The organism is Alexandriicola marinus (assembly GCF_004000435.1).
Lineage (GTDB): Bacteria > Pseudomonadota > Alphaproteobacteria > Rhodobacterales > Rhodobacteraceae > Alexandriicola > Alexandriicola marinus.
The window spans coordinates 339,212-396,687 of record NZ_RBVZ01000001.1 but is presented as its reverse complement, the minus strand read 5'-3'; the positions used below and the strand labels follow the sequence as shown (position 1 = coordinate 396,687).

The window sequence follows — 57,476 nt, the reverse complement described above, 5'->3', positions numbered from 1 at the left end:
TCCTCGGGGTGCACATTGGGGCGCCCGCCGGTGAACAGGAACCCGTCGCAGGCGTCCAGCAGGTCTGGCACATCCGAAAGCTTGGGATCGGACGGCACGATCATCGGCAGGCAGTCCGACACCTCAGCGATTGCCTGCGAATTCATCGTTCCGGCCGCGTGGGTCGGATATTGATCGTTGATCAGGTGCAGATTGCCAATGATGCCGACGATGGGGCGTTTCATGATCCCGCCTTTCCTCTTTGTGCAAGAGATATAGGCTACGGGCGCGCATGAAAAGGTTACCGGTCGCCCAGCGGAGCATGGATGCACGAAAACGATGAAAACTTGCGCGTCGGGGGGCCGTGTCGCAATGCTGTCGGATGACTTTTGACCTGACCGACCCCGATTTCCTGCGCGCGCCCGGGCCGATGCTGGCGCAGATGCGCACTGAAGGTCCGATCGTGCGGGCGCGGATACCCTTCATGGGCGAGGTCTACCTCACCACCACCGACGAGGCCGCGCGCCGGCTGTTGAAGGCGACCGACAGCTTCGCGCGCGACCCCGGTCATGCGGGCGGGCGATCCTACCAGAAGATCATGTGGTGGATGCCGCCCTTCATGCGGCCGCTGATGCACAACATGCTGCTGCATGACGGCGCGGCGCACAAACGGCTCAGGTCGCTGGTGGATCAGGCCTTCGCACGCCATGCCATGCTGGACCTGCGCCCAGAGATCATGGCCCTGGCCGACGGATTGCTGGATCAGATCGACCCGGACCGGCCACAGGACATGGTCGCGGCCTATGCGCGGCCCCTGCCGCTTCAGGTGATCTGCCTTCTGCTTGGGATCCCCGAGTCGGACCGCGCCCGCGTGCAACGCTGGATCAGCCCGATCTCGGCACCGGTCAACGGATGGGCCATGCTGCGTGCCTTTCCGGGGCTCTACCGGCTGATCCGTTATTTCCGCGCCGAATTCGCCGACGTCCGCCGGACGGGTGGGCGACCGGGCCTGATCCGCGACCTTGTTCTGGCCGAGCAGGATGGCGACCGGCTGTCGGAGGACGAACTGCTGAGCATGGTCGTCATGCTCTTCATCGCGGGGCACGAAACGACCGTGCACCTGGTTTCGAACGGAATCGCGGGCTGCATCGATGCGGGGAACCTGGGGCCGGAGCTGGCGAACTCGCCCGGACGGATGGCGATCGCGGTCGAAGAATTCATGCGGTTCTACACGCCGGTCATGATGACCAAGCCCCTGTTTGCCCGTCACGACACGGAATTCGAGGGCACACCGCTCCGAACCGGCGACAAGATCGTGGCGCTGCTGATCGGTGCCAACCACGACCCCGCCCGCGTCGAGGCGCCGTCCGAGATGCGCCCGGAAAGGCGGCCGAACCCGCATCTGGGGTTCGGCCATGGCCCGCATGTCTGCCTTGGCATCCAGCTGGCCCGGATCGAGGCGCAGGTCGCGATCGAGCGGCTGTTCCTGCGCTATCCGAACGCGCAATTCGCCGTGCGGCGTGACGAGATCGTGCATGGCCGCCGGATCGGGCTGCGCGGCCTGCCGCGCCTGCCCTTGCGGCTCAGGCCTGCTTGAGCTCCAGCCTGCGGGCGTGAAGAACCGGCTCGGTATAGCCGGACGGCTGCTCCCGCCCTTTCAGGACCAGATCGCAGGCCGCGGCAAAGGCGATCCCGTTGAAACCGGGCGCCATGGGCGTATAGGCCGGATCGCCCTCGTTCTGGCGATCGACCACGGCGGCCATGCGGCGCATGATCTCCATCAGCTGATCTTCGGCGATCACGCCGTGATGCAGCCAGTTGGCGATATGCTGGGCCGAAATCCGGCACGTCGCGCGATCCTCCATGAGGCCGACATCGTTCATGTCGGGCACCTTGGAACAGCCGATCCCCTGATCGATCCAGCGCACGACGTAGCCGAGGATACCCTGCGCATTGTTCTCAACCTCGCGCGTGATCTGGGCGTCAGTCCATTTGCGATAGCTGGCCAGCGGAATATCCAGAAGCCCGGTCACATAGGCACGCCGTCCGCCCTTGCGCAGCGCGTCCTGCACGGCAAAGACATCGACCTTGTGATAATGAAGCGCATGCAGCGTCGCGGCCGTGGGGCTGGGCACCCAGGCGCAGGTGGCGCCGGCGCGGGGATGTTCGATCTTGTGCTCCAGCATGGCGGCCATCTTGTCGGGCATAGCCCACATGCCCTTGCCGATCTGGGCCCGGCCGGACAGTCCGCATTCCAGACCGATGTCCACGTTCTGGTTCTCGTAGGCGGTGATCCAGCCCTTGCGCTTGATGAAATCCTTGCGGCTGAAGGGCCCGGCCTCCATCGAGGTGTGGATCTCGTCGCCCGTCCGGTCGAGGAAGCCTGTGTTGATGAAACAGACCCTGTCCTTCGCCGCGCGGATACATTCCTTGAGGTTGGCCGAGGTGCGCCGTTCCTCGTCCATGATGCCGATCTTGACGGTATTGGCCGGCAGGCCCAGCATCTCTTCGACCCGGGTGAAGATCTGGTCGGTGAACGCCACTTCATCGGGGCCATGCATCTTGGGCTTGACCACGTAGACCGAACCGTGAAGCGAGTTGCCGCCCTCGCGCTGAAGGTCATGCATCGCGATCAGGACGGTAATGGCCGCATCCATCAAGCCTTCGAAAATTTCGTCCCCCTGCGCATCGAGTATGGCGGGGTTGGTCATAAGGTGGCCGACATTGCGCACCAGCATCAGGGCGCGGCCCTTCATGGTGAAGCGGGTTCCATCGGGGCCGGTCCAGTCAGCATCGGGTGCAAGGACGCGGGTCATCTCGCGGCCACCCTTGTCGAAGGTCGCGCTCAGATCGCCCTTCATCAGGCCAAGCCAGTTGGAATAGGCCAGAACCTTGTCTTCGGCATCGACGCAGGCGACGGAATCCTCGCAATCCATGATCGCCGAAACCGCACTCTCCATCCGGACATCGGCCAGAAGCGCCCGGTCGCGCGATCCGATCGGATGGGCGCGATCGAAGACAAGCTCGACATGCAGGCCGTTGTTGCGCAGCAGGATCGCATCGGGCGCCTTGGGATTGCCCCGATAGCCCGCGAATTTCGCAGGCTCCATCAGCGGCATATCATCCGCCAGAAGCGCGCCGTCCCTGACGTAATAGCGCGAGACGTCCGAATGGCTGGCCCCTTCGATGGGGAACGCCTCGTCGAGGAACAGGCGGGCGCGGGCCACGACACGGGCGCCGTGCCCCCGGTTGTAGGGGCCTTTCGGCGGTGTCACGCCCATCGCGTCGGTGCCATAGAAGGCATCGTAGAGGCTGCCCCAGCGGGCATTGGCGGCATTGATGGCAAAGCGCGCATTGGTGATCGGAACCACGAGCTGCGGGCCCCCAACCGACGATATCTCGGGATCGACGTTCTGGGTGCCGATCTCGAAATCCGCGCCCTCCTCAACGAGATAGCCGATCTCACGCAGGAATTCCTGGTAGGCATCGGGATCATGGGGCTGGCCCCGGCGCGCGATGTGCCAGGCATCGATCTTGCCCTGCAACTCCTCCCGGCGCGCCAGCAGATCGCGGTTCCGTGCGGTCAGATCCGCCACCAGCGCGCCGAACCCCGACCAGAACCGGTCTGCATCGATGCCCGTTCCCGGAAGCGCATGGGTCTCGATGAAATCATGCAATTCCGTTGCGACGCGAAGGCCGCCAACCTCAACTCTGTCTGCCATTGTATGTTCCTGCCCCGGAAAGATGATGTCGCGGCCAGATGCCGCGGGTCCGGGTCGGATTAGAACAAAAGTTTCCTATAGGCAACAAAGCGCTAAACGCGACCGGCCCGCTGCCTGCGGCACCGGTCGGAGCAATAGCGCACCTCGTCCCAGACCCGCGCCCATTTCCGACGCCACGTGAACGGGCGGCCGCAAGTGGCGCAGGTCTTTCGTGGCAGATCGGCCTTCTTGACGCCCTTCGGCATGGGCGGGATCCTATTCGACCTCGTCGCCGGTCCGGCCGTCGATCTGGGTTTCGGGTTCAACCGGCGTCTCGCCGCTTTCGGCCGTCCACATCAGGAACGCGCCAAAGAGGAGTGCGGCAAAGACCACGACAGCGGCGATCCCGCGTAGGGCGCCGCCATGGCGTTTGTGTTGTGTCTCGATATCCGTTTTGGGTGCGGACATGATCTGCTCTCCTTTCGTTTTGGGGGTCACGCGGCGCTTGTCTTTTCCGGCTCCGGAGATGACCCTTAGGTCCCAACACCTGTGGTCGAAACCGGAGCAGTCAACCATGAGCCCTCGCCAGCAGACCGTGATTCACCTCGCGGATTACACGCCGCCCGCCTATCTGGTCGATCGCGTCGAGCTGGTCTTCAGGCTTGATCCACGGGCCACGCGCGTCGTCTCCCGGGTCGGGTTCAGACCCAATCCCGACAGCGCAGGCGGGCCGTTCTTCCTGCATGGTGAGGAGCTGAAACTGATCTCGGCGCGGATCGATGGCGAGGCCGTTTCACCGGAGCTGACCGACCGGGGCCTGACCTGCGATGTGCCCGATGCCCCCTTTGTCTGGGAGGCCGAGGTCGAGATCGCGCCGGCCGACAATACGGCGCTTGAGGGTCTCTACATGTCGAACGGCATGTATTGCACCCAATGCGAGGCCGAAGGGTTCCGGCGAATTACCTATTATCCGGACCGGCCCGACGTGATGGCGCCGTTCTTCGTCCGGCTCGAGGGGGATGCACCCGTCCTGTTGTCGAACGGCAACCCTGTGTCGTCGGGTGAAGGCTGGGCCGAATGGGATGATCCATGGCCCAAACCCGCTTATCTTTTCGCGCTCGTGGCCGGAGAACTGGCCGCGCATTCCGACAGTTTCGTCACCAAGAGCGGCCGGCAGGTCGCGTTGAATATCTGGGTGCGACCGGAAGATCGGGGCAAATGTGCCTTCGGCATGGACGCGCTGAAACGGTCGATGCGCTGGGACGAAGACGTCTATGGCCGGGAATACGACTTGGATATTTTCAACATCGTGGCCGTTGATGACTTCAATGCGGGTGCGATGGAGAACAAGGGCTTGAACATTTTCAACTCTGCGTTGGTTTTGTGTTCTCCCGAGACGGCGACCGACGGAGACTTCGAACGGATCGAGGGCGTCATTGCGCATGAATACTTTCACAACTGGACAGGCAACCGGATCACCTGCCGGGACTGGTTCCAGCTTTGCCTGAAAGAAGGTCTGACGGTGTTTCGCGATCAGCAATTCACCGGCGACATGCGCGGCCATTCGGTCAAACGGATTCGCGACGCGCTGGAGCTTCGGGCCTACCAGTTCCGGGAGGATGCCGGCCCTCTTGCCCATCCGGTGCGCCCCGAAAGCTTTGTCGAGATCAATAATTTCTACACCGCGACCGTCTATGAAAAGGGCGCCGAGGTGATCGGCATGTTGCGCCGGATCGTTGGGGGGGAAGGGTATGAAAAGGCGCTCGATCTTTATTTTGAACGCCATGACGGAGATGCCGCCACGATCGAGGATTGGCTGCAGGTCTTCGAGGACGCGACGGGCGAAGACCTGTCGCAATTCGCGCTGTGGTATTCGCAGGCCGGCACCCCGCGCCTGAGTGCCCGCGAGGATCATGACGGCGACACATTCCGCCTGACCTTGTCGCAGGAGACATCGCCCACACCGGGCCAGCCCGAGAAATCCCCGCTGCATATTCCGGTTGCCGTGGGCCTTCTGGGCCAGAACGGCGACGAGGTGGTTCCGACCCGGATACTGACATTGAAAGAAGCTGAACAGACCTTTGAATTCACAGGCTTGCCCACGCGACCCGTGGCATCGGTGCTGCGTGGATTCTCCGCGCCCGTCATCCTTGATCAGCCAAGGTCCGCGAGAGAAAGCGCCTTTCTGCTGGCCCATGACACCGATCCCTTCAACGCATGGGAAGCCGGGCGACGGCTGGCCGAGGACGTTCTGACGGACATGATCCTCGATGGTTCGGATGCCTCGCGCGACTTTCTCGACGCGCTCGACCGCGCGATCTCGGACCCGGATCGCGACCCGGCGTTCCGCGCGCTCCTTCTGGATTTGCCGAGCGAAGACGACATGGCGAAACGGCTCTTCGAGGCCGGAACGACGCCTGACCCCGATCTGATCCATGCCAGTCATGACGCCCTCGCCCACGCGATCGCCGAACGCAGCGGCGCGACCCTTGCCCGGCTGCACACGGATCATCAATTGCCCGGCCCGTTCAGCCCGGACGCCCGCGCCGCCGGCAACCGCGCGCTTGCGAATGCGGCCCTGCGCTACCTTGTCCTGACCGAAGGTCCGGACCGGGCCCAGGCGCAATTCGAGACGGCCGACAACATGACCCAATCGCTGGCCGCTCTGGGCGCGCTTGTCCGGATCGGCAAGGGCAACGACCCCTTGGCCCGTTTCGAAGCCCGGTGGAAGACGGACCGGCTTGTCATGAACAAGTGGTTCGGCCTTCAGGTGTCTCTCGCCCCCCCCGCAGAAGCCGTTGAAAAAGTGCAGAAACTGACGGCACATCCGCTCTTTGACTGGACGAATCCCAACCGATTCCGCTCGGTCCTGGGAGCATTCGCGATGAATCAGGCAGGATTTCACCGGGCGGATGGCGCCGGATACGACCTGCTGATCGACTGGCTGATCCGGCTGGATCCGCGCAATCCGCAGGTCGCGGCCCGGTCGGTGGCGGCCTTCCAGACCATTTCTCGCTGGGATGATGGCAGAAAAAAACTTATGCGTCAGTCACTTGAAAGGCTTTCTTCACAGACCGGCCTGTCGGCGGACACCGCGGAAATGGTGAACAGGATCCTGTCCTGACCCCCTCTGATCAGCGCCCTTCGGCCGATGGTTCGAGGGCCTGACTTGCGGCTGGGGTCGCAAAAAGGGCATTGTCACATTACATTGACCTGATCATGTTTCTGGTGGGCCATGAAAGACCGTTTCGATCCGCTTATTGCCGAACGCGCGCCGTGGCTCTTCGCTGAGAAGCCCCATATTCAGGCTATCCGCAGGCTTCTGGACCGGACGCTGTCCTACGACAAGACGATCCGCATTGCCGAGTCGCTCGAGCAGTCCGAAGCATCGGAAATCATGGATCACATGGGTCGGATGCTGGCCCGCGAAGTGACGGTTTCGGGCCTGTCGAACATTCCCCGGCACGGGCCTGCGATGATCGTATGCAATCATCCCACCGGCATCGCCGACGGGATCATCCTGTGGCATCTGATCGCACCGATCCGGCCCGACCTCTACTTCTATGCGAACCGCGACATCCTGCGGGTCATGCCGCAACTCGACGAGATGATCGCCCCGGTCGAATGGCGGAAAGACAAGCGCAGCCATGGCAAGACCCGCGAGACGATGTCCTTCACGCGCAAGGCCGTCGACGATAACCGGATTGGCGTGATCTTCCCCTCGGGCCGCCTGGCCAAGCGTCAGGGCTTGCGGCTCTATGAACGGCCGTGGATGGCCTCGGCCGCGATGCTGGCGAAGAAGTTCGATCTGCCGGTCATTCCCGTCAATCTGCGGGCGCGCAACTCAGCCTTGTTCTACCTGTTCGACCTGATCCATCCGACGCTGCGCGACATCACGCTGTTCTACGAGACGCTGAACAAGTCCAAGCAGCCCTATGTCGTCTCGGTGGGTGAGGCGATTTCGCCCGCCTCCCTTCCCGCGAGTTCTGAAGACGGGATCGATCTGCTGCGCCGCGCCACGCTGGCGCTGGGTGGCGTCGATGCGCCGACGGTCAGCCTCGTGCGGACAACGCGCCCCCTTCTGCGCTCCTGAAAAGGGGCATGATCACTGGGGGCGCGGTTGCGGCCTTAGCGGCTGGGCCAGACGACCCGACGTGCTGATCGTAGCGGTCAGCGTAACAGGGCGCGCCATTGGGCGAATTGCGCGCATCAGGGCAGGTTGCGGCTGACAATAGCTTTGCGATCGGGTCCATTCCGCCATGGCGGACCGCTTGACACTGTTGGTCATCGGCCCCCAATCGGCAGCGACGCCGCGCCAGCGACCATCGTGCAGGGCCACGGCCCGATCACGCGAGACGGTGACATTCATGATCCGCGCGGCACAAGACAGGTTGTCCTCGGGATCGGTCAGCGCCGAGCCCGATTGCGCCCGACAGCCATAGCCACGCGCGGTGGGCGGATAGATCTGCAACAGCCCGAACCAGCGATTGCCGCCGCCCACGGCCTCGGGCCTGTGGGTGCTCTCGTAATAGGCGAGAGCCGACATCATGCCGGCCCAGAAGGCACGGCGCAGTTCGGGCGGGTTGCTGGCATAGCCGGGGCACCACGCCTGGATATCACGCGGCACGATCTCGGTGATCCGCGGCGCATTCGCCTCCAGCGCCGACATGGCCGCCCGGGTCCAGAGCGGGCCGTGGTGCAGATCGTCCCATCTGGCCTCTGGCAGATAGGGATCGCGCGCGACCGGGCGGATGAGGGCACCGGTTTGCACGGGGACGGGATATCGCACCATGTGGGCCGGCCGCGCCACGGGCCGGTAGCCGGCAAGCGCGGGAAGCGCCTCGAACACTGCCGATCCCGGCACGTCGGAGGGGGTCTGCTGCGCAGAAACCGGCGCACCAAAACCGAACCAGAGGGCCAGAAGCCCTCCCAGGATTCTCACCAAGGCAGACATGCGCACAGACTGCCCCATGGCATGCAGCAGGGGCAAGCAATCATTCAGACGCGATTTCAGACAGTTGCGCACCAGCTTGCATATCTGCCCCTCCGGACTGCCCCGCAACCCGCGACTTGAAGCCCGCGCACCTTGGCCCTAGACAGACCGCAGACAGCCGCGACGGAGCGCACGAGATGCTTGACCTGACCTATGACGCCCCCAAACCCAAGACCATCGCCGGCGCCACCGGCGATTGGGAACTCGTGATCGGCCTCGAGGTTCACGCCCAGGTCGCGACAGCGGCCAAGCTGTTCTCCGGCGCCTCGACCCAGTTCGGAGCGGAGCCCAATTCCAACGTCTCGTTCATCGACGCGGGCATGCCCGGCATGCTGCCCGTGATCAACGAAGGCTGCGTGGCGCAGGCCGTGCGCACCGGTCTCGGCCTCAAGGCGCAGATCAACCTGCGCTCGGCCTTTGACAGGAAGAACTATTTCTACCCCGACCTTCCGCAGGGCTATCAGATCAGCCAGCTCTATCACCCCATCGTGGGCGAAGGCGAAGTGCTGGTCGAGATGGGCGATGGCACGGCGCGTCTTGTGCGGATCGAACGCATTCACCTCGAACAGGATGCCGGCAAGTCGATCCATGACATGGACCCGCACATGTCGTTCGTAGACCTCAACCGCACCGGCGTGGCGCTGATGGAAATCGTGAGCCGCCCCGACATCCGCGGCCCCGAAGAGGCGGCGGCCTACGTCGGCAAGCTGCGCCAGATCATGCGCTATCTGGGCACCTGCGACGGCAACATGCAGAATGGCAACCTGCGGGCCGATGTGAACGTGTCTGTCTGCCGCCCCGGCGACTACGAGAAATATCAGCAGACGCAGGATTTCTCCCATCTCGGGACGCGCTGCGAGATCAAGAACATGAACTCGATGCGGTTCATCCAGATGGCCATCGATTACGAGGCGCGCCGTCAGATCGCCCTGCTCGAGGATGGCAAGGACGTGGTTCAGGAGACCCGACTCTTCGATCCCGACAAGGTGGAAACGCGGTCCATGCGCTCCAAGGAAGAGGCGCATGACTACCGCTATTTCCCTTGCCCCGATCTGCTCCCGCTCGAGATCGAACAGGACTGGGTCGATGACATCGCTTCGGGCCTGCCGGAACTGCCTGATGAGAAAAAGGCCCGGTTCATCCGCGACTTCGGTCTCTCGGATTACGATGCCAGCGTGCTGACGGCCGATGTCGACAACGCCGCCTTCTTCGAGGCCGCGGCCGAGGGCACCGATGGCAAGCTGGCCGCCAACTGGGTGATCAACGAACTGTTCGGCCGCCTCAAGAAGGACGACAGGACGATTTCGGACAGCCCGATCTCGGCCCCACGCATCGGACAGATCGTGCGGCTGATCAAATCGGACGCCATCTCGGGCAAGATTGCCAAGGATGTCTTTGAAATCGCCTATACGTCCGACCGCGACCCCGAAGAGATCGTCGAAACCGAAGGTCTCAAGCAGGTGACCGACACCGGCGCGATCGAGGCCGCGGTCGACGAGATCATCGCCGCAAATCCGGCGCAGGTCGAAAAGGCGAAAGCCAACCCGAAACTTGCCGGCTGGTTCGTGGGCCAGGTGATGAAAGCCACGGGCGGCAAGGCCAATCCCAAGGCTGTCAACGATCTGGTGACGGCCAAGCTGGGGCTCTAGCCTGCGTTTTCCCTTGTTGCGCTTGGACTTGGCGCACGCTCTTGCTATGACAATGGCTTAGATCTGCCAGTTCCGGGGGGAATCGCCATGCAGCGCTACGAATACAAGGTCGTGCCCGCGCCCAGACGCGGCAAGAAGGGCAAGGGCATCAAAGGCACCGAGGCACAATTCGCCAATGCCCTGAGCCACTTGATGAACGAAGCTGCCGCCGAGGGCTGGGAATACCAGCGCACCGACAGCCTTCCCTGCGAAGAACGGCAGGGCCTGACCGGCCGGACAACCGTGTTCCAGAACATGCTGGTGTTTCGCCGGCCCGTCGAGGCCGAGACTGCGGCAGGCCAGACGCCGGAACCGGCCGCCCTGCCCGCGCCGGAGCCTGTCGCCCGGACCGAAGAGCCCGCACCGGTCACGCCGCTGACCTTGTCGGTCGATGCGCCCGAAGGGCCAAGCCCCTCGATCGGTGCGCCCGATCCGCGCGTGGCCGCGACCCTGACCCGGGACAGAAGCGTCGCGGCGGAATAATCCCTTTCGCGTTGGCTGAAATACTCCGGGGGTTGCGCCGAAATCCACCGGATTTCGGCCAAGGGGGCAGCGCCCCCTTTTCGGAACAAATCGGGTGACCGGGCTGTGCACCGAACGGCGCACAGCCTTTTCGAAACACCCGCCCCGGGCGAGCCGGGCTCAGGTTCCGATATCGAGGGCCAGCGCATGGAGCCGGCCCATGATCCCCTCGCCCAATGCGGCATGAACCGCGCGGTGTCGTGCGATCCGGCTTTGTCCCTCGAAGGCATCGGACCGGATGACGACGCGCCAATGGCTCTCGCCCGACCCGTCATCGCCTGCGTGGCCCGCATGTTGATGGCTTTCGTTGATCACCTCGAGAGAGGTGGGTGCGAATGCTCCGGTCAGAGCATCGCGAATCTCCGCTTCAAGTGTCATTATTTCGATCTACCCCCTTCAATCCTGCTCATCCTGCCTTAAACTCACGCGTCCGAGTCGGAAAGGTGAGGCAGATGGCAAAACCCGATCCCTTTGGCTTCGACATCTCGGTGTCGAGCTCCAAGAAGAAGAACCCCCGCGGCCGCCGCGGCATGTCGGGGGCGTTCGAAACATCCACGCGCGAATGCGATCACCCGGGCTGTTCGGAGGCCGGGCAGTATCGCGCGCCCAAGAGTCCCGATATCCTCGATGACTATTACTGGTTCTGCAAAGAGCATGTGCGGGAGTACAATCTGAAGTGGAACTTCTTCGACGGCGCCTCCGAGCAGGAGTTCAATGAACAGCTGGACAAGGACCGCGTCTGGGAGCGCGAGACCAAGCCCTTCGGAAAACGCAGCGAGGAACAGCGCGCCTGGGCCCGTCTGGGCGTCAACGATCCGCACGAGGTCCTTGGCGAGAACGCGACGCGCAATCCGGGCAAGTCGGTCACCGGCACGCGTCGTCTGCCGCCCACCGAACGCCGCGCAATCGAGATCCTCGAGGCCAAGGATCACTGGACCAAGACCGAGATCCGCAAGGCCTACAAATCACTGATCAAGGTTCTTCACCCCGACATGAACGGCGGAGACCGCAGCCAGGAAGAGCAGCTTGCCGAAGTGGTCTGGGCCTGGGATCAGGTCAAGGGCAGCCGCAACTTCCGCGAAGACAGCTGACCGGAAAAGACCGGGGGGGGTCGCCCGCCTCCGGTCAGTTTCCCAGCGACAGGCGGGACCAGATGCGTCTCGCCTTTTGCAACAGAGGTTCGGGCAGTTTTTCGCCGAAGATCGAATTGCGCTCACGCTGCCATTCCCGAACCAGCACATGCACCGCGAACAGGTTGCAGAACCACAGAAATGCGACGACGGGCGAGGCGGCAAAGATCAGAACAAGCGTGAACGGCCCGAACATCGTGCCATAGAGCGGCAGGGCCAGCGTGCCGGCGATCAGGGCCGCAAGGAAGGTGGTCGACGCCATTCCCCGCAGGGTGATCGCAAATCCGCTGTGACCCAGCGCATGACGGCTCAGATAGACGGACACTCCGCCGCCGATGAAGCCCGAGGTCACGATCCAGTATTCATAGGTGGTCATCGCCCGGTTGAAGACGGCGCCCGAATCCAGACGCAGAACGACGACGAACGCCAGCGCCGCCCCGAAGAGCGCGGTGAACACGCAGCCCAAAACCAGTCTGGCTTCACCTCTGGACAGGAAAGGATCCCGCGCGAGCATACCGCCCATGTGACACTCCAAGAAACAATTCCGGAGCTTGTCTCATGCAGCCACGGTGAGATTGTGGCATAGGCACGGAAAGAACGGTTCGGACCTTTGTTTATTCTGATCAATCCGAGGTCGCGACCATGGATTGTCCCGGATCCTGTTCCAAACCCGCGGTGGCCGCAGGCGAATTCGCGGACGGTTTCTGCAAGGGCAGCGGTGGCCACCAGGCCGGCATGATCTCCTCGGCGGCGCGGGATTCTATCGGCAGAACCCAGGGGTCAGGCCCGAAGGCATTGTAAGACACCGACGTCAGATCGACCTGCGGATCGATATAGAGCTGTTCCGGGCGACCGTTGAGTGATTTCTGGATTTCGGCATAGACCGCCACGTCGCCGTGCCCGTCTTCGGCCCAGCGCGTCTCGAGCCAGCCGGCGAATTCATGGATCAGGTCGGTTCGGGTCAGGACAGCGCGCGCCTGCCGTCGCGTCAGGAAATGCCTCGGATCGACGAGCCAGTAGTTGCCATCGGCCGCGACGACCCGGAAATGCCCCTCGGCATCGCGATCATAGATTCGCATCCGCCAGGAGAAACGGTGTCCGTCGCCCGTCCAGCCGACAAGGTTGGGAAAGAACAGCTGCCGCTGCGGGACCGCGATCTGAACCGCGAACCAAGCCGCGAGAACCAGCATCAGGGTGTTCGACACGACGCGCGGCGCCGCAACGCCGTTGGCACGCGGCGGCGCAGGCAGTTCTTCGACAAGGCTCAGGCCGCGACGCAGCAATCTCTGGGGCCAATCCGGCGCGAAGAAGATCGTGGTGACGGCGATCGTCAGCCAGGGGAAGATGCCGATATTGAAGAAGGCCGAATTCGAAACGTGAAAGCAGCAATAGATCACGAAGATCGGCAACCGCGTCCGTTTCCACAGCAATAGCGGTGCGCCAAGGATATGCAGCGCAACCGTGCCCCATGCCGCCGCCAGCAGGATCGCATCATACTGAAAGATCGGTGCAATCCAGACGTCATCGATCCGGGCATGCATCCACATCCGGAGCGGTTCCCCCCGGAGCCAGTCGTCGGTGATCTTCACGATACCGGCATAGATCAGGATGATCTCGGTCTGAAGCTTGATCGCGGATACAGGCCAGCGCGGGATCACAAGCGACCGTTCCGTCAGACCCAGCCACGCATCGAGGGAAAAGGCCCGGTTCGCAGGCGCCATGGCCAGCAGGAACGCGTAAAGAAGAACCATGTAATTGTGGTTCAGATACTGGGTCTTATCCAAGAGGAAGAAATAACCAAAGATCACCAGGAAGCCGATCGTGGCCACCCGGTAGAACAGGCCCAGCATGATCAGCGCCGCTGTCAGTCCGACGCCCAGCCACAGGATGTGAATCCACGGCTCTGGAAGAGGCTGGATGAAGGACAGTCCGAAATAGGGAAAGTTGACCTCGGGGATCACATAGTAGCGCTCGATCCGGGTGTACTTGATGTAGCGCCAGCAATCCCAAAGAAGGATTCCTCCGAACAGGATACGCAGCACCACCAGCGACTGGATCGACACCGGGGCGGACAAATGCGCACGCAGTGCCTCGATCCGGTCTGCAATACGCCCCCCACTGCCGAGGATGTTTCTCGTCACGGTCATGCCATGCCCCCATACGTCTCTGTTGTCCCTTCCCTGCCCGTTTCGTGCAGTCTGCTGCAATAAACCCACGGTATATCCGGGCAAATTACGCAAAGGGTTTATCGTGCAAAGGAGACAAATCGTCTTATGTAAGGCTCATGAAAGATACTGAGATCTCCTCCGATTCCATCACCGTCATCTATGACGGCGAATGCCCTTTCTGCTCTGCCTTCGTGCGGATGACGCGCCTGCGCGAGGCTGCCGGGGAGGTTCGGCTTGTGGATGCCCGCGGCATGAGCGGCGCGGTGCGCCGGGTACTTGCTGCCGGTTACAGCCTCGACGACGGGATGGCGGTCATCATGGACGACCGTATCTATCACGGGGATGAGGCGATGACGCTCTTGGCGTCGCTGACCACACGCTCCGGCATCTTCAATCGTCTCGTGCGCTTGCTGTTCCGCTCTCCCCGGCTGGCGCGGGTGATTTATCCGCCGCTCAAGATGGGCCGGGCCCTGACACTTCGGCTGATCGGACGCAAGAAGCTTGGCTTCTGACCCCTTCCCCTTGCAGCCACCCGAGATATGTTGCATCCCCGCAAGGCACGCGAGGAAGCATCGGAAAGGCGCCTGAGATGGCTGACGGGACCACGGACATGAACGCGAAACCGACCGAGACCGTTTCGGTCCGTGATGTGTTTGGCATCGACACCGACATGACCGTTAAGGGTTTTGCCGAAGGATCCGACAGGGTTCCGGAGCTTGACACGACCTACAAGTTCGATCCCGACACGACACTGGCGATCCTTGCGGGCTTTTCCCACAACCGCCGCGTGATGATCCAGGGCTACCACGGGACGGGCAAATCGACCCATATCGAACAGGTCGCGGCGCGCCTGAACTGGCCCACCGTCCGGGTGAACCTCGACAGCCATATCTCCCGGATCGACCTGATCGGGAAAGACGCGATCAAGCTGCGCGATGGCAAGCAGGTCACGGAATTTCACGAGGGCATCCTGCCCTGGGCTCTGCGCAACCCCGTTGCAATCGTGTTCGACGAATATGACGCGGGCCGCGCGGACGTGATGTTCGTGATCCAGCGGGTTCTGGAACATGACGGTAAGCTGACGCTGATGGATCAGAACGAGATCATCACACCGAACCCGTTCTTCCGGCTGTTCGCGACGGCGAACACAGTGGGTCTGGGCGATACGACCGGGCTCTACCACGGGACCCAGCAGATCAACCAGGCACAGATGGACCGCTGGTCGCTTGTCGCCACGCTGAATTACCTCAGCCATGACGCGGAGACCGCGATCGTTCTGTCGAAGACGCCGCATTACAACACCGAAAAGGGCCGCCGCGACATCGCCCAGATGGTGACCGTGGCCGATCTGACGCGCACAGCCTTCATGAACGGGGATCTCTCCACGGTCATGAGCCCGCGGACTGTGATCAACTGGGCCCAGAACGCCGAGATCTTCCGCGATATCGGCTATGCTTTCCGGCTGTCCTTCCTCAACAAATGCGATGAACTGGAGCGGCAGACCGTGGCCGAATTCTACCAGCGCTGCTTTGACGAGGAACTGCCTGAAAGCGCCGCCAGCATGAGCGTCCGCTAAGCGCACTGCTGTGCGGGCCTGCTGACGGGGGCAGCTATTCCACAGGATGGATCGGACCTAGGCGGCACCAAATGCCGTCGGTACTACCGTGTTGAACGTCCAGAGTTCTGGCTCCGCCCTCGTCCGGGAAAGCCGGCTGACTTCGGTCAACTTCGGATCAGATTTCCGATGGTGTCGCTCCGGGCCATGGCCCCTGTGGCGCGCCGTGTAACGTCAGACCCAAGGAATGTCAGCCCGGACACATTCGTAATACTTTTCAAATCGCCTTATTGATTGGCGATTTTCTCCGGTCCATGCTTGATTTATGGGCGGAATACGAACAATTGCGGTGGCAGGTCTGATCCTGTTCATGTCGAAGGGGCTCATGGCATCGGGCTTCGACGATCCGCTTGGGCCAAGGCATATTGCCTCTTGTGCCGGCCGCCTTTCGGCGCAGATGGCGCATGAATGGCTGATGCAATCCGATGCGGCCGAAGCGACGGAACGGCATCGTGCCCATCTGCTCGATGTTCTTGCAGCCATCTCTGGGCCGGAAGCCGAAGCGGCGCTTCTGAACCTTCGGATCGAGGCCAAGGCTGCGCATGCGGCGCTCTTGCGTCGGGCAACCTTCGGCGACGATCCCGCCGACAGGGCCTGGGCCACGCGCACCGCCGAGGCCCATGTCCGGGTCTGCACCGCCATGCTGCTGAGCTGAACAGACGCCCTTCGGATCGAGCATCATCCACGCGTCATTCGACCCGCAGACGGAAACATCGCGCCCCGTTCTTACCGGATGTTTCAGGCCGGGATACACCACGCCTATACAATTGGACAGGTTTTCCATTTTTCCTTGAACGAGGTTCAAAACCAAGATCTTATGGGGATACCTTGGTACACACTTCTCCTGTTCGGAGGTTTGACGAGTTGCTGGCCACGTGGGGACGTTGGCTGGTTGTCTTTTCCAAGGTAGGGGGCGGACCATTGGCGCAAGCCTTCACCGCAGTGTCAGAGCGCTGACCCGGGTCATTTTCGGCCCGGCGTTTGCGCCGGTTAATGGTTGAAAGGTTTCTGACAACTGGGAGGAGGGGCCCCGGCATGTATTTTGCTTGGACGAAGAGGCTTGGTCGCCACTGTTGCGCAAACGCGCAGGTGCGCCGGGAGATTGCACGCCAGATCATCGGGCGTCGGGCATGAAAGACGAATACTCGAGCGTCTGGTCGAACGAGGTTCTGTCCACCCGGCTCTTCCCCAAGGGCCTTGGTGCGGACAGATACCAGATCACGGGCATCGCGCGCTATTGCGACTGGGTTCTGCTGTCGGATCGTACCGCACCGCACACCCATCTGGTCAAGCAAGCCGGCGACGCCTCGCCAAGGCATATCTTCGTCTCCATGAGAAACGCCGAAGCCGTCCTGCCGACCCTGAGGCAATTGCTTGCGCCAATGCGCGCCCGGCGGTCGGTCACCCTTATCCTCGCGTCCGAGGACTGGACCTTTCCCGTCCAGATGGATCGGCGACGGCCGTTTTATCCGATGTCGATTCGTCAGGATATCATCGAGATCCTGTCGTCTCCGGCCGTGCGCGAAATCTTCGTCGAAAATCTCGATACCGCCGGCCTTGCGCGGGTCACGCCGATCCCGCTTGGCATCGTGTTCCCCGAGAACGCGGACGAGCGGAGCCTGTCCGATGTACGGACCGCGCGAACCGATCGCGGGATCGAGAGCTGCCCCGCCACCGCGTTTTGCGGTCACAGGATCCGGAAAGGCGACCAGTGGTTGCGGCGCGAAAAGGTCTCGGCACTGGTCGAAGGCCCTTGGTCAGGCTTCTGCACATCCCCGGGTACCGAACTGACAGAAGCCGAGTTCTTTGACGCGACGATGGAGCATTCCTTCGTGATCTGCGTCGAGGGCGGCGGCCTCGATCCGTCGCCGAAAGCATGGCAGACGCTGCTGCATGGCCGCATTCCGATCATTCGCCGGTCCCCTGCCACAGACGCCTATCGCGAATTCCCGGTCCTTTTTGTCGATGACTGGACCGAAGCCGCTCTGTCGGCACCGGCATTGTCCTATGCGCGATCTACGCTGCTCAAGCATTTCACCGATCCCGCCCGGCGGCAGGACGTTCTGCAACGGCTCACGATGGCATTCTGGCGCAACCGTATCCTTGGTGACTGCGACGAAAGTGGCGACTTGTCTCGATCCGCGCGGAGTGCTTTACCGGCTACATGAACAAGCCGTCCGACAACCCAGCAGATCCGTTCAAGAAGGCATTGGCCGAGGCCACGAAGGTCATGGCCGACGACCCCGAGCTGACCGTCGCCTACAGCGTCGATCCACCGGGCCTGACGAACGATACCGTCCGCCTGCCGCAGATCAGCCGACGCATGACCCGGGACGAAGTCCTGCTCGCACGGGGGACGGCGGATGCCTACGCCCTGCGCCACAAGTTCCACGATGCGGGCATCGCAAACCGCTATATGCCGCAAGGGCAGATGGCGCGCGATCTTTATGACGCGATGGAATCGGCCCGGGTCGAGGCGATGGGCGCGCGGCATATGCCCGGCACCGCCGGCAATATCGACGCCAAGATCGGCGCAGAGGCCCTGCGCAAGGGATATGATCAGGTCCGCGAGGCCTCGGACGCCCCGTTGAGCGTCGCGGCGGGCTACCTGATCCGCCACCTCGCCACCGGTCGGGATATGCCCAAGGGCGCAGACAACGTGATGGAGCTTTGGCGCGGTTTCATCGAGGATCATTGCGGCGAGCGGCTCGACCAGTTGCAGGATACGCTGTCCGATCAGGCCGCCTTCGCGCGGTTTGCCCGCGAAATGATCCGCGACATGGGATACGGCGATCAGCTGGGCGACGATCCCGACACCGAAGACGACGACATGGACGATCAGGCCGAGGAGGGCTCGGACGATCAGGAGGAACCGGACTCGACCGGCGAGGACCAGTCCGACGACGATCAGGCCGAGGCCAGCCCCGAGCAAAGCCAGGAGCAGCAGCAGGATGCCTCCGAGGCGCAACTCAGCATGGATGACGAGGCCAATGCCGAGGATGCCGAAGAAACCGAGATGCCCGAGGGGGAGGCCCCGCAGGAGCCCCCTGCCCCGCAGCCGATCTCGGATGCCGATCCGAACTACAAGGTCTACCTGACCGATTTCGACGAGGAGATCGGCGCTGAAGAGCTGGCCGAGCCGGCCGAGCTGGAACGGCTGCGCGCCTATCTCGATCAGCAACTCGACCCCCTCAAGGGTGCCGTTGGCCGACTGGCAAACAAGCTGCAGCGCAGGCTTCAGGCCCAGCAGAACCGGAGCTGGGAATTCGACCGCGAGGAAGGCATCCTCGATGCCGGCCGGCTGGCCCGCGTCGTGGCCAACCCCACGACGCCCTTGTCCTTCAAGATCGAGAAGGACACCGAATTCCGCGACACCTGCGTGACGCTGCTTCTGGACAATTCCGGCTCCATGCGCGGGCGGCCCATCTCGATCGCGGCGATCTGTGCCGATGTGCTCGCGCGCACGCTGGAACGCTGCCAGGTCAAGGTCGAGATCCTTGGCTTTACCACGCGCGCGTGGAAGGGCGGGCTTAGCCGCGAGAAGTGGCTTGCCGACGGGCGCCAGGCCAGCCCTGGGCGGCTCAACGACCTGCGCCACATCATCTACAAAGGGGCGGATTCGCCGTGGCGCCGCGCGCGACAGAATCTCGGACTGATGATGAAAGAAGGGCTTCTGAAGGAAAACATCGATGGCGAGGCGCTCGAATGGGCACATCGCCGGATGCTGATGCGGCCCGAAGCGCGCAAAATCCTGATGGTGATTTCCGACGGGGCGCCCGTCGACGATTCCACCCTCAGCGTGAACCCCGCCAATTACCTTGAAAAGCACCTGCGCGATGTGATCGCCATGGTCGAGAAACGCCGTGCCGTCGAACTGATCGCGATCGGCATCGGCCATGATGTGACCCGATATTACGATCGGGCTGTTACGATCACCGATGTGGAACAACTGGCCGGCGCGATGACCGAACAGCTGGCAGGCCTGTTCGACAGCGACCCGCGCGCCCGCGCCCGTGTTCTGGGCATCAACAAGTCCCGATAGGCGATCTCAGAGCCGCCGCCCGGTCGTGACCACATGCGTCAGCGCAAAGTGAAAGCGCCCCGATGCGGCACGCGCGATCTGTTCTTCTGACCAGACGCGCGCCTCCTCGGGGGTGACGTGGCGATTGGTGACTGCGAACCGCTCCATCAGGATCAGCATCATCGCGGCGAGGCCGTCGGGGCGGAGCCGGTGATCGAGAAAGGTCAGCGGCCGGACATCCTCGACCGCGAAACCGGCCTCCGCCATGGCGGGCGGCAACAGCGCCGGCAGATCCCTGTGTGCCACATGGCTTGCCCAGGATCTGTCCATCCTTTCCATCAGGCCCGGATCATCGCTGGCCCAATGCAAGGTCGAGAACAGCATGTCCCCGATCACCAGACGGGCGCCCGGCCGCAGGACCCGGGCCGCCTCGGCCAGCGCGGGACCGATATCGGCGATGTATTCAAAAACCTGAAGCGCCACCGCGCCATCCGCGCTCTGATCCAGCAAGGGCAGCGCCCCGGCCTGTGCCTCGTGAAACGTGACCCATGGCATGCCCGAGACACGCGCGCGTGCCGCCTCCAGCATCTGGGCGCTGGAATCGATCCCGCTCACCTGCCCGTCTGACCCGACGGCAAGGGCCAGCTCGGCGGTCATCAGCCCGTTGCCGCAGCCGATATCGAGGATGTGGTCACTTGGCCCCGGCGCCAGCGCATCGAACGAGGCCCTGCGCCTGCGCGCGAAATCAGCCCCCTGATAGGCCCGCTCGAGTATTTCAGTGGTCGCCGCATCGAATTCGAGCATCCTGCCCCTCATTCCGGGTCGTCGATGGAAATCACACCTCCGCCCGATCAGAATGTCGAAGATCAGCGAGACGGGCAAGTTCGGGGCTGTTTGACCTCAATCAAGGCGCAACCGTGCGGCAGGGATTAGGATCCAACCAGCCCAGGACAAGGAATGGAGACACCATGCCCAGAGACGCCGCGACCCAATCCGCCGCAAAGACGCCGCCCGCGAAGCCCGCCGACGGATCGACGATCCCTCAGACGCCGAAGGCATCGGACTCCGCTGTCAGCGGGTTCGAGTCCGGCGCCTACCCCTATCCCGAAAAGCTGGGGCGTTCGGAATACGAGGCCGAGAAGGCCGCGTTGCAGGTGGAACTGCTGAAGGCACAGCTCTGGATCCAGGAGACCGGGCAAAAGGTCGTGATGATCTTTGAAGGGCGCGATGCAGCCGGCAAGGGCGGCACCATCAAACGCTTCACCGAACATCTGAACCCCCGGACCGCGCGGGTCGTGGCGCTGAACAAGCCTACCGAAGAGGAAAAGGGGCAGTGGTTTTTCCAGCGCTATATCAAGCACCTGCCGACCTCGGGCGAAATCGTCCTGTACGACAGGTCGTGGTACAACCGCGCCGGCGTCGAACGGGTGATGTCGTTCTGCGAACCCACCGAATACCTTGAATTCATGCGTCAGACACCGGAATTCGAACGCATGCTGACCCGGTCGGGCATCCGGCTTTACAAATACTGGTTTTCGGTCACGCAAGAGGAACAGCTGCGCCGGTTCAAGTCGCGCGAGACCGACCCTCTCAAGCAATGGAAGCTCAGCCCCGTCGACCGCGCCAGCCTCGACAAATGGGATGATTACACCGAGGCCAAGGAGGCGATGTTCTTCTACACCGATACCGCCGATGCGCCCTGGACGGTGATCCTGTCGAACGACAAGAAGCGCGCCCGGCTGAACTGCATGAAGCATTTCCTGGCCACGCTGGACTATCCGGGCAAGGACGACACCGTCGCCACGCCGCCCGACCCCAAGATCGTGCGACAGGCAAGCCACGTGGTCCGCGAGGCCGATCACATACTGGCCTCGTCCCTGCATCCCGAGACGCGGCGCAGCTAGGCCACTGGTCATCCCGGTCGTTTGGCGGCATGGTCCGGCCAAACGACCGGAGGACTGCTATGTTCCAGACATTCGAGGTGGCCACCCGGCCCGAAAACGGGCCGCCGCGCCTGTCGGCGCTGCGCCAGATCATGGCCGAGGATGGGCTTGATGCCTATCTCGTGCCGCGGGCTGATGCCCATCAGGGCGAATATGTCGCCCCGCATGACGAGGTTCTGGGCTGGCTGACCGGGTTCACCGGCTCGGCCGGCTTCTGTGCCGTCACCGCCAGACGCGCGGGCGTGTTCATCGACGGGCGCTACAGGGTTCAGGTCCGCGCGCAGGTCGATACGGACCATTTCACCCCGGTTCACTGGCCCGAAACCAAGCTTTGGGATTGGCTGCGCGAGGCCCTGCCCTCGGGCGGCAAGGTGGGGTTCAACCCCTGGCTCCATACCCGCGCCGAGATCGACAAGCTCGAAGCCGAACTGCAGGGCACGGGCATCACGATGGCCCGCCACGATGGCCCGTTCATCGACCGGATCTGGCCCGACCGACCCGCGCCGCCCGAAGAACCGGTGACGGCCTATCCCGACGACCTGGCCGGGGAGCCGCAGGCGGATAAACGGGCCCGGATCGGCAAGGCACTGGCAGAGGTGGGCGAGGATCATGCGATCCTGACGTTGCCGGATTCGATCTGCTGGCTCCTGAACCTGCGCGGCACGGATATCCCGCGTAACCCCGTCTTTCAGGCGTTTGCGATCCTGTCGGCCGATGGCTCTGTCCGGCTTTATCGCCGCGATGGCCGCGCCCACAAGGAGATCGAAACACTGCTGGGCGACGGCGTGACCGTCCTGCCGGAGGGAATGTTCGATGACGATGTGCGCGCGCTGTCGGGCAAGGTGCGCTGCGATCCGAAATCGGCACCGCACGAGATTGCGCTGGCGCTCGAGGCCTCGGCCGCAACACCAGTCTGGGGCGACGATCCCTGCCTCCTGCCAAAGGCCTGCAAGACCAAGGCAGAGCTTGACGGCACCCGCGCCGCGCATCTGCGCGACGGGGCGGCGATGGTCAATTTCCTCGCATGGCTCGATGCCGAGGCGCCGAAGGGCGGCGTGACCGAGATCGGCGCGGTCACCGCGCTCGAAGGGTTCCGCCGCGCGACGAACGCGCTTCTCGATATCAGTTTCGAGACGATCGCGGGCGCAGGGCCAAACGGGGCGATCGTGCATTACCGCGTCAACGAAGACAGCGACCGTGCGGTCAGCCCGGGCGAATTGCTTCTGGTGGATTCGGGCGGGCAATACCTCGATGGCACGACCGACATCACCCGCACCATCGCGATCGGCGAGCCGCCGGCCGATGCCGTGGCCAGCTACACAGCCGTCTTGCAGGGCATGATCGCGATCAGCCGGGCCCGGTTCCCGCGCGGCGTGGGCGGGGCGCATCTCGATGCGCTGGCGCGGTTCCCGCTCTGGACGATGGGGCGCGACTACGACCACGGGACGGGCCATGGCGTCGGCGCCTATCTGAGCGTGCACGAAGGCCCGCAGCGCATATCGCGGCTGTCGGATGTGGCGCTGAAAGAGGGGATGATCCTGTCGAACGAGCCAGGATACTACCGCGTAGGCGCCTTCGGCATCCGGATCGAGAACCTTCTGGCCGTGATCCCTGCCCCGGCACTCGACGGCGCGGACGATCGCGACATGCTGGCCTTCGAAACCCTGACCTGGGTTCCACTCGACCGCCGGCTGATCGATCCCGCGCAGCTGTCACCGGCGGAACGGGTCTGGATCAATGAGTATCATGACGCTACGTTGCGCGCGATCGGACCTCGCGTGGATGGTCCGGCGAGGGAGTGGCTCGAAGCTGCCTGCGCACCCCTGTAGACGGGGACCAACCCAGACTGGAGGATTTCCGATGTCGGACCATATCAAGATCAGGCCTGCGGGCGGCACATGGGTCGTTCGGGCTGGAGGTGCCGTTTTGGGCGAATCCAACAATGCCCTCGAACTGATCGAGGGAAGCTATCCCCCCGTAATCTATTTCCCCCGCGAAGATATCGCGATGGCGTTTCTCGACGTGACGGATACCAAGACGACCTGCCCTCACAAGGGCGAGGCCAGCTATTACTCCATCATCGCCAAATCCGGCGCGATCCGCGATGCGGCATGGAGTTACGAGGATCCGAAGGACGCCGTGGCCGGGATCAAGGGCCACCTTGCGTTCTATCCCGAGAAGGTCGCGGTCGAAGAGGTCTGAGGCCCGTCTTCAGGAATGCTCTTCCGCCGCCGTGCGCGCCATCGCACGGTTCAGCGCCCTCAGCGCGTCGACCTGAAAGAGGGCGCCCCAGATCTCGGGCGGCTGATCGTCGCCCGGGAACTTCACCACCGGAATGAACTGGGCATTCGTCTTTTCGAACAGCGGCATCGCCTGTTCCAGCGTGGCGTCATGCGCGAGCCATGTGCCGGCGAGGACCATCTCCTGGGCAGCATCGGGATCGGCCGCGCGCGGCGCGCCAGTCGCGCGCATGACACTCGCCACCTGGAAGGTCCCCAGAAGCCAGGTCTGCGGCCCGGCGGCAAGATGCACGCCGCGCCGCTCCAGCTGGGTCAGGAAGAAACTCCGATCAACCAGCCGGCTTGCCAGCGCCGACGACAGTGAGACCGAGACCATGACGGCCAGGCCCGTCTGCCAGTCGCCCGTCAGTTCGAACACGATCAGCGTGGTCGAGATCGGCGCCCCGAGAACCGCCGCCGACACCGCACCCATCCCGGCCAGCGCATAAAGCATCCCCTCGCCCGAGACATTGGGGAACAGACCCGTCGCCACGATCCCGAAGGCCAGACCCGTCAGCGCCCCGATCATCAGCGACGGTGAAAAGACGCCGCCCCCCATGCGCCCGCCCATGGTGACGGCCACAGCCACCACCTTGACCATGACCAGCACGATCGCCTCGTGCAGCAGAAGCGACCCGGTCAGCGCGAGCGAAGTTGTCTCGTATCCCACGCCGATGATCTGCGGATACCAGATCGCGATGGCGCCAAGGATAGCGCCCGCCAGCGCCGGCCGCGCCCAGCGGGGCAGGCCCGTGCGCGCCTGCGCGCGATCGGCCAGCGTCTCGGCCAGAAAGATCGAACGCATCAGCACCACGGCCACCAGCCCGCAGACAAGACCAAGGATCAGGAAGGCCGGAAGTTCGATATAGAATTCCAGCTGCGATTGCTGTGGCAGGCCGAACTGCGCCACATCGCCATAGACCAACCTGCTCAGGACGGTGCCCGCGACGCTGGCGATGGCGATGGGCGCGAAGGCATGGACCGCGAAGTGCCGCAGCACGACTTCGAGCGCGAAGATCGCGCCCGCGATCGGCGCGTTGAAACTGGCGGATACGGCCGCGGCAACCGCGCAGCCCAGAAGATCGCGGCTGTGCACGCCGTCGAACCGCATCCACGCCGAGGCATAGGACGAGATCACCGCTGCAAGGTGAACAACCGGCCCTTCCCGCCCGGTCGAGCCGCCGGTCGACAGCGTCACCAGGCTTGCCAATGCCGAGACAAGGCCCCGACGCCGTTGCACCCGGCCATCGCGCAGGGCTGCCGCCTCGATCACATCGGCCACGGAGCGGACCCGCGCATTGTCGGTGAACCGGTCCAGAAGGATACCCACGAACAGCCCGCCGAGGATCGGGATCACGAGGATCCAGTACCAGTCGAGACCGGCGGCAAAGGAATGGATGTGCTCGATATCGTCGGTGCCGTAGACAAGCCCCTGCAACAGGATGATGCCGCCGCGAAAGGCAATAGCGGCCAGCGCCGCGGCGATGCCGACGGCCAGCGCGATGAACCAGAACTGGATCTCGGACGGGCCCTTTTCCAGCAGGACGGCCCAGCCGCGGGACAGCGTCGCCAACGGGCCACCCTTTCCGTCGCGGCTGCCGGGTGCGTCCTGTTCTGCCATCTCCTACTCCGGCTCTTTCCCGTCACCGTCGAGACCGGTAAGATCGCGCCCAATCGGGGGAGGACCTGCCATGTCGATCGAGACCGCCTTGATGCGACTTTCCGATGTCTTAGGCGATCGGCTCAGTCGGTCCAAGGCCGATCTGGATCATCACGGCCAGTCCGAGACGCATTTTGCCCCCGCACCGCCCGATGGCGTGGCATGGCCCGAAACCACGGCCGAAGTGGCCGAGATCGCGCGCATTTGTTCCGAAGAGGGCTGTCCGATCATCGGCTGGGGGGCGGGCACCTCTCTCGAAGGGCATGCGCTGGCGACAGAGGGCGGGCTGACCGTCGATTTCGGCCGGATGAACCGGGTGCTGCAGGTCAATGCCGAGGACATGGACGTGGTCGTGCAACCGGGCGTCACGCGCCGTGCCCTGAACGAAGAACTCCGCGCCACGGGCCTGTTCTTCCCGGTTGATCCCGGGGCGGATGCCTCGCTGGGCGGCATGGCGATGACGCGGGCCAGCGGCACGACCGCGGTCCGCTATGGCACGATGCGCGACAACGTCAGGGCGCTCGAGGTGGTGCTGGCGGATGGCCGCGTGATCCGCACCGGAAGCCGGGCACGCAAATCCTCGGCCGGTTATGACCTGACGGGCCTGTTCGTCGGGTCCGAAGGCACACTTGGCCTCGTCACGGAACTGACGCTCAGGCTTTACGGTCAGCCCGAGGCGATCACCGCGGCCGTCTGCGCCTTTGATGAGATGGGCCCGGCCGTCGACGCCGTGACCGAGACCATCCAGTCGGGCGTGCCCATGGCCCGGATCGAATTCATCGACGCCCCCACGGTGCGGGCGGTGAATGTCTATAGCGGACTTGATCTGCCCGAGATGCCGCATCTGATGGTCGAATTTCACGGATCAGAGACCGGTGCCGCCGAAGACGCCGAACGCTTTGCCGAAATCGCCCAGGACCACGGCGCGAAAAATTTCGAGCGCGCCACCCGGACGGAGGATCGCACCCGCCTCTGGCGCGCCCGGCACGACGCCTATTGGGCGATCCTTGCCGCGCATCCGGGGCGGACGGGATATGTCACCGACGTCTGCGTGCCGATCACAGCACTGGCCGAGGCCGTGGCGGAAACCGAGGCCGATATCGCGGCATCCGGCATCCCGGGGCCGATCGCGGGCCACGTGGGCGACGGCAATTTCCACTCCGTCCTGCTGGTCGATCCCGACAATCCCGCCGAGCATGACATTGCTCTCGAGCTGTCGCACAAGATGGCCGAGCGCGCGCTCAGGCTGGGCGGGACTGTGACAGGCGAACACGGCGTGGGGCTGGGCAAACGGCGCTACATGGCGGCAGAACACGGCGATGGCTGGGCGGTGATGGGGGATATCAAACGCGCCCTTGATCCGGGCAACCTGATGAATCCCGGAAAGCTGGTTCCCGGCAACCAATAGGCGAGTCACGGGCAAGAAACAGGCAATTCGCACGGATCGTCACCGTTCTTTCACAGAGTTCTTGGCAAGTTGGGGGGGAATTCCTTACCATAAGGTCAAATTCTGGATCCGCCATGACAATATCCAAGCCTCTGATTTCCGACGATGCTCTCGCGGAAAAGGTCATCGACGAGCTTTATGAAGTGGCCGTCGATCCGACCCGCTACGAGGCGTTGCTCGATCATTGGGAACGGCTGATCGCCCCCCATCGTGGTGCGGCCAACGCGGGCAGGCTACCCGAGATCCCGCTTCCCGAGTTCGAATCGCATTTCCAGCGGGCCGATCGCGTTCTGCGTGACGTGACCCTGCCCGTCTCCGAGATGACCCCCGAACAGGTCATGACACGGATCGAACGGACAGCGGCACTCGCGATCGACGCCTCGGGAAAAATCGCGCAGACCAATCCGGTTGCGGCCTCCGTCTTCGGGCTTGGTCCCGGCGCGGCGCTCAGTGCACTTCCGCTGGCCGAGGGCGAGGCCGAAGTGCTGTTCAAGGCGGTTCTTCGCGCCTTGCGGTCGAACAGCACCGAGAATTTCGTCCTGCGGCTGCGTGGCGCCGTGCGGGATCGCACAATGCTCTTTTCGCTGCGCCGCCTTGCCCCGCGCGGCGAGGAACCCTTTGTTCTGGCCATCACGTCGGAACTGGGCTGGCCACCGGGATTCGAACGGCTCCTGTCCGAGGCGTTCGACCTGACCTCCGCCGAAGCGCAGATCGTTCATGGCCTGTCGGACGGGTCGTCGGTCACCGAGATCGCACAACAGCGCGACCGCAGCGTCGAGACGATCCGGGCGCAGGTGAAATCCATCATGGCCAAGACCGGCACGCGCAGCCAGCCCGAGCTGGTTCGCCTGACGCTGTCAACGATGGAAATGGCGCAATACAGCGGCAGCCTGACTGGCATGCTGGACGACCATTCTATCGGCTTCGGAACGCTGGAGGACAGGCCGTTCCGGACGATGCACCACGTCGACGGACGGCGGCAGGATTATCTGATCCTCGGCGACGAGACGGGACAACCCTGTCTTTATCTCCCGCTGGATTACGGTCTGGTGCGCTGGCCTGCCTCGGCCGAGGCGGAAGCCGCGCGGCGCGGCCTGAAGATCATCGTTCCGGTCCGGGCGGGGTTTGGCCACTCGACACCCCTGCCCCGGAACGTGGATTACGGGCCGCAGCTTGTCGACGACATGGCCGCACTCCTCGATCATCTGGGCCACGGGCGCGTGCCGGTGATCACGCTCGGTGGTGACAGTTTCCTGGCCTTTCTGCTGAACGAACGGCACCCCGACCGGGTGGCCGCGATCCTCTGCGCGGCTGGCGTCCTTCCCAATGAAAGCCACGAACAATACGAACGGATGGAAAAGTGGCACCGGTTCATCCTCGCCGGGGCGCGCTATACACCGCATGTTCTGCCATTTCTGGTCAAGGCAGGCTTTGCCCTGGCAAACCGGATGGGCAAGCGGGCCTTTGTTCACGCGGTCTATGGCAACTCCGCCGCCGACCGCAGCACATTCGAGATACCCGAGGTCTACGAGGCCATGGTCTGCGGCTCCGAGGTCTGCCTCTCCGACGGACACAGCGCCCATGACGCGTTCTCGCGAGAGGTCATCGCCCATGAGACGATCGACTGGACCGGGACCCTTACCCTGATGCGCGAAGCGACGCTGCGCAAGACCGATCCGGTCCCCGTGATCTTCTTCAACGGGCTGCAGGACCCGCAGGTTCATCCCGATACCCTCGCCGAGCATCGAGAGAACTATCCCTGGATCGATTTCCGGGTCTTTCCGGATGCCGGGCAGCTTCTGTTCTTCCTCAAGTGGCGGGATATCCTCGACGCACTAACCCCGATCATTCGTCAAAAACGCTAGGCATACCCAATTTGGGGGATGCGGCGAGGGTCAAATCCGGTGCAAAAGATATCTATTGCATCATTTGTTTGTTTCCCGCCGCAAGGCACAGAGTAAATAGTCTAGGGGAATGGGTAAGCGTGAGTGGGTTGCCGTTCCATATTTGAGAACACCGGCGCGTATTTGGCCGGAAAGACCGGCGGGAGCGACATGACGAGACATTCAGACTTCGTCACCGTCGTTCCCGCCGTTTTGCTTTTCAGACCATCGGGGCGACTTCGCATCGGCGTATACGGGCAGCGCTTGCCCGTCTTTGCCGGCCAGCACCTGCGCCGCATCCCCGCCACGCCGGACCGCAAGCGGCTCACGCCGGCGTTGCGGCCAGAAGCTCTTTCGCCGCACCGCGCGCCGCATCGGTAATCCGATCCCCAGCCAGCATCCGTGCGATCTCGTCGATTCGTTCCTCGGGTGCGAGAGCCAGAACACGCGACGTCGTGATCTCTTCGCCATCCTTGCGCGAGACGGCCTTTTCGACGCGCCAGTGATGCCCGCCAAGGGCCGCAACCTGCGGCGAATGCGTCACCACCAGCACCTGACCACCTTCGGCCAGCGCCTTCAGACGGCGCCCGACGGCATCGGCCGTGGCCCCGCCGACCCCCCGATCGATCTCGTCGAAGATCATCGTAAGGCCCTGCACATCCTGTGTCAGACAGACCTTCAAAGCCAGGAGAAAACGGCTCAACTCGCCGCCCGAGGCGATTTTGTCGAGCGCACCAGCGGGCGCGCCCGGGTTCGTGGCAACAAGGAAGCGCACGTCATCGCGTCCATCGGGGCCCGCAGAGCCCTCTGCGATCGAAACCTCGAAGACCGCGCGTTCCATCTTGAGCGGGGCGAGTTCCTCGGCCATCGCGGTCTCGAGCTTGCGGGCAGCCTTGGTCCGCGCGGCGCTCAGCGCTTCGGCGGCGGCGGCATATTCGGCCTCGGCGCGCGCAAGGGATGCCTCGGCCCCCGCGATATCGCCCTCCGACGCATCGAGCGCCGTGAGCCGTTCACGCAGGCTGTCGGCAAACGCGGGCAGGTCGTCGGACAACTGGCCATGTTTGCGGGCCAGCGCGCGAATGGCGAAGAGCCGTTCCTCGGTCGTCTCGAGCGCATGGACATCGAAGGACAGCGCGTCGAGGGTTTCGGCAATGCCCTGTTCGGCCTCGCCCAAGGCTTCCATCGCACGTGACAGCGCATCGATCGCCGAGTCGAGCCGGCCTTCGGCGACATCCGCGGCATCGTCAAGCCAGCGCGTCGCATCGCGGACCATGCCTTCGGCACCGTCTCCCGTGATCGCGGCATGGGCTTTCGAGATATCTTCGCGGATCCTTTCGGCCGCCTGCATCAGCCGGCGTTCGGCATCTAGCCTGTCTTCCTCGCCGGGTTCGGGGGCCAGCGCGTCGAATTCGGCCACCGCATGGCGCAGGAATTCCTCTTCCTGCCGAAGTGCCTCGGCGGCGGCGCGCAAATCGTCGAGCCGGGACTGAGCGGCCCGGCGCGCGCTCCAGGCGCGGCGGGTTGCGTCGCGCAGGGGCGCGGTTGCGGCGAAATCGTCCAGAAGATCGCGATGTCCGCGCGGGTTAAGCAAACCACGATCGTCCTGTTGGCCATGCAATTCGACAAGGTGATCGGAAAGCGCGCGCAACACCTCGCCCGAGACGCGGACCGAGTTGACCCATGCCGTCTTGCGTCCGTCGGTCGAATTCACCCGGCGCAGGATCAGTTCGCCCTCTTCGGTCGGGATGCCTGCCTCTTCGAGAACCTGATGCGCGGCATGGCCGGCGGGCAGATCAAAGACGGCCGTCACCTCCCCCTGAGCAGCCCCCTTGCGCACCAGCGCAGCCCGACCGCGCCAGCCAAGCACAAAGCCCAACGCATCCAGAAGGATCGATTTGCCCGCACCGGTTTCACCGGTCAACACGTTCAGACCCGACTGAAACCCAAGTTCCAGCCGATCGATAATGAGAAGGTCTGTTATATCGAGTGATCGCAGCATGAGGCCCCGCCCCTTGTCAGAGCCACTCTCCACGGATCATTTGCCGGTAGATGGCAGACAGCCAGTTGTCCCCGATGGATTGCGGCTCCAGCCCCTGCCCCGTCAACAGGGCAAAGCTGTCCTCGTACCATTCGGTCGACTGATAATTATAGCCCAGGATCGCGCCCGCCGTCTGTGCCTCGTCGGTCAGACCAAGCGACAGGTAGGATTCGACAAGCCGGTGCAGCGCCTCAGGCGTGTGGGACGTGGTCTGGAAATCCTCGACAACGACACGGAACCTGTTGGTCGCGGCGGCGAAATGATCCCGGCGGAGATAATAGCGCCCGATCTCCATCTCCTTGGCTGCCAGGTGATCGAAGGCGAGATCGAACTTGAGAACCGATGACCGGGCATATTCGCTGTCGGGATAGCGTTCGATCACCACCCGCAGCGCCTGAAGCGCCTGGAACGTCAGGCCCTGATCGCGACCGATCTCGTCGATCTGGTCATAATAGCTGAGCGCCAGAAGATATTGCGCATAGGCCGCGTCTTCACCTGTCGGGTGGAAATCGAGGTAGCGCTGCGCAGAGGCGCGGCTGGCGGGATAATCCTCATCCTTGTGATAGGCGAACGCAGCCATGATCAGCGCGCGTTTCGACCATTCGGAATAGGGGTAAAGCCGCTCGATCTCGGAGAAATAGAAGGCCGCGTCATCTGCCTGACCGCGTGCCAGCTCGAATTCGCCGCGCTCGAAAATCTCTTCTGCCGTGTAATTCTCGAGGGGGATATTGTCGGGAAGACCGCTTCCGCAGGCGGAGAGCACGGTCAGAGCCAAACCGGCGGCAAGGAGCGACGCCCGAAACCCAATCCTGTCGCCCGCTCTGCTCAAACCCCGTCTCCTCGCGCTATTGGCTGCACGATACTGCTGCGCATGGGGTGTCTACCATGAAAAATCGGGGTGCAAAATGCCTTTTGCCGCACGTATCCGAAAGCCCCGATCAGGCGACGGCGGCCAGATCGGCGGCCACGAGACCGGCCCCCGGCAAGCGTTTGGCCAATCCGTCATCACAGCGCCGGAGCCTGTGGGCGGACGGGTCCGACAGTAGCGCCTCGACAAGGCGATGGGTCATCGCATGACCGGACTTGTAGCCCTCGTAGCGCCCCAGCAAAGGATAGCCCGCCAAGGACAGATCGCCCATCACATCAAGCATCTTGTGACGGACAGCCTCGTCCTTGTGACGCAGCCCCCCGGGATTGAGGACCCCGGCCCCATCATAGACGACCGCGTTGTCATAGGTTCCGCCGAGGGCAAGCCCCTGACGCCGCATATGTTCGATGTCGGACTGACGGCAGAATGTCCGGCTGTCGCAAAGCTCTCGAACGAAGGTCCCGTTGCCCAGATCGAGGACTTTCTGCTGCCGGCCGATGGCCGCATCCGGGAAATCGATCGTCAGATCGATCTCGAGCGCGTCCGACGGCGTCAGCCTGGCCCAGGCATCGCCGCTGGACACCGTGATCGGGGACGTCACCTCGATGACATCGAGCGGCGCCGCAAGCCGCTTGATCCCGGCATCCATCACGCCCCGGACAAACCGGGCGGCTGACCCGTCAAGCGCGGGAAGCTCTGGCCCATGCAGTTCGACCCGCGCATTGTGCACGCCGCAACCGGCCAGCGCGGCCAGCAGATGTTCGACGGTCGAGACCTCGATCCCATCGGCATTTCCGATCCGGGTGTTGAGCGCCGTCGCCCGAACATGCGTCCAGAGCGCGGGGATCGTCGCGGTCCTGGCCGACACGTCGACCCGGCAGAACACCACGCCATGGCCGGCGGGTGCCGGTTTCACAACACATTTCGCGGGCCGACCGGAATGAAGACCGGTCCCCGCGAACGTGGCGCATGACGCTAAAGTGGTTTGCACGATGATCGCCCATTAACTCTCAGTTGGGAATCGAGATAGGGGGCGGGCCTTCATGGCTCAACTCACTCTTTGTTACTGACGGCAATAAATCTTCGAGTGTGACCCATGGCCAAGCGATCACAGTAAGGACCGCATCTTAACTCATTGCTATAAATGCAAAAACGGGCCGCCTTTGAGCAGCCCGTTTCCGTGATTTCGACGCAACGTCACAGATGATGTGACAGCTGGCCCCTCAGTTCGCCTGACGACGGAGGAATGCCGGGATTTCGATCCGTTCCTGATCCGGATCGTAGGCGTCTTCCTCGTCATGACGCTGTGCGGCCGGTTGGCTCGATACCTGCGGCTGCTCCCGTGTCGGACGCGGGGCTTCGCCGTGCTGACCCGACATCCGGTTGATCAGCGATCCGATCCCGAAGCGCGGCCGCTCTGTCTCGGCGGCGTGCTGCGGTGCGGCAGGGCGGGGTTCTGCCGCCCGCGGCTGGCTTTGAACGGCCGAGCGCAGACGCGCCAGCGCCTCTGGCGACGGTGTTCCCGGAGCGGGCGCACGGGGCGCGATGAAGCTTTCGGCCGAGTCCATCGCCGGCTCCGCGCGCGGCTGATAGGCCGGCGGCGGAAGCTCATCTTCCACCAGGGCCGAATGGATATCGGCGAAGTCGTCTTCTTCCTCGGACTGGGCGGCCGGCGCATCAAAGAGCGTCGGCTCCTCCATGTGGTGCTCCTGCTCGACCGCCTGAGCGGCGACCGGCTCGGGCGCCGGAACCGGCGTCGGACGGGGGGCAGGCGCGGCAGCGACTTCGGTCTGGCGCGTGTCTTCCTGGCTGACACGTTCACGCAGCGGCTGCGACATCGACCGGCGCGGAACCGGCATATCCGACGACTTCACAGCGGCATCGATGCCCGTCGCCACGACCGAGACACGCATCGCGCCTTCCATCGACGGATCGAGCGTGGAGCCCACGATGATATTCGCGTCGGGATCGACCTTTTCGCGGATCTTGTTGGCCGCTTCGTCCAGTTCGAACAGGGTCAGGTCGTGCCCGCCCGTGATGTTGATCAGGACGCCCTTCGCACCTTCGAGGCTGATCTCGTCGAGAAGCGGGTTCGCGATCGCCTTCTCGGCGGCCTGTACGGCGCGGTTCTCGCCTTCGGCCTCGCCCGTGCCCATCATCGCCTTGCCCATCTCGTCCATCACGGCGCGCACGTCGGCAAAATCGAGGTTGATCAGGCCCGGACGAACCATCAGGTCGGTCACGCCCTTGACGCCCTGATACAGGACGTCGTCGGCCATCGCGAAGGCATCGGTAAAGGTGGTGTTCTCGTTGGCGAGACGGAACAGGTTCTGGTTCGGGATGATAATCAGCGTGTCGACGACTTTCTGAAGCGCATCAACACCTTCCTCGGCTTGTTTCATCCGCTTGCCGCCCTCGAACTGGAACGGCTTGGTGACGACACCAACGGTCAGGACACCCAGCTCTCGGGCCGCCTGTGCGATGATCGGCGCGGCACCGGTTCCGGTTCCGCCGCCCATGCCCGCAGTGATGAAACACATATGCGCGCCGGCCAGATGATCGACAATCTGTTCGATCGACTCTTCGGCCGCCGCGGCGCCCACCGTGGCGCGGGCCCCGGCGCCCAGACCTTCGGTGACCTTCACCCCCATCTGGATCCGCGACTGGGCCATGGATTGCTGCAGGGCCTGAGCATCGGTATTCGCCACGACGAAATCGACGCCATCAAGCTCCTTCTGGATCATGTTGTTCACGGCATTGCCGCCGGCACCGCCGACCCCGAAAACTGTGATCCTTGGCTTGAGATCTTCCTGCCCCGGGAGGGAGAGATTGAGTGTCATTGCACTGTCCGCCTGTCTTTTTACCGTTGCCTGCCGCGAACCGCCCGGATGTGCCAGGATACGGCGGCGTTCTTGCCCGCCTGCGCATCCCGAGCGCCCCGAATCAGGGCGATTTCCCGTAATCTTCCCGCGATCTTAACTTTCGATGACGAAGAGGTCACCCGAAATATGGCCAAATTATACAAAATATGGGCCAATTCGGGGCACGACTCGCGGGATATCGCCGATGACCCCAGATGTGGCGGTGCAACCGCCAGACGCAACTACGCACGCCGACCCATTCCCCGAGAGGCGCGTTCATTCAGCCATGAAGGAGCCCTGCCCGGCCTCCGGTGGTCGTTTTCGACCTTGTTGAAAACTCTAGCACATCATCCGCGAACCGAAAGCCGTCTTTCGCAAGAAAAACGGCCCCGCTCCGCTCTACCAATTGTCCTTGAACCACTTGACCGCGCGGCGGAAGCTGCGGGCCGGGTGGCGTTCGGTGGGGACGTCGAAATCCCACCATTCGTCCTGCGGGTTCGCGGCGAAGAGCGACAGGCCCACCGCCCCGGAAAACGAGGGCCCGGTTGCTGCCTGCGGCAGCCCCTGCACGCGCAGCGGCCGGCCCAGCCTGACCTGCTGACCCAGTATCTTTGAGGCCAGACCATCGAGTCCGGGGATCTGACTGCCGCCACCGGTCAGCACGATCTGCTGACTGGGCAGGTATTCGAACCCCGCCGCATCGAGCCTGAGGCGCACCTCTTCGAGGATTTCCTCAACCCGGGGCCGCATGATCCCGATCAGTTCTGCCCGGCTGACCGTCCGCCTGTCATGGTGCCAGTCGCCCGTGTCGCCGCCGATCTCGATCATCTCACGGTCGTCCATCCCGGTGGCCACGACGCCGCCGTGGAGTGTCTTGATCCGTTCCGCCGTGGCCATCGGCACCTGAAGCCCCATCGAGATGTCGGAGGTGACGTGATCGCCCCCCATCCGCACATTGTCTGCATAGATCATGTGCTTGCGGATGAAGATCGACAGACCCGTCGCGCCGCCGCCCATGTCGATGCAGGCCGAGCCCAGTTCCTGTTCGTCTTCGACGAGGCTTGCGATGCCGGACACATAGGCCGACGAGGCAAGCCCCGCCAATTCCAGATCGCAGCGCTTGATGCAGAACAGAAGGTTCTTCACCACCGTCGCGTCCACTGTCAGAAGATGCAGATCGGCGGTCAGGCGATTGCCGATCTGGCCGCGCGGATCGGACAGCCCCGTGCGATGATCTAGCGAGAAATTCACCGGCTGTGCGTGCAGGACTTCGCGGTCGGCGCCAAAATCGGGCACCTCGCAGGCGGCCAGGACCCGTCCGATATCGTGATCGGCCACCACCTGCCCCTGCACATCAACCACCCCGTCCAGACCATAGGACCGGGGCCGCGCGCCGGCAAAACAGGCGATGACGTGATCGACACGGACATTGGCCATCTTCTGCGCGGCCTGCACCGCGGTGCGGATGGCGCGTTCGGTCTCCTGCATGGCGTCGACCTCGCCAAAGCGGACCCCGCGGGAGCGGGTCGTCGCCGCCCCGATGACCCGGAACGAGGATTGCCCCGCCATCGATCCGACACTGTCGGATTCGGCGAATGCGTCTGGTCCGTCGAAACGCAGGACAAGACAGGCGATCTTCGACGTGCCCACGTCGAGGATCGCGATCACCCCGCGTTGCATGGCCGTGCGGCGCATGTTCCGCATCGCTCTCTGGCTTTCGTAGAGATCCCTCATGGGTTACCTGCCGTTCTTTTTCTTGTTGAGTGCATTCATTGCCCCGCCCCTGTCTGCGTCGGGCGCATGGCCGCAGCGGCCAGCGGCGTCAGTCGAAGGGTCGGGCGATCGCCGTTGCGCATGTCCACGACAGCCACGTCGCGCGACAGCATGTCCTGTGCGGCATGCAGCGCGATGACCCGGTCGAGAGCGGCGACGGGATTCTCGGTCGGAAGCAGGATACGCTGCCCCGCATCCAGCACGATATCCCAGCGCCGTTCGCCCATCCTGACAAGGCCGCGCACCCTGTCGGAGACGGGACCCGTCGCATGAAACAGCGCCATCGCCTCGCCGATATGCTCCATCGCGCCGTCACCGGCGATCAGCGGCAGATCGGGCCGGTCGGCGCGGGCCTCGATCATGCCCGTCATGACGCCTTCGGCATCGATCAGCCGCAATCCGTCCACATGGCGCCAGACCGCGACGGGCCGCCGTTCGGTGACATTGATCTCGAGCGTGCCGCCCGGCCGGACCCTGAGGACCGCATCCTTGACGGCGGTAAGGTCGATCACCGTCTCGCGCATCCCGCTGAGATCCAGATCGAAGGACGACACCGGGAATTCCACTGGGATCACCTCTGCGATCGCCGCAACCACGGCGGGCCGCGTCCCGATCACTTCCATTTCCGCCACCATGAATTCGGGGCGATGGTGTATCTCGTAGCGGATGTGGTCGATCTGTGCGGTCAGCGCATCGCGGTTCTCGGGCTTTGCGAACCACGCGGTCGCGACGAACATGATCAGCAGGACCGGCAGCCCGATCCGGACGGTGCGGCGGAACAGCGGGGTCAGCATCAGCCGCTGATAGCGATATCCCCATTTCGTCGGCGCCGGATCGCGCCGGACGGGCGCCGGTTCCCCCGGAAGCGCCACGTTGCGGGAGATCAGTCGGATCAGCGATCGCATGAGGCGTCCTCCACCAGCCAGCGGCACAGTTCCGGAAATCCGATGCCCACATGGGCCGCCTGCTCGGGCGACAGCGAGGTGGGCGTCATTCCGGGCTGGGTGTTGGTCTCGAGCAGGATCAGGCCGTCGATCCCACGGGCCTCGTTCCAGCGGAAATCGGTCCGGCTCAGCCCCCGGCACCCCAGCGCGTCATGGGCGCGCAAGGCATAGTCCATGCAGGCCGCGAACACGTCGCCGGGGATTTCGGCGGGCACGACGTGGCGCGATCCGCCCTCTTCGTATTTGGCGTGATAATCGTACCAGCCCTCCGTCACGATATCGGTCACCGTCAGCGCCCTGTCGCCCAGAACCGAGACTGTCAGCTCGCGCCCCGGGGCATAGCGTTCGACCATCATCCGTTCGGGCATTTCGGTGGCAAGGCGCGGCGGGCCGTTGGCGGCCTCCTGCACGATATAGACCCCGACCGACGAGCCTTCGTTGTTGGGCTTGACGACATAGGGCGGCTCCATCACGTGGCGGGCCTCGATCTCATCGCGGCCGGCAATCCGGCTTTCGACGAAGGGCAGGCCCGCGGCGCGGTAGACATCCTTGCACCGCTGCTTGTCCATGGCGAGCGCCGAGGCCAGCACGCCGGAATGGGTATAGGGCAGACGGATCCATTCGAGGATGCCCTGAACGCAGCCGTCCTCACCCCAACGGCCGTGAAGCGCGTTGAACGCGGCATCGGGCGCAAGCGCGACCAGCCGTTCGGCCAGGTCGGACCCTGCGTCCACCTCGGTTACCCTGCATCCGGAATCCCGCAATGCCTGTGCACATTCGCGCCCCGTGCTCAGCGAAACCTCTCGTTCCGCCGACGGTCCGCCCATCAGTACAGCCACATGCGGGTGTGCCCTGCTCGACATGACCCACTGCCTCGATCGCGGGCCTTCAAGGACCCGACTTTTTCCGCCTTTGCCCTGCCTTGGGCCGCCCCGTTTTCGGGGCTTTCGTTATTCAGTCGCGTCGGCCTTTCGACCGATGCGCATGATTTCCCATTCTAGCGTGATGCCGCTTGTGTCGTAAACCTTTTTCCGAACCTCTTCGCCCAATGACTCAAGGTCTTGGGCGGTCGCACCGCCTGCGTTGGTCAGGAAGTTGGAATGCATCTCGTTCATCACCGCGCCGCCCCGGCGCGCGCCGCGCATTCCGGCCTCGTCGATGACCTTCCAGGCCTTCAATTCATGGCTGTCATCGGCCTTGCCTGTCGAAGAAAACCCGGCCGGGTTGCGAAAGGTGGAGCCTGCCGTCCGGTCCTTGGTGGGCTGGGTCGCATCGCGCTTGGCGATCTGTTCCTCCATCCGCGCGGCCAGCGCGGCCGGATCGCCCTGTGGCGGGCGGAAGACCGCCGACAGGATGACCGCCCCGTCCGGCAGATCGCTTTGCCGGTAGCGGAGGTTCAGATCGGCGGCGGGGATATCGGTGATCTGCCCGTCGCGCAGCACGACCCGAACCGTCTCGAGGCAATCGGCGACATAGGATCCGTAGCAGCCCGCGTTCATCCGCACCGCCCCGCCGATCGAGCCGGGGATCGTGCGCAGGAACGTCAGGTCGAGCCCCGCCTCCGCCGCACGCCTTGCCACATGCGCATCGAGCGCAGCAGCCCCGGCCCGCACCCGGCCCTCGCCGATGCCGATCACGTTGAACCCCCGGCCCAGACGGATCACCACGCCCGGCACGCCCCCGTCGCGCACGATGAGATTGGAGCCGACCCCCATGGCAAAGACCGGCACCGCCGGGTCGAGGGCGGCGAGGAAGGCCGACAGGTCCTCGGCGTCGGCAGGCTGGAAGAACCATTCCGCCGGGCCGCCCACGCGCAGCCATGTCAGGTCGTTCAGGGGGCGGTCGGGCGTCAGCGGGCCGCGTGTTTCGGGAAGGGATGTCATGGGTCGGCTATGTGCCGGGATTTGCGCCGCCGGTAAAGCCCGATCGCAGCGCCAAGGAGGAGCCCGAGGATTGCCGGGGCCATCATCAGCATCGCAAAGATCGCATAGCCGATCCCGTCCCAGCCGGACACCGCCCGCCCCTCCCGGATCGCGCCCGCCGCGAGGAGGGCCGCGATCAGCACGAGTACAACGACAAGCCATCCGATGCCCCAGCGCAGGCACAGCACACCCAGCACAAGCCCGCCGGTCAGGAAAAGAAGCGGCACCACATAAACCATGTGGCGATCAAACCACCGGGCAGATAGGCTCGTCAATCACCGTGTGCCGCGACGCCCGCTCAGTTGCGTTCGGCGCTGCGGCCCAGCCGGGCGCGCAGCCAGCGGCCCAGATAGATCACCGGCCAGCGCAGGACGCTCGCGCCGGCGGCCAGAAGCGCAAGCCCGACCCATGGTCCGTTCTGATAGGTGACAAAGCCGATCAGCGGCACACCGATGGCGATCAAAAGATAGGCCCGGCGCCAATGGTTGTCGCGGCTGGGGATCAGGGCGAGGATATTGGCCAGGATCAGCCAGCTGAGGGCGAGGATCAGCGACAGGCTCATCGGCGCAACTCCGGCGGCAACTCCGGCGTCTTTCCCCGCGCCCGCGCAATCAGGTAGCGCAAGGGGTTGCGCATCATCGAGGCAAAGGCCGCGAGGCCCACCAGCGTCCAGATCCAGCCGTTTTCATAGCCGATCCAGATCATGATCACCGGCGCCGACAACAACAGGATCGACCCGGGAACCATCTGCCCCCGCATCGGCAGCATTGCCGTGACGGCGCCGACGAACACCCAGATACAACCCGCGATGATGGAGAGGTTCATGTCAGGACCCGCCCTCTAGATCCTAGGATTCGCAAATAAGGAACCGGACTTTTCCACTCACTAATACTCATCCGCCTATCCCCGGAAAGCCGCCGGAACCAAATAAATTCAAGACGCCATCAACCCAGTTTGCACCTTCGCCAGCCATTTCCTGCGCTGCGTCGATGCCTCTATCGATGCTGGACAACTGGTTACCCGCCTCTGCTGCTCTCTTCAGCATTGAATCGCTTTGCTCCTTGTCGGCTGGTTTCATGTCCGCCTGGCGCATGGCCCGCGCCCCGCGAGGGATCACGGCGATCATGAAGTACCATGCATGCTTCTTGGCGTCCTCGCTGCTGGCCGAGTCGAGGATGGTGTTGATCGCAAGGGCAGCGGTCGCCCTTAAATGACCGTCGGCATTCTCATGAAGGCCAGCACACAAGCGTAGTGCAACGATCTTTTGCTCAAAACTGAACAGCTCTGTCCGCACTGCAATCCGATGTCGCTGGGTCTCCAGAACCTCAGGTGAGGCGATACATATATCCTCGCAACTTGTGGCGAGCTCGTCCATCAGCCGCCCGGAAGGGCCTTCCGGCGGAAACCCCTCCGCCCGCGCGATTCGCCCCATTGCGCGACGGGCAAGTTCCATAGAATCAAACAACTTGAGTGGATCGGTTCTGTGTCGCCTCAGATCGCGTCGGATATCGGCAATGACAGGGGCAAATGCCGATTGCATCTGTTCACCGATCTTGTTCGGGCTCTTGTCCTTGCGGCACCCCGCGGTAAAATCCTTCGCGGCCTGCCTTATGCGGTCAACAATATCAGTTAGATCAACGGTCTCAGCTGGCACAGAAACCAGCTTCTTCTTTGCAGGATCGGCTTCAATCCGGTTCGCATAAGGGTGCTGTTCAATGAAGGCTTCAAGCTTCTGCCCCGCCTCCCACTCCGCGACGATTTCGGCGATGCGGATGTTCACTTCGGCGTCGGTGCCGTCCCAGAAGGTGTCCGGGTCCCAGTCTTCGCCGTCTTCGACCTCGGGCTGAAGCGCGATTTTTTCGAGGAGGTCCATGGGCTGGGGGAGGCCGTCGTGGGCGCGGCGGTACCAGTCGGTCCAGAAGGCCCAGGGGCCGTTCGGGCGGCTGGCGCTGTCGCGCTGCCAATCGGACCAGCCCAGATCGGGCACCGGATCAGACCAGAGCGCAAGGTCATCGGGCGGATTGCCGTTCTTTAGATAGTCGACATCCCGCTGGAGGGCGGTGGCGGTGGCGGCGGCGCGGGCGGCGGCGCCGGCGGAGGCGGAGGCGGTGGCGCGGGCGGAGGCGGAGGCGGCGGCGCGGGCGGCGGCGGCGCCGGCGGAGGCGGCGTAGGTGGCGTAGGTGGCGGCGCGATTTATCTTGGGGGTTGGCACAAGAGCCGCAACCCCCAAGATAAGATTTGCTCGCAATACAGGGCTCGCTGTCAAATCATGATTCTGTGTGGCCTGCCACCACAGAGGCAAGACCCGCATCGCGCAACGGTGGGCGATCCAGACGGCCTCCTGCCGCCGGGTCTCCTCGGGCCGCGCGTTCAGCCAGTCTTCCAGCTCCTCCGGGGTCATCCACCCTGCCCCGCCCTGTCAACACCGCTCCAGAAGTGCAAAGCGTCCGCCCGGCTGGGTGCGTAGCGCGTCCGCAATGAGGCGGGCGGGCGCGTGCCGGCCGCTGGCGCGACAGGCGGTTTGCGTGGCCAACGGGACGCGCGCGCCGTCACCCACCCAGCCTTTCGGGCAGGCGGTTGGCCCATGTGCTGATCGTGCCCGCGCCGAGGCAGACGACGATGTCGCCGGGGCGGGCCTGTTCGCGCACGAGGCGGGCGAGGTCTTCTTCGTCGATCACGGCGCGGGCGTGGCGGTGGCCATGGCGGATGAGGCCCGCGACCAGATCATCGCGCGAGGCACCGGGGATCGGGTCTTCTCCGGCGGCGAAGACTTCGGATATGCCCACCACGTCGGCTTCGTTGAAACAGGCGCAAAACTCGTCGAAGTGATGCGAGAGCCGGGAATAGCGGTGCGGCTGGTGCACGGCGATCACGCGGGCGTCGTCGGTGTCAGCCACAGCCTGACGCGCGGCCTTGAGCACGGCCGCGATCTCGACCGGGTGGTGGCCGTAATCGTCGATGATGGTCACGCCGTTCACCTCGCCCACCTTGGTGAAGCGGCGGTTGACGCCTGCGAAACCCGCCAGCGCCTCGCGGATTTCCTCGCGCTTCATGCCAAGGTGGCGGGCGACGGCCACAGCGGCCAGCGCGTTGGAGACGTTGTGATTGCCGGGCATCGGCAGGGTGCAGCCCTCGATCAGCGCACCTTCGGATTGCAAGGCGATGTCGAAATGCGCGGCCCCCGCGCGATAAGTCAGGTTCACCGCGCGCACATCGGCCTGCGCGTTGAAACCATAGGTCAGGACGCGCCTGTCGGTGATCTTGCCCACAAGCGTCTGCACGTCGGGATCGTCGGTGCAGCAGATGGCCAGACCATAGAACGGGATGTTCGATACGAAGTCGAGAAAGCCCCGATGCAGGTTCTCCTCGGTGCCCCAATGCTCCATATGCTCGGGGTCGATGTTGGTGACGATGGCGATGGTGGCGGGCAGCCGGTTGAAGGTGCCGTCGCTTTCGTCGGCCTCGACGACCATCCACTCGCCCTGCCCCATCCGCGCGTTCGAGCCGAAGCGGTGGATGATCCCGCCATTGACGACCGTGGGGTCATAGTTCCCGGCGTCCAGTAGCGTGGCGACCATCGTCGTGGTCGTCGTCTTGCCATGGGTGCCGGCGACGGCCACGTTGGATTTCAGCCGCATCAGTTCGGCCAGCATCTCGGCCCGGCGCACGATGGGAAGGCCCCGGCGGCGCGCCTCGTCCAGTTCGGGATTGCCCGGCTTGATCGCCGAGGAGATCACGACAACCTCGGCTTCGGCGAGGTTCGCCGCATCCTGCCCTTCGAAGATCAGCGCACCCATGGCCTGAAGCCGGTCGGTGATCTTCGAGGTCTTGGCATCCGAACCCTGCACGACGTAGCCGAGGTTGAGAAGCACCTCGGCGATACCCGACATGCCGATCCCGCCGATGCCCACGAAATGAATGGGCCCAACATCGAGGGGGAGTTTGGTTGCTGCCGACATCAGGGGGGCTCCGTCCATCATTGTTTTTCTTCCTTTTGCAGTCCGGCCAGTTGTTCCACAAGGGCCGCAAGCCGCTCGGCCGCGTCCGGCACCGAGGTGCCGAGCGCCGCTTGGGCCATGTGCCGGGCCTTGTCCGGGTTCTCGAGAATGTCTGCGATCGCGCGGGCCAGCGTGGCTTTGGTCAGATCGGCTTCGGGGATGAGCGTCGCGGCCCCCGCCTCGACGAGGCCCCGGGCATTGGCGCTTTGTTCGTCGCGGATCGCGGAGGCGAGCGGGATGAAGATCGCGGGCCGCCCGACAACGGCGACATCCGCCACGGTCGAGGCGCCGGCGCGGCTGATCAGAAGCTGGCATTCGGCAAGCCGGTCGGGCACATCGGTGATGAAGGTGTGCAGATCGGCGGCAATCCCGGCATCGGCATAGAACCCCGCCACGCGGTCGAGGTCTTCTTCGCGCGCCTGCTGACAGATCCGGACCCTGGCGCGCAGGGCCTCCGGTAGGGCCGCGATCGCACCCGGCACCACGTCCGACAGGATCCGGGCGCCCTGGCTGCCACCCATCACGAGGATCTCCATCGGGTGATCGCCCGGCGCAATATAGGGCGCGCCCGCCCGTTTCAGGACGGCAGATCGGACAGGATTGCCGGTGTGCACGCCTTCGACACCGGCGGGCAACTCGGTGGGCCATGTGCCGCAGGCGATGCGATGGACCCTGCGGGCGAACAGCTGGTTGACCCGGCCGAGGACACCGTTTTGTTCATGGATCATGCGCGGGCGCCGCAGCAGCCAGGCGGCGGCCATGGCCGGGATCGCCGGATAGCCGCCGAAGCCCACGATCACCGCGGGCTTGTCGGCAAGCATCTGGCGGACGGCGCTGGCGATCCCGACGGCGATCCGGAACGGCACGGCAAGCTTGGCCAGCGGCCCACCGCGCGCGAATGTGGCGCTGCGCACGACGCCGATCTCGACAGCTTCGGGAAAGCCGCCGGTATAGCGCGCGCCGCGCGGATCGGTCGACAGCCGCACCCGCCAGCCCCGCTCGAGCATCGTCTCGGCAAGGGCCTGCGCGGGAAACATATGTCCCCCTGTTCCTCCCGCCGCGATGACAAGAAGCGGAGTCGTCGTCATCTTCACCCCCGGATCGACAAGGTCATTGGTCCGGAGAACCAGGTCGCCGGACCCCCGGTCGACATTCTGGAATGTCGGGCGGGATGCCAAAATTTCGAAATTTTGGCCCGCGCCGTCAGCGGCAGGACGAAGATCGTCCCGTCTCTCACCGGCCCCGACCCCGACCCAGAACGTCGGCGATCTCGCCCTGCGGGCGCGATCGGGTAAAGGCAAGAAGCATGCCAACGGTGATACCGCCCGCGATCAGGGATGACCCGCCATAGCTCACGAAGGGAAGCGTCATGCCCTTGGCGGGCAGAAGCCGGACCGCGACCCCCATGTTGATCATCGCCTGCACGCCGAAGGCGCAGGCGAGCCCTGTGCCCGCCAGCCGGATGAAGGTGTCCCGCTCGCGGATCAGCCGAAAGAGCGACCGCACCACGATCGTGGCATAGAGCAGGATGATCACGAGAACACAGATCAACCCGTATTCCTCGGCCGCGACGGCGATGATGAAATCGGTATGCGCGTCGGGCAACGACCATTTCACCTGCCCCTCGCCCACGCCGACCCCGAAGAAACCGCCCTCACGGATGGCATTCGTGGCATAACCCAGCTGTGTCGTGGGATCGACATCGGCCGACAGAAACCCGTCGATCCGGCGGGCGAAATGTTCGGAATTGTTGTAGGCGAACGTGCCGGCCAGCACGACGCCCGCCGCCAGCGTCACCAGAAGGGTCATCGGCGCACCGGCCACGAAATACATGACGCCCCACGCAAAAAGGATCAGGGCGGCCTGTCCGAAATCGGGCTGCAGCGCCAGAAGCGCGACGATCAGGATCGTCAGGACGAAGGAATAGGTCTTGCCCGGCGGTCCGCCGATCTCCTGCCCCGCGGCCATGAACCATGCGGCGGCTACGACGAAACCGGGCTTGAGGAATTCCGAGGGCTGCACGCTGGCAAAGCCGAGGCTGTACCACCGGGTCGCCCCCTTGCCGAAATCGGTGCCGAAAAACGGCAGGAGCGCCAGCGAGGCCAGCGCAATGCCAAAGCCCAGCACCGCAAGCCTGCGCACCAGAATCGGCGACATCATCGAAGTGATCAGCATCGCCACGATCGCGGCACCGCCGAAGATCGACTGTCGGATGACATAGTGGAACGGCTCCAGCCCGTTGCGCGCCGCAAGCGGCGGCGAGGCCGCAAGCCCGAGCATCAGCCCGATCCCGAACAGCAGGAAAATGCACGTCATCGACCATTTGTCGATCGTGCGCCACCAGCGTGGAAGAACAGGATCCCCGGATGCCACCGGGGCCGTTCCATAGACCATTTCCGTCATGGAGCTACCGCTTCTGCCTCGAACTGCCCGGGTTCATCCCGGATCTGACGCTTATGATAACGCCAATGGCCCCACTTGGCCAGAGTTTTGCCCATTGCACCCGGCGAGACTTCGGGGCAGGCCAAGGGATCATGAAGTTACGCACTCTCATCCTTGGCGCAGGGGCCGCGGGGCTCTTTTGCGCGGCTCATGCCGGGCCCGACACGCTGGTGATCGATCACGCCCGCGCGCCGGGCGAGAAGATCCGTATCTCGGGCGGCGGGCGCTGCAACTTCACCAACCTCGAATGCGGGCCGCATGCTTTTCTGGGCCGCAACCCGCATTTCCACAAATCCGCGCTCAGCCGCTATACCCAGTGGGATTTCCTCGACCTCGTCGGCCGGCATGGGATCGCATGGCACGAAAAGACGCTGGGCCAGCTGTTCTGCGACGACAGCTCTCGCCAGATCGTCGCGATGCTGGTGTCCGAGATGGAACAGGCGGGCGCCCGGCTCTGGCTGCGCACCGAACTGCGCGAGCTGACCCATGACGGCGCGGCCTTCCGCGCCCGGCTGGAGCGGGAGGGCAAACAGATCGAGGTCGAGGCCCGGAACCTCGTGCTTGCAACGGGGGGCAAGTCGATCCCCAAGATGGGGGCGACGGGGCTCTCCTATGACATCGCGCGCCAGTTCGGGCTGGCGGTGACGGAGACCCGCCCCGCGCTTGTGCCGCTGACCTTTCCCGACCGCGCATTCGCCGATCTCGCGGGCGTGGCGGCGCCCGTGCGCGCCACGGCGGGTGGCGCCAGTTTTGACGAGGCGCTTCTCTTTTCCCATCGCGGGCTGACCGGCCCCGCGATCCTTCAGGTGTCGAGTTACTGGCGCGAGGGCGAGCCAGTCGAGATCGACCTGCTCCCCGATCAGGACCTGCGCGGTCTGCTGGCCTCGGCGCGGCGGGTCTCGGGCAAACGGCAGGCCGCGACCCTGATGTCGGCCCACCTGCCGCAGCGGCTGGTCGACAGGCTCTCGCCCGATCTGGGGCTGACCCGCCGGGCGGGCGATCTGTCGGACGCGGCCATCGACGAGATTGCCTCAGCCCTGCACCGCTGGACCCTGCGGCCCAACGGCACCGAAGGCTATCGCACGGCAGAGGTCACGCTGGGCGGGATCGACACCGATGGCCTGTCCTCCAAGACGATGGAAGCCCGCACCCTGCCCGGCCTCTATGCCATCGGCGAGGCCGTGGATGTGACCGGCTGGCTGGGGGGCTACAATTTCCAATGGGCCTGGTCTTCGGGATTTGCAGCGGGTCAGGCGATCCGGGGCTAGGTGAGGCCGCATGCATCCTGTGGCCCTTCGATCCGACAGATGATGATTTGATTTTGTCCGATCCGGTGAGCCGGGCTCTTTGCAAAACGCTTCAGTCCGACAAGCACAGTTTGTTGCCGTCAAGGTCCCTCACATATGCTGAAAACCTTGGTCCCCTTTGATCGGGTGCACCCTCGCACTGTCCACCGAGATCGACGGCGCGTTGATGCATCCGCTTGACCTCGTCAATCGTTCCGACGCTGAAGCCAATCATCGTTCCGTTGCCATGCGTCGCCGGCTGTCCGTCAAACGGAAGCGCGGCGGCGAAGGCAAAATCCTCTCCCAGCCAGTAGGTCATCCTGTCATTCGGCACGACGCGTTTGACGCCCAGTCCGACAAAGAGTGAGTCGTAGAACACGATTGCGGCAGTCATGTTGTTCGTTCCGAGAACGGTGTAATTCATTTTCATCGGGCAATGTCCTTCGGTCCATCTCAGCATCTGGTTTCTGTGTTTGAAGGCCAGCGACAAGCGCGGCCAAGGATTATGCGGACCCTTGCACCGCAATGTCCGGATATTGTTTAATAAGACAATTTGTGTCCTATTTCTTTCATGACACGTTCGAATGCGATCGGCAGACTACGCCGGATGGAATTGCTAGCCGTCCAGCTCAAGCAGAACGGACACTGCACCATCGAGGACCTGGCACGAATGCATCAGGTCAGCCCCCGAACCATTGCCCGTGATATCGCGCTGATGCGGGAGCAGGGAATGCAGATCGACGCCGACCGAGGGCGCGGCGGCGGCGTGCGGCTGGACCGCAGATGGGGCGTCGGCCGGATCAATCTGGACTATGCCGAGGCTGTCGATCTGCTGATCAGCATCGCTGTTGCCGAACAGATGAATTCGCCCATTTTCCTTGCCGGTCTTGGCTCCGTCAGGCGGCAACTGGCGGCCTCTTTTTCGCCGGAGAAGCGCGATCGGATCGACGCACTGAAGTCGCGCATCCTGATCGGCGTAACCGCGTCCACCTATGTACAGGCCAGTTTCAACAGCCCGTCGGAACGGGTTGTTCGGACATTGCATCAGGCATTCGTCGATCTGGAGACGCTCGACATCGACTATGAAAGAGAAGATGGCGAAGCGTCGAAGCGCAAGATCGAACCGCACTACATGCTATTGAAGTATCCAGTATGGTATGTTGTCGCTTGGGATCACCTGAAAGATGCCGCCCGCACATTCCGGTGCGACCGGATCAACGCGGCCAGACGCAGCGGCATCACGTTCCGGTTGCGGCCGCAGCGCTACTTTGCGCCTTTGCAAGACGGTGATGCCCCCCCGATGTGACCCACTGGGGTTTGTAGTCGAACCTGTCAGAGCCGCGCACGGACCTCTTGCGTGAAATCCTCGCCGCGTTTCTCGAAGCTGTCGTATTGGTCGAAACTGGCAGCGGCGGGGGCCAGCAGGACCGTGTCGCCGGGCTCGGCCTCGTCCATGGCGCGGGCCACCGCGACCTCCATCGTGGTGCAGATCTCGGTCTCGATGCCGGGCAACTGGCGCGCGAAGGCTTCGGCCTCGCGCCCGATGACATAGGCCTTGACGACCGCGTCGGTGGCCCCGGCTAGGCCCTCGAGCCCCCCCTCTTTCTGCAGGCCGCCACAGATCCAGCGGATGCGGGGAAAGGCCGACAGCGCCTTGGCGGCGGCGTCCACGTTCGTGGCCTTGCTGTCGTTGACATAGGCCACGCCGCCGGCCTCGGCGATGCGCTGGCTGCGGTGCGGAAGACCCGCAAAGCTGTGCATGGCGGCCTCGATGTTGCGCGGCCCGATCCCGAGCGCACGGGTCGCGGCATAGGCGGCGCAGGCGTTCTGGTGGTTGTGGGCCCCCGGGAGCCCCGCCATCCCGCGCAGATCGATGGAGGCCACCTGCCGGCCCTTGCGCCATTCGGTCAGGAACCCCTTACGGGCGAAGACCATCCAGCCCTCGCCCGCCAGCTTTCCGGCGGCCGAGATGCGGATCACCCGGTCGTCCCCCGGCCCTTCGGACAGCTGGTTGGCAAGGTAGCGGCCCTCGTGTTCATCCACACCGATCACGGCGCGATCCGGGCCGCCCTCGGCGAAGAGGCGCCGCTTGGCCGCGAAATATCCGCCCAGCCCCGCATGCCGATCAAGGTGATCGGGCGAGAGGTTAGTGAGGACAGCCACGTCGGGCGTCAGCGCGCGGGCAAGGTCGGTCTGGTAGCTGGACAGCTCCAGCACCACGACCTCCCCGTCGCGGGGCGGGTCGATATCGAGCACGCCGCGCCCGATATTGCCGGCCAGCTGCGTGGGACGCCCGGCCTCCTCAAGCACATGATGGGTGAGCGCCGCGGTCGTCGACTTGCCGTTCGAGCCGGTGATGGCGATGACGCGCGGTGCGGTGTCGAATTCCTCGTAATCTTCGGTCGCGAAGGAGCGAAAGAAGAGGCCAATGTCGTTGTCGACCGGCACGCCGGCGGCCCAGGCCGCCGCGATGGCCGGGTGCGGCGCGGGATAGAGATGCGGGATGCCGGGCGAGGTGACCAGAAGATCGACGCCCTCGAAGGCTCGGTCCCGGGTCAGATCGACGAGCGTCACGCCCTCCGCCCTGTCCCGGGCGGCGGCACCATCGTCCCAGGCCATGACCTCGGCTCCGCCCGCCTCGAGTGCGGCGATGGTCGCCAGACCCGTGCGTCCTAGCCCAAGAACCGCCACCTTGCGTCCCGCATATCCGCGCACCGGAATCATCGCTCATCCTTCTGCTGTCGTCGGTCGGACCCTGACCGTTCAGGCGAGAAGGAGCAAGCCGGGTCGAATGCGGAGGCGAAGAGATGAGTATTTGGACCAACGCGAAGGGGATTGCGGTGGTCCGGGCATGGCGGAGGATCCGCGGGGGGTGAGCGGTTCAGTCAGAAGCGGCGGCGCGGGCCTCGAGGATCATCAGAGCCTCATCGCCCCGTTCGGCAGGAACGAAGGCGTGATCGTGGTGGTGACCCGCGACCATGTTGCAGGGGATGCCCGCATCGGCGAGCGCAGTGGCAACGGCCGCTGTCAGGCCGACACCGTCGAGCGCCGAATGAACCTGAAGCGTAATTTGCGCCATCTCCAGCCCGCCGGGGGCAAGTTCTGCCGGCACGATCAGGGACAGGCCTTCGGGTTCCCGGATGGTGGCAATGGCCTCGGCCCGCAGCTTGGGATCGTCGGAGGTGACGAAGACCCAGGTCCCGGGCCGCCGCACGGGCGACATGCCCGCGATCATGTCGTGGGTGTCGCGGATCGGGCGGGCCGGTCCGCTCACCGGACCTTGAGCGTGGCCAGCCCGATCATCGCGAGGATCAGGGAGATGATCCAGAACCGGATGACGATCTGGCTCTCGGACCAGCCGAGTTTCTCGTAATGGTGGTGGATGGGCGCCATGAGGAAAACGCGTTTGCCGGTCCGTTTGAAATAGAGCACCTGGATGATGACCGACAGCGCCTCGAGCACGAAGATGCCGCCGACGATGGCCAGCACGATCTCGTGCTTGGTGGCGACCGCGATGGCCCCCAGGGCGCCGCCCAGCGCAAGGCTCCCGGTATCGCCCATGAAGACGGCCGCGGGTGGCGCGTTATACCACAAGAAGCCCAGCCCCCCACCGATGAGACCGGCGGAAAAGACGAGGATCTCGCCCGAACCGGGGACGTAATGCACATCGAGATATTCGGTGAAATCGGTCCGGCCCACCGCGTAGGCGATGATCCCGAAGGTCGCGGCCGCGATCATGACCGGCATGATGGCAAGGCCGTCGAGACCGTCGGTCAGGTTGACGGCATTCGCGGCCCCCACGATCACGATGATCGAGAACGGCACGAAGAGCACGCCGAGGTTCAGAAGGAAATCCTTGAAGACGGGGAAGGCCAGCTGGTTCGTCAGCTCGACCGGGTGGTATTGGGCGGCCCACCAGCCCGCGAGCCCGGCGATGATCAGGCCCAGAAGAAGCCGGACCTTGCCCGGCACGCCCGCCGTCGTCTGTTTGGACACCTTGGCATAATCGTCGGCAAAGCCGATCAGGCCGAAGGACATCGTCACGAAGAGGATCATCCAGATATAGGGGTTGTCGAGCCGCGCCCAGAGCATCGTCGAGGTCAGCAGGGCGCCCACGATCAGCAGCCCGCCCATCGTGGGCGTGCCGGCCTTGGCGATATGCCCCGCAGGGCCGTCATCGCGGATCGGCTGGCCCCGGCCCTGCCGTTTGCGCAAGACATTGATCAGCGGGCGGCCGAACAGAAACCCGAAGATGAGCGCCGTCAGGAAGGCCCCGCCGGCCCGGAAGGTAATGTAACGGAAGAGATTGAAGAAATCGCCACCGTCGGACAGCACAGTCAACCAATACAGCATCTACTCGGCCTCTTTCTCGGGTCGGGCATCCCGTTGCCCCAGTTTTCGGATCGCGTCAACGACCCGCGAGACCTCACTGCCCTTCGATCCCTTCACCAACACGACGTCGCCGGCGTCGACGATCTGGTCGGCGCGTGCCGCCATTTCCTCGGCCGTCTCGGACCAATGGCCGCGCATGGGCTCGGGCAACGCGGCCCACAGCGCGCGCATCCGCGGGCCCACGCAGTGAACGAGATCGACGGATTGCATCGCGGGCAGCCCGGCAAGCTTGGTATGAAGGCGCATCTCGGTGGGGCCAAGTTCAAGCATGTCGCCGAGAACAGCGATGCGCCGGCCCCGGTGGACCCGGCCCACCCCGTCGCGCGGGATCGCACGGGAGAGGGTGTCGAGAGCAGCTTCCATGGAGGTGGGATTGGCGTTGAAGGCATCGTCGATAAGGGTCAGCGATTGGCCATCGCGGGCGCTGTCGAGGTGCACGGTCTCATTGGTGCCCCGCCCCCGGGGCGGCTGCCAATGGCCGAGCCCCATCACCGATTGCATCCGATCCGCCCCCAGCGCATCCGCGGCGGCCAGAACGCCAAGCGCGTTGCGGGCGAAATGCGCGCCTTCGCTCGCGACCTTGAGGACGAAATCCGCGCCGTCACCAGCCCGGGCCCGGGCGACAGTCGCACCCGCGCCGACACGAAGGTCGGTCAGGCGCATTGTCGCGCCATCGGCGGTGCCGAAGGTGACGAGACCAGCGCCCGCAGCCGTGGCGATGTCCCGCAGGATGGGGTATTCGGCGACGTCGGTCGGAAGGATCGCCGTGCCGCCCGGCTCCAGCCCCTCGACGATCGACGCCTTTTCGCGGGCAATGCCCGAGATGTCGTCGAAGGCCTCGAGATGGGCGGCGGCGATGGTCGTGATCAGCGCCACATGCGGCCGGGCCATGCGGGACAGCGGTGCGATCTCGCCGGGATGGTTCATCCCGATCTCGATCACCGCGAAGTCGGTATCGGCGGGCATCCGAGCCAGCGTCAACGGCACGCCCCAATGGTTGTTGTAGCTGGCCTCGGCGGCATGAACGCGGCCCTGTCCGGCAAGGGCCGCGCGCAACATCTCCTTGGCGGAGGTCTTGCCGACCGAGCCGGTGATCCCTGCCACGCGACCCGTGCACCGAGCGCGCCCGGCCCGGCCGAGCGCCTCGAGCGCAGTCTGAACATCCTCGACGATCAGAAGCGGCGCATCGGGCGACACGCCTTCGGGAACGCGGGAAACAAGGGCCGCGGCGGCGCCTGCCTGCAGGGCGGCGGCCACGAAATCGTGGCCGTCGCGCGCGGCACGCAGCGCGATGAACAGATCACCCGGCACCAATGTGCGGGTGTCGATCGACACGCCCATGGCAGACCAATCCTTGGTCGCCGTACCGTCTGTTGTACGGGCGGCCTCGGCAGCCGACCACAAGGCAGCCCGGCCGGTCATCGTGCCGCCTTTCGACGCCGGGCCAAATTTCCAGAAATTTGGCGGCGCCCCCAAATTTCGGGAAATTTGGGCCCGGTCGCGGCCCAAGTCTTGCACCCTCTCATATCCGTCCCTCCAGGGCCGCCACGGCCACGCTCGCCTGTTCGGCATCGTCGAAGGGCAACACGTCGGACCCTACGATCTGGCCCGTCTCATGCCCTTTGCCGCAAATCAGGAGCGCGTCGCCCGGCCCCAGCTGATCCACGCCACGCAGGATCGCTTCGGCGCGGTCCCCGATCTCGGTGACTTTCGTGCCATCACCCCGCGCAACCGCACCTGCCATGACCGCGCGGCGGATTGCGGCCGGATCCTCGGTGCGGGGATTGTCGTCGGTCACGATGACGATATCGGCGTGATCTGCCGCCGCGGCCCCCATCAGCGGCCGCTTGCCCATATCGCGATCTCCTCCCGCGCCGATGATCGCGACGATCCGGCCCATCACATGGGGACGCAGCGCGCCAAGCGCGGTCGCCACCGCATCGGGCGTATGGGCGTAATCGACAAAGACCGAGGCCCCGTTTTCGCGGGTCGCGGCCAGTTCCATCCGGCCCCGGACCGTCACCAGTTCGGGCAAGGCCGCGAAGACGGCATGCGGGTCCTCGCCCGCCGCGATGACAAGGCCCGCGGCCACCATGACGTTCTGCGCCTGGAAGCCACCGACGAGGTTGAGCCGGACCATCTGCACGCTGCCCTGCCAGTCGAACCGCAGATCCTGTCCCGTCGCATCGAACCGCTGGCCCAGAAGGCGCAGGCGCGGCACCGGCACGCCTGCCGTCCGCGCGTCGGGATCACTGCTGCCGATCCCGATCACCTCCTGGCCCCGGGCGCTGGCGATGGCGGCCATGTCGGCGCCCTTGGGATCATCGAGGTTGATCACGGCAACGCCATTGTCGTCCAGAAGCCTACCGAAGAGCGCGGCCTTCGCCTCGAAATAGGCCTCGAACGTGCCGTGGTAATCCAGGTGGTCCTGGCTGAAATTCGTGAAGCCCGCGGCAGCCAGCGTCACCCCGTCGAGGCGGCGTTGATCCAGACCGTGGGACGAGGCCTCCATCGCCACATGGGTGATGCCCGCGCGCGCGGCCTCGGCCAGAACACGCTGCAGCGTCAGCGCATCGGGCGTGGTATGGCGCAGCGGATAGGTCCAGGCCCCCTCCACGCCGGTCGTGCCCAGATTGACGGCATCGAGACCCAGGTTAAGCCAGATCTGGCGGCAGAAACTGGCCACGGACGTCTTTCCGTTGGTGCCGGTCACCGCGACCACCGTCTCGGGCTGCGGGCCGAACCACAGGGCCGCCGCGCGCGCCAATGCGGCCCGCGGATCCTCGCTCAGGACAAGCGCCGCGTCGGAGGCATCGAGTTCTGCCCGCGCGATACGGGCGCCCTCGGCATCCGTCAGGATCGCCGCGGCCCCCATGCGCAGGGCATATTGGATGAATTCCCCCCCATGGACCCGCGTCCCGGGAAGCGCGGCAAAGAGATAGCCTTCCTGAACCTCGCGGCTGTCGATGGCGATGCCACTGATCCTGGCCGGCGTGCCGCGCCGCGCCGTCAGCCCCAGATCGGCCAGGCTCAGGGACCTATCAGTGCTCATCTCGCCACCCTCCCCCTCGGGGTTCGACCGCTCAGTCGCGACTTCCCGTCAGCGTTACACCGTCGAGGCTGCCCAGTTCAACCTGCGGTCTGAGCCCAAGGAGCGGCGCCGTCCGGCGAACCATCTCGGCGGCCACGGGAACGGCCGTCCAGCCGGCGGTCCGGCGGGGTTCGGGCCCCGAGGTTTCCACCGGTTCATCCAGCGTCACCACGATCACGTATTCCGGCTCTTCGGCAGGGAACATGCCCGCGAAGGTCGCGATCACCTTGTCATCGTAATACCCGCCACCCGCTTCACGCGGTTTGTCGGCGGTGCCTGTCTTGCCGCCGATCGTATAGCCCTCGATCCGGGCGAAGGAGGCAGTGCCCCGGCTGACGACCTGCGCCAGCATATCGCGGGCGCGATCGGCGACGGGGGCCGAGACGATCCGGGGTCCCTGCTCGACCGGCCCCTGCTGTCGCAGGAGCGTGGGCGTCACCCGGGTGCCGTTCAGAAGCGAGGAATAGGCCGCCGCCAGATGCAGCGGAGAGACGGAAATGCCGTGTCCATAGGAAATCGTGATGGTCGACAGTTCCCGCCAGTTGCCGGGCAGCAAAGGCTGACCTGTCCGGCCTTCGGTCATCTCGATCGGGGTTGGCTCCAGAAGACCGAGGCTGTCGAGGAAATCGCGCTGCCGGTCCGCGCCGATCATCATGGCGATGCGGCCTGTCCCGATGTTCGAGGATTTGACGATCACGTCGGTGACGCTGAGTTCGGGGCCGTAATTGCGGAAGTCCCGGATCGGGAACCCTCCGACGCGCAGCGGGCCGGTCGTGTCGATCATGGTGTCGGGATTGACGAGCCCCAGATCCATGGCCTGCGCCACGGTGAAGATCTTGAAGACCGAGCCCAGTTCATAAACGCCCTGCAGCGCGCGATTGAACAGCGGGCTGTCGGACTGGTCGCCCTCGGTGAGGACACGGGGCCGGTTGTTGGGATCGAAATCGGGCAGGCTGGCCATGGCCATGACCTCGCCGGTGTCGATATCCATGATGATGGCGGCGGCGCCCTTGGCATTCATCAGGGTCATGCCGCCGGCCAGAACCTCTTCCAGCGCGGCCTGAACCGTCAGGTCAAGCGAAAGCGCAAGGGGCCGGCCCTCGTTGGCGGGATCGCGCAGCACCTCGTCGAAATGACGTTCGACACCGGCCACACCGATCACCTCGGCCGAACTGACGCCTTCGTTGCCATAGGAGGCACCGCCCAGAATATGGGCCGCGATCGGCCCGTTGGGATAAAGCCGCATCTCGCGCGGGCCGAACAGCAGACCGGGATCGCCGATATCGTGAACCGCCTGCATCTGTTCGGGGCTGATCTGCCGGCGGACCCAGAGAAACTTCCGCGACCCGGTGAAATCGGCATAGAGCTTTTCGGCCTCAAGTTCGGGGAAGATGCGCGCCAGTTCGCGGGCCGCGTTCGCGGGATCGATCAGGTCGTCGGGATGAGCATAGAGCGAATGGGTGTCGAAATTCGTCGCGAGGATCCGGCCGTTGCGGTCCACGATATCGGAGCGCTGCCCGATGATCGGATTGCCACTGGCCACAGCGCGCGGCTCTTCGGGATCGGTATTGGCCAGAATGCCCATCCGCGCCCCGATGGTGCCGAAGGCGATAACGAAGGCAAGGCCCAGCACCAGAAGGCGGCTTTCGGCCCGGTCGCGGGCCTTCTTCTGCATCTTTTCGTGACGAAGGCGCAGGTTTTCACGCGCGATATCATCGGGGTTTTCGCCCTGTTCCCGGGCCCGAATGATCCGGGCCAGCGGACGGAGCGGCCGGCGGAGCGCGTCGTAACTCACAGCGGGTTCTCCTCGTCGATCATGTCGGAGGACACCTCGATCGGATCGGTGATCACGCCAAGCGGCCGGATCGGATAGACCACGTTTTCGACCTGGCCGAAATTGCTGGCGGACAGGGGCAGAAGGCCCAGACGGTCGAAGTTGAGATCGGCCAGCTCGCGCAACCGGTCCGGCCGGCGCAGATAGGCCCATTCGGCCTCGAGCACATTGATGCGCACATGGGCCGCGCCGATATCGCGGTGCAGCTGGCGGACATCGGCAATCGAGGCCTGGGTGCGGTAATTCTCCTGGTAGGCCCAGAACGCGAGCCCGATCACGGTGAGAAAAGCGAAGATGTGCAACAGGCCGCGCATCAGCGAGCTCCTTTCCATTCCGGCATGCCAAGATCCCGCGGTGCGATCGTGCCCGCGGGCGCCTCGGTGCGGCGGGCCACGCGCAGGTGCGCCGACCGCGACCGGGGATTGACGGCGATCTCATCGGGGCTGGCCTCAATGGCCTTGCGATTGACCCTTTCGAAGGCCGGCACCTCATGCTCGGCCTCGGGGGCATAGCGGTTGGCGTTGCCACCCGCGCCCGAACGCAGCTGGATGAAGCGTTTGACCATGCGATCCTCGACCGAATGGAAGGTCACGACAGCCAGCAACCCGCCCGGCTTCAACGCCCTCTCGGACGCCATAAGTCCCTGATAAAGTTCACCATATTCATCGTTCACCGCAATCCGGAGCGCCTGAAAGCTGCGGGTCGCGGGATGGCTTTGGCCCGGCTTCTGACGCGGCAGGCAGGAGGCCACGACCTCGGCCAGTTCAAGCGTGCGGGACAAGGGCCGCGCCGCCACAATCGCCTTTGCGATCCGGCGCGAGGCGCGTTCCTCGCCATAGAGATAAAGAAGGTCGGCCAGCGGCCCCTCGTCCATTGTGTTCACGATATCTGCGGCGGTGGGCCCGTCACGGCCCATTCGCATGTCGAGCGGGCCGTCCTTCTGAAAGGAAAAGCCCCGCTCGGCCGTGTCGATCTGCATCGACGAGACACCAAGATCG

The 57,476-nt window shown here is 64.3% G+C and carries 52 protein-coding genes (2 of these 52 running past the window's edge); 18 read left to right on the top strand and 34 right to left on the bottom strand.

The annotated features are described in order from the left end of the window. On the bottom strand, positions 1 to 224 hold the start of the coding sequence (locus EP376_RS01935; RefSeq protein ID WP_127653846.1) for a gamma-glutamyl-gamma-aminobutyrate hydrolase family protein. 553 nt of this gene lie to the left of the window's left edge; the window shows 224 of its 777 coding nt (coding positions 1–224); the start codon lies at positions 222 to 224; its stop codon lies off the left edge, out of view. 137 nt (positions 225 to 361) lie between these two features. On the opposite strand from EP376_RS01935, the gene EP376_RS01930 reads away from it, so the two are divergent. Then, positions 362 to 1,576 (top strand): cytochrome P450, encoded by a 1,215-nt coding sequence (locus tag EP376_RS01930; protein ID WP_127653845.1) that lies wholly within the window; start codon positions 362 to 364, stop codon positions 1,574 to 1,576. Here EP376_RS01930 and EP376_RS01925 read toward each other — a convergent pair. From EP376_RS01925 to EP376_RS01915, 3 genes are all read right to left on the bottom strand, one after another. Then, complete coding sequence (locus EP376_RS01925; RefSeq protein WP_127653844.1) at positions 1,563 to 3,701, bottom strand: malate synthase G; 2,139 nt, start codon at positions 3,699 to 3,701, stop codon at positions 1,563 to 1,565. The genes EP376_RS01930 and EP376_RS01925 overlap by 14 nt on opposite strands. 92 nt (positions 3,702 to 3,793) lie before the next feature. Next, complete coding sequence (locus tag EP376_RS01920; protein WP_127653843.1) at positions 3,794 to 3,946, bottom strand: DUF2256 domain-containing protein; 153 nt, start codon at positions 3,944 to 3,946, stop codon at positions 3,794 to 3,796. Positions 3,947 to 3,956: 10 nt separating this feature from the next. Then, complete coding sequence (locus tag EP376_RS01915) at positions 3,957 to 4,148, bottom strand: hypothetical protein (RefSeq protein ID WP_127653842.1); 192 nt, start codon at positions 4,146 to 4,148, stop codon at positions 3,957 to 3,959. Positions 4,149 to 4,254: 106 nt separating this feature from the next. Here EP376_RS01915 and pepN point away from each other — a divergent pair, with 106 nt between their 5' ends. Both pepN and EP376_RS01905 read left to right on the top strand, forming a co-directional pair. Further along, positions 4,255 to 6,804, top strand: coding sequence for an aminopeptidase N (gene pepN / locus EP376_RS01910; RefSeq protein ID WP_127653841.1), 2,550 nt, complete (start codon positions 4,255 to 4,257; stop codon positions 6,802 to 6,804). Between the two features lie 111 nt (positions 6,805 to 6,915). Next, positions 6,916 to 7,773, top strand: coding sequence for a 1-acyl-sn-glycerol-3-phosphate acyltransferase (locus EP376_RS01905; protein ID WP_127653840.1), 858 nt, complete (start codon positions 6,916 to 6,918; stop codon positions 7,771 to 7,773). 12 nt (positions 7,774 to 7,785) lie between these two features. Here the strand turns inward: EP376_RS01905 and EP376_RS01900 are convergent, their stop codons facing one another. Beyond that, the gene (locus EP376_RS01900; protein ID WP_240652424.1) at positions 7,786 to 8,622 is read right to left on the bottom strand and encodes a transglycosylase SLT domain-containing protein; all 837 of its coding nucleotides are present in this window, start codon (positions 8,620 to 8,622) and stop codon (positions 7,786 to 7,788) included. A 188-nt stretch (positions 8,623 to 8,810) separates the two neighbouring features. Between EP376_RS01900 and gatB the strand changes: the two genes are divergently transcribed. Continuing rightward, the gene (gene gatB, locus EP376_RS01895; RefSeq protein ID WP_127653838.1) at positions 8,811 to 10,322 is read left to right on the top strand and encodes an Asp-tRNA(Asn)/Glu-tRNA(Gln) amidotransferase subunit GatB; all 1,512 of its coding nucleotides are present in this window, start codon (positions 8,811 to 8,813) and stop codon (positions 10,320 to 10,322) included. Positions 10,323 to 10,409: 87 nt separating this feature from the next. After that, the gene (locus EP376_RS01890) at positions 10,410 to 10,844 is read left to right on the top strand and encodes a DUF4177 domain-containing protein (protein WP_127653837.1); all 435 of its coding nucleotides are present in this window, start codon (positions 10,410 to 10,412) and stop codon (positions 10,842 to 10,844) included. A 159-nt stretch (positions 10,845 to 11,003) separates the two neighbouring features. On the opposite strand, the gene EP376_RS01885 is transcribed toward EP376_RS01890, so the two are convergent. Next, positions 11,004 to 11,261 carry a BolA family protein gene (locus EP376_RS01885; protein ID WP_127653836.1) on the bottom strand — a complete coding sequence of 86 codons (258 nt, stop codon included), beginning with the start codon at positions 11,259 to 11,261 and terminating at the stop codon, positions 11,004 to 11,006. Positions 11,262 to 11,335: 74 nt separating this feature from the next. Between EP376_RS01885 and EP376_RS01880 the strand changes: the two genes are divergently transcribed. Continuing rightward, the gene (locus EP376_RS01880) at positions 11,336 to 11,974 is read left to right on the top strand and encodes a J domain-containing protein (RefSeq protein ID WP_127653835.1); all 639 of its coding nucleotides are present in this window, start codon (positions 11,336 to 11,338) and stop codon (positions 11,972 to 11,974) included. A gap of 34 nt (positions 11,975 to 12,008) precedes the next feature. On the opposite strand, the gene EP376_RS01875 is transcribed toward EP376_RS01880, so the two are convergent. Together EP376_RS01875 and EP376_RS01870 are read right to left on the bottom strand one after the other, a co-directional pair. Further along, positions 12,009 to 12,536, bottom strand: a complete 528-nt coding sequence (locus EP376_RS01875; protein WP_127653834.1) for a hypothetical protein — start codon at positions 12,534 to 12,536, stop codon at positions 12,009 to 12,011. 100 nt (positions 12,537 to 12,636) lie between these two features. Next, on the bottom strand, positions 12,637 to 14,160 hold the full coding sequence (locus tag EP376_RS01870; protein ID WP_127653833.1) for an HTTM domain-containing protein: 1,524 nt from the start codon (positions 14,158 to 14,160) through the stop codon (positions 12,637 to 12,639). A gap of 137 nt (positions 14,161 to 14,297) precedes the next feature. Here EP376_RS01870 and EP376_RS01865 point away from each other — a divergent pair, with 137 nt between their 5' ends. The 5 genes from EP376_RS01865 (at position 14,298) to cobT (ending at position 19,838) form a co-directional block, all read left to right on the top strand. After that, a complete protein-coding gene (locus EP376_RS01865; RefSeq protein ID WP_127653832.1) occupies positions 14,298 to 14,693 on the top strand; it encodes a thiol-disulfide oxidoreductase DCC family protein in 396 nt (131 codons plus the stop codon). A gap of 77 nt (positions 14,694 to 14,770) precedes the next feature. Next, entirely contained in the window at positions 14,771 to 15,757 is a 987-nt protein-coding gene (gene cobS / locus EP376_RS01860) for a cobaltochelatase subunit CobS (RefSeq protein WP_127653831.1), read from the top strand. Between the two features lie 328 nt (positions 15,758 to 16,085). Further along, complete coding sequence (locus EP376_RS01855) at positions 16,086 to 16,451, top strand: hypothetical protein (RefSeq protein WP_127653830.1); 366 nt, start codon at positions 16,086 to 16,088, stop codon at positions 16,449 to 16,451. A 475-nt stretch (positions 16,452 to 16,926) separates the two neighbouring features. Next, positions 16,927 to 17,964, top strand: coding sequence for a hypothetical protein (locus EP376_RS01850; protein ID WP_127653829.1), 1,038 nt, complete (start codon positions 16,927 to 16,929; stop codon positions 17,962 to 17,964). Then, positions 17,961 to 19,838 (top strand): cobaltochelatase subunit CobT, encoded by a 1,878-nt coding sequence (gene cobT, locus EP376_RS01845; protein WP_127653828.1) that lies wholly within the window; start codon positions 17,961 to 17,963, stop codon positions 19,836 to 19,838. The genes EP376_RS01850 and cobT overlap by 4 nt, the downstream gene beginning before the upstream one ends. 6 nt (positions 19,839 to 19,844) lie before the next feature. Here the strand turns inward: cobT and EP376_RS01840 are convergent, their stop codons facing one another. Further along, positions 19,845 to 20,621 (bottom strand): methyltransferase domain-containing protein, encoded by a 777-nt coding sequence (locus EP376_RS01840; RefSeq protein WP_127653827.1) that lies wholly within the window; start codon positions 20,619 to 20,621, stop codon positions 19,845 to 19,847. 164 nt (positions 20,622 to 20,785) lie between these two features. On the opposite strand from EP376_RS01840, the gene ppk2 reads away from it, so the two are divergent. From ppk2 to EP376_RS01825, 3 genes are read left to right on the top strand one after another with little or no spacing between them, the layout of a single operon-like run. Then, a complete protein-coding gene (gene ppk2 / locus EP376_RS01835; RefSeq protein WP_127653826.1) occupies positions 20,786 to 21,721 on the top strand; it encodes a polyphosphate kinase 2 in 936 nt (311 codons plus the stop codon). A gap of 59 nt (positions 21,722 to 21,780) precedes the next feature. Next, on the top strand, positions 21,781 to 23,589 hold the full coding sequence (locus EP376_RS01830; RefSeq protein ID WP_127653825.1) for an aminopeptidase P family protein: 1,809 nt from the start codon (positions 21,781 to 21,783) through the stop codon (positions 23,587 to 23,589). A 31-nt stretch (positions 23,590 to 23,620) separates the two neighbouring features. Then, positions 23,621 to 23,962 carry a DUF427 domain-containing protein gene (locus tag EP376_RS01825; RefSeq protein WP_127653824.1) on the top strand — a complete coding sequence of 114 codons (342 nt, stop codon included), beginning with the start codon at positions 23,621 to 23,623 and terminating at the stop codon, positions 23,960 to 23,962. A 9-nt stretch (positions 23,963 to 23,971) separates the two neighbouring features. Here the strand turns inward: EP376_RS01825 and EP376_RS01820 are convergent, their stop codons facing one another. Then, positions 23,972 to 25,660: a chloride channel protein gene (locus EP376_RS01820; RefSeq protein WP_127653823.1), complete on the bottom strand. Its 1,689-nt coding sequence runs from the start codon at positions 25,658 to 25,660 to the stop codon at positions 23,972 to 23,974. Positions 25,661 to 25,730: 70 nt separating this feature from the next. Here EP376_RS01820 and EP376_RS01815 point away from each other — a divergent pair, with 70 nt between their 5' ends. Then, on the top strand, positions 25,731 to 27,107 hold the full coding sequence (locus tag EP376_RS01815; protein WP_127653822.1) for an FAD-binding oxidoreductase: 1,377 nt from the start codon (positions 25,731 to 25,733) through the stop codon (positions 27,105 to 27,107). 113 nt (positions 27,108 to 27,220) lie between these two features. Continuing rightward, positions 27,221 to 29,011: a bifunctional helix-turn-helix transcriptional regulator/alpha/beta hydrolase gene (locus EP376_RS01810; RefSeq protein ID WP_127653821.1), complete on the top strand. Its 1,791-nt coding sequence runs from the start codon at positions 27,221 to 27,223 to the stop codon at positions 29,009 to 29,011. 343 nt (positions 29,012 to 29,354) lie between these two features. Here the strand turns inward: EP376_RS01810 and recN are convergent, their stop codons facing one another. The 15 genes from recN to ftsW all read right to left on the bottom strand — a co-directional run bounded on the left by recN (position 29,355) and on the right by ftsW (position 45,836). Then, complete coding sequence (recN, locus tag EP376_RS01805) at positions 29,355 to 31,028, bottom strand: DNA repair protein RecN (RefSeq protein ID WP_127653820.1); 1,674 nt, start codon at positions 31,026 to 31,028, stop codon at positions 29,355 to 29,357. A gap of 16 nt (positions 31,029 to 31,044) precedes the next feature. Next, positions 31,045 to 31,896 (bottom strand): outer membrane protein assembly factor BamD, encoded by an 852-nt coding sequence (locus EP376_RS01800; RefSeq protein WP_127653819.1) that lies wholly within the window; start codon positions 31,894 to 31,896, stop codon positions 31,045 to 31,047. A 109-nt stretch (positions 31,897 to 32,005) separates the two neighbouring features. Then, entirely contained in the window at positions 32,006 to 32,926 is a 921-nt protein-coding gene (gene lpxC, locus EP376_RS01795) for a UDP-3-O-acyl-N-acetylglucosamine deacetylase (protein ID WP_127653818.1), read from the bottom strand. Between the two features lie 232 nt (positions 32,927 to 33,158). After that, positions 33,159 to 34,775 (bottom strand): cell division protein FtsZ, encoded by a 1,617-nt coding sequence (gene ftsZ / locus EP376_RS01790; protein ID WP_127653817.1) that lies wholly within the window; start codon positions 34,773 to 34,775, stop codon positions 33,159 to 33,161. Between the two features lie 420 nt (positions 34,776 to 35,195). Beyond that, positions 35,196 to 36,530: a cell division protein FtsA gene (ftsA, locus tag EP376_RS01785; RefSeq protein WP_127653816.1), complete on the bottom strand. Its 1,335-nt coding sequence runs from the start codon at positions 36,528 to 36,530 to the stop codon at positions 35,196 to 35,198. A gap of 35 nt (positions 36,531 to 36,565) precedes the next feature. Next, positions 36,566 to 37,474 (bottom strand): cell division protein FtsQ/DivIB, encoded by a 909-nt coding sequence (locus EP376_RS01780; RefSeq protein ID WP_127653815.1) that lies wholly within the window; start codon positions 37,472 to 37,474, stop codon positions 36,566 to 36,568. After that, positions 37,462 to 38,376: a D-alanine--D-alanine ligase gene (locus tag EP376_RS01775; RefSeq protein ID WP_127653814.1), complete on the bottom strand. Its 915-nt coding sequence runs from the start codon at positions 38,374 to 38,376 to the stop codon at positions 37,462 to 37,464. The genes EP376_RS01780 and EP376_RS01775 overlap by 13 nt, the downstream gene beginning before the upstream one ends. An 87-nt stretch (positions 38,377 to 38,463) precedes the next feature. Beyond that, positions 38,464 to 39,396 (bottom strand): UDP-N-acetylmuramate dehydrogenase, encoded by a 933-nt coding sequence (murB, locus tag EP376_RS01770; protein ID WP_127653813.1) that lies wholly within the window; start codon positions 39,394 to 39,396, stop codon positions 38,464 to 38,466. After that, positions 39,393 to 39,662 (bottom strand): hypothetical protein, encoded by a 270-nt coding sequence (locus EP376_RS01765; protein WP_127653812.1) that lies wholly within the window; start codon positions 39,660 to 39,662, stop codon positions 39,393 to 39,395. Before EP376_RS01765 ends, murB begins: the two co-directional genes overlap by 4 nt. Before the next feature lie 71 nt (positions 39,663 to 39,733). After that, positions 39,734 to 39,997, bottom strand: coding sequence for a DUF2484 family protein (locus EP376_RS01760; RefSeq protein WP_127653811.1), 264 nt, complete (start codon positions 39,995 to 39,997; stop codon positions 39,734 to 39,736). Next, positions 39,994 to 40,260: a DUF2484 family protein gene (locus EP376_RS01755; protein WP_127653810.1), complete on the bottom strand. Its 267-nt coding sequence runs from the start codon at positions 40,258 to 40,260 to the stop codon at positions 39,994 to 39,996. Before EP376_RS01755 ends, EP376_RS01760 begins: the two co-directional genes overlap by 4 nt. A 67-nt stretch (positions 40,261 to 40,327) precedes the next feature. Next, entirely contained in the window at positions 40,328 to 41,836 is a 1,509-nt protein-coding gene (locus EP376_RS01750; protein ID WP_127653809.1) for a hypothetical protein, read from the bottom strand. 148 nt (positions 41,837 to 41,984) lie between these two features. After that, on the bottom strand, positions 41,985 to 43,394 hold the full coding sequence (gene murC, locus EP376_RS01745) for a UDP-N-acetylmuramate--L-alanine ligase (protein ID WP_203330892.1): 1,410 nt from the start codon (positions 43,392 to 43,394) through the stop codon (positions 41,985 to 41,987). A 17-nt stretch (positions 43,395 to 43,411) separates the two neighbouring features. Continuing rightward, complete coding sequence (gene murG / locus EP376_RS01740) at positions 43,412 to 44,521, bottom strand: undecaprenyldiphospho-muramoylpentapeptide beta-N-acetylglucosaminyltransferase (protein ID WP_127653808.1); 1,110 nt, start codon at positions 44,519 to 44,521, stop codon at positions 43,412 to 43,414. A gap of 145 nt (positions 44,522 to 44,666) precedes the next feature. Continuing rightward, positions 44,667 to 45,836: a putative lipid II flippase FtsW gene (ftsW, locus tag EP376_RS01735; protein WP_127653807.1), complete on the bottom strand. Its 1,170-nt coding sequence runs from the start codon at positions 45,834 to 45,836 to the stop codon at positions 44,667 to 44,669. Positions 45,837 to 45,967: 131 nt separating this feature from the next. On the opposite strand from ftsW, the gene EP376_RS01730 reads away from it, so the two are divergent. Then, positions 45,968 to 47,143, top strand: a complete 1,176-nt coding sequence (locus tag EP376_RS01730; protein ID WP_127653806.1) for a BaiN/RdsA family NAD(P)/FAD-dependent oxidoreductase — start codon at positions 45,968 to 45,970, stop codon at positions 47,141 to 47,143. 91 nt (positions 47,144 to 47,234) lie between these two features. Here EP376_RS01730 and EP376_RS01725 read toward each other — a convergent pair whose 3' ends face one another. Continuing rightward, positions 47,235 to 47,651: a VOC family protein gene (locus EP376_RS01725; protein ID WP_238928550.1), complete on the bottom strand. Its 417-nt coding sequence runs from the start codon at positions 47,649 to 47,651 to the stop codon at positions 47,235 to 47,237. Between the two features lie 117 nt (positions 47,652 to 47,768). On the opposite strand from EP376_RS01725, the gene EP376_RS01720 reads away from it, so the two are divergent. Continuing rightward, a complete protein-coding gene (locus EP376_RS01720; protein ID WP_127653805.1) occupies positions 47,769 to 48,467 on the top strand; it encodes a helix-turn-helix transcriptional regulator in 699 nt (232 codons plus the stop codon). Between the two features lie 26 nt (positions 48,468 to 48,493). On the opposite strand, the gene murD is transcribed toward EP376_RS01720, so the two are convergent. The 8 genes from murD to rsmH form a co-directional block, all read right to left on the bottom strand. Next, entirely contained in the window at positions 48,494 to 49,885 is a 1,392-nt protein-coding gene (murD, locus tag EP376_RS01715) for a UDP-N-acetylmuramoyl-L-alanine--D-glutamate ligase (RefSeq protein WP_127653804.1), read from the bottom strand. A 157-nt stretch (positions 49,886 to 50,042) separates the two neighbouring features. After that, on the bottom strand, positions 50,043 to 50,435 hold the full coding sequence (locus tag EP376_RS01710) for an ACT domain-containing protein (RefSeq protein WP_240652423.1): 393 nt from the start codon (positions 50,433 to 50,435) through the stop codon (positions 50,043 to 50,045). Next, positions 50,432 to 51,514, bottom strand: coding sequence for a phospho-N-acetylmuramoyl-pentapeptide-transferase (gene mraY / locus EP376_RS01705; RefSeq protein ID WP_127653803.1), 1,083 nt, complete (start codon positions 51,512 to 51,514; stop codon positions 50,432 to 50,434). Before mraY ends, EP376_RS01710 begins: the two co-directional genes overlap by 4 nt. Next, complete coding sequence (locus tag EP376_RS01700; RefSeq protein WP_127653802.1) at positions 51,515 to 52,975, bottom strand: UDP-N-acetylmuramoyl-tripeptide--D-alanyl-D-alanine ligase; 1,461 nt, start codon at positions 52,973 to 52,975, stop codon at positions 51,515 to 51,517. Between the two features lie 100 nt (positions 52,976 to 53,075). Then, entirely contained in the window at positions 53,076 to 54,605 is a 1,530-nt protein-coding gene (locus EP376_RS01695; RefSeq protein ID WP_127653801.1) for a UDP-N-acetylmuramoyl-L-alanyl-D-glutamate--2,6-diaminopimelate ligase, read from the bottom strand. A gap of 31 nt (positions 54,606 to 54,636) precedes the next feature. Continuing rightward, positions 54,637 to 56,439, bottom strand: a complete 1,803-nt coding sequence (locus tag EP376_RS01690; protein WP_127653800.1) for a peptidoglycan D,D-transpeptidase FtsI family protein — start codon at positions 56,437 to 56,439, stop codon at positions 54,637 to 54,639. Then, positions 56,436 to 56,792 carry a cell division protein FtsL gene (gene ftsL, locus EP376_RS01685; RefSeq protein WP_127653799.1) on the bottom strand — a complete coding sequence of 119 codons (357 nt, stop codon included), beginning with the start codon at positions 56,790 to 56,792 and terminating at the stop codon, positions 56,436 to 56,438. The genes EP376_RS01690 and ftsL overlap by 4 nt, the downstream gene beginning before the upstream one ends. Continuing rightward, positions 56,792 to 57,476: the 3' portion of a 16S rRNA (cytosine(1402)-N(4))-methyltransferase RsmH gene (gene rsmH / locus EP376_RS01680; protein WP_127653798.1), read on the bottom strand. It continues 293 nt past the right edge of the window; 685 of the gene's 978 nt are visible here — the last part of the coding sequence; its start codon lies beyond the right edge, outside the window; its stop codon occupies positions 56,792 to 56,794. Before rsmH ends, ftsL begins: the two co-directional genes overlap by 1 nt.

Excerpts from the sequence above, each read along its gene's own strand:
- EP376_RS01920 (WP_127653843.1), bottom strand. The coding sequence starts at position 3,946 with ATGCCGAAGGGCGTCAAGAAGGCCGATCTGCCACGAAAGACCTGCGCC.
- cobT (WP_127653828.1), top strand. The coding sequence starts at position 17,961 with ATGAACAAGCCGTCCGACAACCCAGCAGATCCGTTCAAGAAGGCATTG.
- mraY (WP_127653803.1), bottom strand. The coding sequence starts at position 51,514 with ATGCTGTATTGGTTGACTGTGCTGTCCGACGGTGGCGATTTCTTCAAT.
- murD (WP_127653804.1), bottom strand. The coding sequence starts at position 49,885 with ATGATTCCGGTGCGCGGATATGCGGGACGCAAGGTGGCGGTTCTTGGG.
- gatB (WP_127653838.1), top strand. The coding sequence starts at position 8,811 with ATGCTTGACCTGACCTATGACGCCCCCAAACCCAAGACCATCGCCGGC.
- EP376_RS01865 (WP_127653832.1), top strand. The coding sequence starts at position 14,298 with ATGAAAGATACTGAGATCTCCTCCGATTCCATCACCGTCATCTATGAC.
- ppk2 (WP_127653826.1), top strand. The coding sequence starts at position 20,786 with ATGCCCAGAGACGCCGCGACCCAATCCGCCGCAAAGACGCCGCCCGCG.
- recN (WP_127653820.1), bottom strand. The coding sequence starts at position 31,028 with ATGCTGCGATCACTCGATATAACAGACCTTCTCATTATCGATCGGCTG.
- EP376_RS01830 (WP_127653825.1), top strand. The coding sequence starts at position 21,781 with ATGTTCCAGACATTCGAGGTGGCCACCCGGCCCGAAAACGGGCCGCCG.
- EP376_RS01695 (WP_127653801.1), bottom strand. The coding sequence starts at position 54,605 with ATGAGCACTGATAGGTCCCTGAGCCTGGCCGATCTGGGGCTGACGGCG.
- EP376_RS01890 (WP_127653837.1), top strand. The coding sequence starts at position 10,410 with ATGCAGCGCTACGAATACAAGGTCGTGCCCGCGCCCAGACGCGGCAAG.
- murG (WP_127653808.1), bottom strand. The coding sequence starts at position 44,521 with ATGACGACGACTCCGCTTCTTGTCATCGCGGCGGGAGGAACAGGGGGA.
- EP376_RS01870 (WP_127653833.1), bottom strand. The coding sequence starts at position 14,160 with ATGACCGTGACGAGAAACATCCTCGGCAGTGGGGGGCGTATTGCAGAC.
- ftsZ (WP_127653817.1), bottom strand. The coding sequence starts at position 34,775 with ATGACACTCAATCTCTCCCTCCCGGGGCAGGAAGATCTCAAGCCAAGG.
- EP376_RS01825 (WP_127653824.1), top strand. The coding sequence starts at position 23,621 with ATGTCGGACCATATCAAGATCAGGCCTGCGGGCGGCACATGGGTCGTT.
- EP376_RS01760 (WP_127653811.1), bottom strand. The coding sequence starts at position 39,997 with ATGAGCCTGTCGCTGATCCTCGCCCTCAGCTGGCTGATCCTGGCCAAT.
- EP376_RS01820 (WP_127653823.1), bottom strand. The coding sequence starts at position 25,660 with ATGGCAGAACAGGACGCACCCGGCAGCCGCGACGGAAAGGGTGGCCCG.
- EP376_RS01880 (WP_127653835.1), top strand. The coding sequence starts at position 11,336 with ATGGCAAAACCCGATCCCTTTGGCTTCGACATCTCGGTGTCGAGCTCC.
- EP376_RS01905 (WP_127653840.1), top strand. The coding sequence starts at position 6,916 with ATGAAAGACCGTTTCGATCCGCTTATTGCCGAACGCGCGCCGTGGCTC.
- cobS (WP_127653831.1), top strand. The coding sequence starts at position 14,771 with ATGGCTGACGGGACCACGGACATGAACGCGAAACCGACCGAGACCGTT.
- EP376_RS01915 (WP_127653842.1), bottom strand. The coding sequence starts at position 4,148 with ATGTCCGCACCCAAAACGGATATCGAGACACAACACAAACGCCATGGC.
- murB (WP_127653813.1), bottom strand. The coding sequence starts at position 39,396 with ATGACATCCCTTCCCGAAACACGCGGCCCGCTGACGCCCGACCGCCCC.
- EP376_RS01815 (WP_127653822.1), top strand. The coding sequence starts at position 25,731 with ATGTCGATCGAGACCGCCTTGATGCGACTTTCCGATGTCTTAGGCGAT.
- EP376_RS01750 (WP_127653809.1), bottom strand. The coding sequence starts at position 41,836 with ATGACCCCGGAGGAGCTGGAAGACTGGCTGAACGCGCGGCCCGAGGAG.
- EP376_RS01840 (WP_127653827.1), bottom strand. The coding sequence starts at position 20,621 with ATGCTCGAATTCGATGCGGCGACCACTGAAATACTCGAGCGGGCCTAT.
- EP376_RS01885 (WP_127653836.1), bottom strand. The coding sequence starts at position 11,261 with ATGACACTTGAAGCGGAGATTCGCGATGCTCTGACCGGAGCATTCGCA.
- EP376_RS01730 (WP_127653806.1), top strand. The coding sequence starts at position 45,968 with ATGAAGTTACGCACTCTCATCCTTGGCGCAGGGGCCGCGGGGCTCTTT.
- pepN (WP_127653841.1), top strand. The coding sequence starts at position 4,255 with ATGAGCCCTCGCCAGCAGACCGTGATTCACCTCGCGGATTACACGCCG.
- EP376_RS01810 (WP_127653821.1), top strand. The coding sequence starts at position 27,221 with ATGACAATATCCAAGCCTCTGATTTCCGACGATGCTCTCGCGGAAAAG.
- EP376_RS01925 (WP_127653844.1), bottom strand. The coding sequence starts at position 3,701 with ATGGCAGACAGAGTTGAGGTTGGCGGCCTTCGCGTCGCAACGGAATTG.
- EP376_RS01875 (WP_127653834.1), bottom strand. The coding sequence starts at position 12,536 with ATGGGCGGTATGCTCGCGCGGGATCCTTTCCTGTCCAGAGGTGAAGCC.
- EP376_RS01720 (WP_127653805.1), top strand. The coding sequence starts at position 47,769 with ATGGAATTGCTAGCCGTCCAGCTCAAGCAGAACGGACACTGCACCATC.
- EP376_RS01930 (WP_127653845.1), top strand. The coding sequence starts at position 362 with ATGACTTTTGACCTGACCGACCCCGATTTCCTGCGCGCGCCCGGGCCG.
- EP376_RS01850 (WP_127653829.1), top strand. The coding sequence starts at position 16,927 with ATGAAAGACGAATACTCGAGCGTCTGGTCGAACGAGGTTCTGTCCACC.
- EP376_RS01700 (WP_127653802.1), bottom strand. The coding sequence starts at position 52,975 with ATGACCGGCCGGGCTGCCTTGTGGTCGGCTGCCGAGGCCGCCCGTACA.
- EP376_RS01780 (WP_127653815.1), bottom strand. The coding sequence starts at position 37,474 with ATGCGATCGCTGATCCGACTGATCTCCCGCAACGTGGCGCTTCCGGGG.
- ftsW (WP_127653807.1), bottom strand. The coding sequence starts at position 45,836 with ATGACGGAAATGGTCTATGGAACGGCCCCGGTGGCATCCGGGGATCCT.
- EP376_RS01775 (WP_127653814.1), bottom strand. The coding sequence starts at position 38,376 with ATGTCGAGCAGGGCACACCCGCATGTGGCTGTACTGATGGGCGGACCG.
- ftsA (WP_127653816.1), bottom strand. The coding sequence starts at position 36,530 with ATGAGGGATCTCTACGAAAGCCAGAGAGCGATGCGGAACATGCGCCGC.
- EP376_RS01755 (WP_127653810.1), bottom strand. The coding sequence starts at position 40,260 with ATGAACCTCTCCATCATCGCGGGTTGTATCTGGGTGTTCGTCGGCGCC.
- murC (WP_203330892.1), bottom strand. The coding sequence starts at position 43,394 with ATGTCGGCAGCAACCAAACTCCCCCTCGATGTTGGGCCCATTCATTTC.
- ftsL (WP_127653799.1), bottom strand. The coding sequence starts at position 56,792 with ATGCGCGGCCTGTTGCACATCTTCGCTTTTCTCACCGTGATCGGGCTC.